We start from the raw sequence: 47,914 nt of genomic DNA on the forward strand, positions 1-47,914 counted from the left end.
GGCTTGCTGAGGGTCGGTCGCCGCGTTGGCCAGGTACACCTCACTTTGCACCAGCACATAGCTGCGATCGACCGGCTCCAGCCCGTCCGGCTCGATGACGACCGCCCCCGTCATGCCTGCGGCGATGTGCGTACTCATCGGCATGGTCGAGCAGTGGTACATCCAGATACCTGCCCGCTGCGCGGTGAACCGGTAGGAGAGGGTCTCGCCGGGCGCGATGGTGCGCATGGGCCGATCGGGTGCCAGGGCGCCCGCATGGAAATCGATCGAGTGGCCCATCGTGCCGTCGTTGACCAAGGTGATGTCGAAGACGTCGCCGACGCGTCCGTGCAAGGTCGGCCCCACTCCCGAGCCGTTGAAGGTCCAGCGCGTCTGCCACAACCCGGGGGCCACCTCGAGAGGGACCTCGGTGACGCGCAACGTGAGGGTGTGGACCCGCTCATCGGTCAGCGGCGCCAGCACCGGATCGATGGGGGCGCCCACGGCTCCCGCCGGGTTCGGGGGGATCGGCTGCCCGTCCCCGCCGGAATGCCCGCCGGTGGTGTGCTCGGAAGCCACGGGAGGGTTGCCGCCCTCCACGACCACCTGAAGCGTCATGCCCATCTGACGATGCCCCGGCACCGAGCAATACCCCTCCACGGAGGCGCCCATCACCCCGGCGTCCAGTTCGGCGCTTTGCCCGGGCGGGATCCGCGCGGTGCGGGTGTCACCGATGACGAGGTCGTGGGCGGTCGTCGGATCCTCGTTGTGCACGACGACGACGAGCCGGTCCCCGGGCGGGACGACGACCCGGTTGGGGGTGAACGTCATCCCGCGGGCGGTCACCTCGACGCGGGTCGTGTTGCCGGTGGGTGCCACGGCGACGCTGGACGCGGGGGTCGACGGCGCGACACCGGCGGACGCGGGATCGACGGCCACCCCGACGGTCACCGCGAGCACGAGCACGGCGACGCCCGCGACGGCCTGGTTCATGGACCATGGTGTGCGCTCGGGTACCTCTGGGGGTTCTTCGTGTGCCAGGAGCGCGCGCCGCATGCGTGCGGACGCCTTCGCGCCGCCCAGGAGCAGCGGAATGAACGACGCCAGTGCCACCAAGACGACCAGCGACGTGGTGACTTTCACCCAGGACGCGACGGGCATCAAGAAGAGCAGAAGCCCGGCGTTGATCACGATCAGCCGGACGCCCGCGAACCGGTCGAACCAGGCGGCGCCCGCTCGGACGACCGACGGCCCTCCCCCCATCACGGACGGGATGAGGTAGGACAGCGCGCCCGACAGTAGTTGGGCTGCGAACCCGACGGCGAAGACTCCCGCAACCGTGGGGATCGTGTCGGCCAGGTCCGCCCAGGTGGGTGTGGTGGCGAGGAGCCATCCCGTCCACACCAGGCCGACGGCCGCCCAGATCAGGGCCGCGAGGACCGAGGCGGGGGCGAACTCGCGTAACCCGTGGGCGCGCAGCGGACGCACCAGGGCTCGCCCCCACCAGACCAGTCCGGCCGTGTAGCCGACCAGCCCGGCCAAGGCCAGCGGCGTCCATCCCAGCAGCGCCCCGGCAACCAGGACGGTGAGGCCACCTAGTTGGATCGGCAGCGCTTGTCGCGCGAGCATTTCGGCGCGGTCGTCCATGCGGGTGCGCAGCATGGTGGGCCAGAACGTGACGAGTGTTCCGGTGACGGTGAGGCCGACCCAGCCAAGCAGGTTGGCGCCCATGTGGGCGATGAGGAGGCGTCCCTTCCACTCCTCCGGCAGTCCGAACGCGAGCGCGGCCCCGAACCCCGCCCCCACGGGCAGGCAGAGGGCCGCAGCCACGTACGTCCGGGTCACGATGCGGAACCGGCTGGGCAGCGCCGCACGCAGCACAGCGACCAGGTGCACGGCATGCCACACCACGGCTCCAGCCACGGCGGTGGCCCCCACGACCACGAGCGGCCAGGCCGTCAGCGGAACCCCGAGGAACACCAGCACCGACCCGACGGCCAGCAAAGCGACCCGCGCGTCTTGACGTCGGCGGCCTGCGTCGTCGGGGACGGTGTGCAGCAGCGTGTGCGCGAAGTGCTCGCTCCACACGAGCGCCGAATGGGTCAGCGCCCCCAACAGCACGAGGTGGATCATCAGCCAGGTGGCGCTCGGAACCCAGCGGTGCACGAGGGAGACCGCGACGGCGGCCAGGAGCCAGCCGACGGCGATCTGGTCGCGGAGGCGACGCGAGCGCGGGCGCGATGGCGTGCCGGATGCTGCCCTCATGCCCGGACCGCGCTGAGGAACGCCGTCACGACGAAGGTAAGCAAAGACAGCACGGTGATCACTGATCCGATCTGCCAGGCAAGTCCCCGGCCCAGGGCGTCCCCGAGGACGCGCACCAACAGTCCCATATGCAGCAGGGCTAGTGGCAGCCACATCGCGGGGCGGTAAGGAAGTGGCCGTCCGAGGACGGCAGGAAAGATGAGGGGGGCGTGCGCCATGATCATGGAGACGCCGAATCCGAGGAACACGGCGTGGATCGCCACGTCGTAGACGGCATCGTTGAGGGGAACGCCGCCGATGAGCCAGACAAGACCTGCGACGCCAAGCCAGCCGTACCCCGCGAGCAGGGCGGCGCCGTTGTATCGGCGCAGGCCGTGGGTGCGCACCATGCGGCGGGCCACGTCGTCGCGCATCAGCCACGCTGCGGTGGCCAGCACCGCCAGACCGAAGATGCGGCTTCCCACCGCGGGCCACAGCAGCGTCGCGGCTGCGCCTCCCACGAGCGCGGACGCTAATCCGACCAGCCGGGGCACGGCCCGGGAGCCGAGGGAAAGCTGGGCCAATTCGGCGCGTTCGGCTGCAATGGTCACGACGAGGAACGCCTCCAGCAGCGTCAAGATGGAGAAGACATCGACGCTCAGCCACAGGAACGCCGCCACCAGGGCAGGCACGGTGGAGAGCACCTGAACGGCGACGAGCGGGAGTGGGGCGCGTCGCCACAACGCGAGGTAGACCAGCGCGAAGGCGAGGCAGCCCTCGATCAGGAGGAGTTGTCCCAGCAGGTGCGCTCCGGCGGCGAGGGCGATCCCTCCGCAACCGAGCAGCGCGGGGGCGAGGTAGGCCCAGCTTTGACGCAGCGCCTGGGCACGCTCCAAGGAGATGAGGGTGCCCATGAAACCGAGCGTCATCACCATGCCGTGCACCTGGGGCAGGTGTACCGCGGGGACGGGGGCCCAGACGCCGACCGCTACGAGGGCGGCGTCCAGACCCGCCAGGAGGCAAACCCCTCCCAGGGCAAGCAACGCGACGCGAGGCAGCGGTGTGGTCACGGCGCGTGGTGTGGACTGCGGTGGAGCGGGGACTAGACGCGCGTGAAGGTGAGCGTCCACGCCTCGGGTCCGCGTTCGCGGTAGCCGATTTCGATGGCGTCGCCGTAGGCCTCGCGGATCTGGGCCAGCAGCGGCAGCGGGTCGTGGGGGGCGATCAGGGCCATGGCGCGTCCGGGCGTCAGGGAGGCGAGGGAACCCAGGATGGCGGCGTGACGGATCGCGTGGGGGATCGTCCGGGCGTCCAGGACGGGAAGGTCCTCATCGTGGTGTCCGCAACCGCAGGTGGGGCGTTCGACGAGGGGCAGGTCGCTCATGGGTCATCTCTTTTCTCGATAGGCGAGTGTGGTCGGCCCCGGTGAGTCCAGGCGGGGCCGACCCGCCCCACCATTGTTACATAGCCATATGTATTTAATCTACTAGAGTGGGTCCCATGACGCCCCCCCGCCTCGGCCCGGCGCGCACCCACGCCTCACCGCTCCCCCCTGCCCGCGCCCGGGTGGCTGCGGCGGTGGCTGACCTTGGCCCTGGCGTCCCGCTCAGCGGGCTGGTCGACCGCCTTGGCGGGCATCCGAACGCGACGCGCGCCCACCTGGAGGCGCTGCAGGTGGCGGGTTTCGCCACGGCGACCCCCTTACCGAGCGAAGGTCGCGGACGCCCCGCCCTGGGCTACACGCTCACCGCGTCCGGCCAGGCGGCGCTGCGCGGGGATCCCACGGTGACCGCCTACGCCGAACTGGTGGGCGCTCTGGCTGCTCACCTGGACCACGAGCCGGACGCCGCCGCCCAGGCGCGCGCGATCGGCCAGACGTGGGGGCACGCCAAGACCCGTCACGCCACCCCTGATGACGCCATACGTCTGCTGAGCGATCTCGGATTCTCCCCCGCCGTCGAGGGGCGCACCGTCTGGCTGGGCACCTGCCCGCTCCTGGACGCCGCCCAAGAGCACCCCGACGTGGTCTGCGCCGTTCACGCGGGCCTGGTGCAGGCGACCTCGGGGGACGCCGACGCCGAGCTAGCCCCGTTCGCCGTCCCAGGTGCTTGCAGGATCCGCTTCACGCACTGACCCCGGCTCGTCGCCGGTGGCTCTCACGGGCCACGCCACCAGCGCAACCGCCGACAGCAGCAGCCCCGCACCGAGGACGCCGGCCGCCCCGAGCCGCTCCCCCAACACGAGCGCCGCGAGGATCGCGCCGGTGACCGGCTCCAGCAAGGCGACCAGGACACCCGTGGTCGAGCTTTGGGAGCCCAGCCCCACGAAGAAGGCTGCATAGGCCAGCGCGGAGGGGATCAACCCGAGCAGCAGCACCCAGGTGACGGCCTCGGGGGCGGGGGCGAAGACGACCGGGCCGCCCAAGAGCCCGGCCACCGCCAGCACGGCACTCCCGCCGAGCAGGAACGACCCGGCGGTGCCAGTGATGGTGTCAAAGTCGGGCTCAGGCCGCGCCCCCAGCAAGCTGATGAGGGCGAAGGCGGCACCCGCGATGACGGCCAAACCACAGCCCAGCAGTGCGTCAGCGGGAGCGATCCCGGCGGGCGGCGTCCCCATGAACAGCACGAGCCCCACCGCCGTGCAGCCCAGGGCGGCCAGCAGCCTGGGACGCAGCCGCTGGCGCCCGGTAGCCAGGTCGGCACCGAGCACGAACACCGGGGAGGAGCCGATCGCGACCAGCGTGGCGACCGAGACCCCCACCGTCCCTACGGCGCTGAAGAACGCCCACTGGTAGACCGCGGACGCCGCCCCCACGGCGATCAGGCGGGTCCACCCCGGTCGCGTCTGGGGTGGGCGGAATCGGCGCAGCACGCACGCGAGCACGCCCAGCAGGACACCACCCACGAGGATCCGGTAGCCCGCCACCGACAGGAACGGCAGCCCGGTGGCGGCGACGAGCAGCGTCCCGAGCGTCCCGGAGGTGCCCCAGGCCACCCCGGCGACGATCAGGGCGATCATGCCCCCAGCGGGGGTGCGCCGCGCGTCCAGCATCGCGCCTAGAGCACGTCGCCGGGGGCGTAGACGGCACCCTCAGGATGGGCGGCGGCCAGTTCGGCGACCCGGGCGGCCAGGGCGTCCACCTGGGCGGCGGCCGATCCGGTGAGTTCGAGGGGGTTCGCGACGGCGGCGTCCAGCACCTCGCGGGAGACGCCCAGGCGCGGGTCGGCGGCGAGCCGATCGAACAGGTCGTTGTCTTTGCGGCCGGTGCGGCGCATCTCCAAGGCGACGGCGACGGCGTGCTCCTTGATGGCCTCGTGGGCTTCCTCGCGTCCCACGCCGTGCTGGACGGCGGCCATGAGCACCTTGGTGGTGGTCAGGAACGGCAGGTAGCGCTGGAGTTCGGCCTCGATGACAGCCGTGAACGCCCCGAACTCGCCCAGCACGGTCAGGAACGTCTCGAACAGCCCGTCCAGGGCGAAGAAGGCGTCGGGCAGGGCGACGCGGCGCACCACCGAGCAGGACACGTCGCCTTCGTTCCACTGATCCCCGGCGAGCTCGCCGACCATGGACAGGTAGCCGCGCAGCACCACCGACAGGCCGTTGACGCGCTCGCACGAGCGGGTGTTCATCTTGTGCGGCATCGCCGAGGAACCGACCTGGCCCTCCTTGAACCCTTCGGTGACCAGTTCGGCTCCGGCCATGAGCCGGATCGAGGTGGCGACGTTGGAGGGGGCGGCGGCAGTCTGTACGAGGGCGGCCAGCACGTCGAAGTCCAGCGAGCGCGGGTACACCTGGCCGGTGGACGTGAGCACCCGGGTGAACCCGAGGTGGGCGGCGACCCGGCGTTCGAGTTCGACGAGCTTGGCGGCGTCCCCGCCGAGCAGGTCAAGCATGTCCTGGGCAGTACCGACGGGGCCCTTAATGCCACGGGCCGGGTAGCGGCCGATCAGCTCGTCGACCCGCTCGTAGGCGACCAGTAGTTCGTCGGCGGCGGTCGCGAACCGCTTACCGAGGGTCGTCATCTGGGCGGCCACGTTGTGGGAGCGCCCGGCGATGGGCTGGTCGCGGTACTGCACCGCGAGCCGAGCGAGAGAAACCAGCACGGTCACGATGCGTTCGCGGACCAGCTTCAGCGAACTGAGCGCCTGGTACTGCTCAATGTTCTCGGTGAGGTCGCGCGAGGTCATCCCCTTGTGGACGTGCTCGTGACCGGCGAGCGCGTTGAACTCCTCGATACGGGCCTTCACGTCGTGGCGGGTGACGCGCTCCCGGGCCGCGATGGAGTCCAGGTCGACCTGCTCCAGGACGCGGTAGTAGTCGGCCAGCACGGCGTCGGGATCGTCCCCGCCGAAGTCCACCCCGAGGTCACGCTGGGCCTCCAGTACGGCCAGCCACAGCCGCCGCTCGGCGACGATCTTGGCTTGCGGGCTCCACAGCTCCCGCATCGCGGGCGACGCGTAGCGGCTGGCGAGCACGTTGGGGACGGTCATCGGTTCTCCTTGCACGGCTGACGGCAACGCCGTCATTGTCCCACGCCGCTCGACGCGGTGGCATCTCGCCCCAGACGTGGCCAACCCCGGCGTCGAGCGACCTGCTGTGCCGGCCCCGGAGCGGTGATACTCGGTGAAAACAACACGAATCCCGAACTTCGCAATGCACAGAAAGGACCAGCACCTCGAAGTAGTCGGGCCATTCCGAGTCGACTCATTCATCATGCGCCAGAAACCATCCTTAACACGCCTCAGTACAGCCCAGATACGCGACGCACCATCCCCCAAGGAGGCGACCCCGATGAAGACCATGCTCACGTTCACCCATCTCGCGCTGGTCGGCATGGTGTTCTCTCTTGCCCCGCCCCTCGCCCTGGGCCTACGGCGGGGGTGGCTGGAGTGCCCCTCTCTGCGAGGAACTAAAATAGCCTCATGCCCCAGAGGAGAATAGTCGTCGAGTTCGATCAGGATCCCACGGCCAACGCAGCAGCGATCACATTCGACACTTTGCCACCCACCCGCAACCTCGAACAGTACGTCATCGAGAATGCAGTAGGGGATATCATCGCCAGCATCACGTTTTCCCCTTCCGGCGCATTGTTCCAAGTTGAACTACTCGATGCGGAACGACAGATCCCCGACTCCTTGCGTTGACACAACCAACGGACACCGAAAAGCACGCACGTTCAGGGCCATCGAGGCGCGCAGGGCTCTCCGTACCCGAGCGCCGGTCCGATGCGCGTAGCGACGCTCAGGTGGCTGCACCGCCTCGCCGACATTCAAGCCCACGGCGGTCGCCGCAGTGGCCACCCGTAGAGCCATGCGCCGGCCCTCTTCTGCCCACGGTCACCCGTCTGGGTGAGCGTGCCCGGTTGCCTCACGCGACGCGACGCGCAACGCTGGCTGGGCAGACCTTCCGCGTCCCGGCGCGGACTTCCCTTTCAGGAGCACTCATGTCGCGCCGCCGTGCCGCCGTCGTCTTGGCCCTCGTGCCGCTGCTCGCCGCGTGCGCCACCCTGCCACCGCAGGCGGCCGTGGCTCCGACCACTCCGGCCGTTGCCTCGTCTCCTCTGGCGGCACCGCAGGCAACTGTCGAAGAGTTCCCTGCACCGCTGCCTGCTCCGGCTTCGTCGTCGGCCACCGCGGCACCCAGCGCCACCGCACAACCCGCCGCCACCAGCGCGAAGCCCTCCGCCACCGCGAAACCCTCGGCCACCGCGACCGCGAAGGCTTCGGCCACACCGAAGGCCTCCGCCTCCGTCGCCCCCAAGAAGAGCCCCTCGGCCCCAGTGGACGCGTCGGCGTGCACGGGCACCACCTTGGCGCTCAACGCGAAGGGGGATTGCGTCGCTGTGGCACAGAAGTTGCTTTCCGCAGCGCAGGTGCTGAGCGGATCGGCGAACGGGACGTTCGCGCAGTCCACCGCCAACGCCGTGTTGAACTACCAACGCTCCCGCGGCCTGACCGACAACGCGGTCATCGGCCCCGAGGTGTGGGCGGCACTCACTGCGGGCAAGCCAGCCCAGGCCGGTGCCCCCGCCGCCTGCTCAGCTTCCGGGGTGGTGTTGTGCGCCAGCAAGGGCGCCCGCACCCTGACGCTGCTGCGCGACGGGCAGGCCGTCAAGACGATCAACGTCCGCTTCGGCGGCATGACCCGCGACGACAATGGCAAACTGCGGATCTTTCCGACCGTCAGCGGCAAATACAGCGTGTACGCCAAGGACGCGAAGGCGTTCTCGGATCGCTGGGAATCCTCCATGCCTTACTCGATCAAGTTCAACCCGAACATGTATGTGCACTACTCGGGCGACTTCGCCAAGCGCGGCTACGCCGGCTCGAGCCACGGCTGCATCAACGTCGGCAACCTGAACGACGCGAAGTGGTTCTTCGACAACACCCCGGTCGGAGCCAAGGTCGTCGTCTACTAGCGGCCATGCACACGCTCGTCCGTCTCGGGCTGGCCGGAGGCGCCGTCGCGGCGGGGACCGGCGCGGCGATCGCGCTCGTGCTGGGGCAACGGCCCCGTCCGGTCACCCCGACGCCGTCCGCACCGGCCACCGAGTCGGTAGCGACCGACGCCTACTCGCCGAGCAACCCGACGCCGACCTGCCCCGACGGCTCGTCCGTGTTCGTGTACGGGCGCACCGATGCGGCCGCCGGCGCCCGGTATCAGGCCGTCGGGTTCCGCAACTGCGGTCGTCCGGAGACTCTGCGCCTGGACCAGTTGCCCGACATGGCGGTGACGAACCGCGACGGAACCCTGGGTGCCCCCGTGGTCACCCGTCAGTTGCGCGCCTCGGTGGACGTGAAGCCGGGCGAAACGGCCTGGTTCCTGTTCAAGTACCGGGGCGGGGGCAGCTCCGAGGAGCCCGGGCAGCGGGCGGCGACGGTGACCTTCACCCTCCCCGGCCTCGGCGCGGGCGTCCTGGAGGGCACCACGGATCTCGCACCCGACTCGCCGGTCACGCTGCGCGGCTGGTCGCTCGACCCGAGCGACGCCGTCAACGGCTGACCCCGCCGACGCCCCTCCTCCCCGCCGACGACGTCGAGTTACTGCGCCGACGACTTCGAGTTACGCCGCCGAGGACTTCGAGTTAACCCGCCGAGAACTTCGCGTGTCGGCGTCCAAGGGCTCAGTGGCCCAGCTCGCGCCAACTCTTCTCGGAGACCTCGATGCCGTGCTTCTTCGCGGCCGCGAGCAGGCGCTTCCACGCGGTATCGCGCTCTGCGTCCGTCACGTCCTCGACCTGATCGAAGCGGGCGATCGCGTTGCGGATGTGGCTGTCGTCCTCCATGGGGAGCTTGCGCTGCTTCTCGAAGGCGAAGGCGGAATCGGGAAGATCGTCGCGCTCTTCTTCGTCCAGTCGTGCCATGATCACTGCCTCCTCGGGGTTCGGAGTGTTCACCATCGAGTGTGCCACCAGGAGGGCGCGTCCGAAAGCGCACGTCACGAGTTCAGGCGTGCCGCCGAAGTCCTCGGCGGCGTAACCCGAAGTCCTCGGCGCGGTAACCCGAAGTCCTCGGCGGGGGGAGCCGAAGTCCTCGGCGGGGTCAGGTGAGCAGGCCCGGGAGCGGGGTGACCGCGGGGGCCGGGTCGTGCGGGAGGCGGCTCATCAGCGCCGTGTCGTAGCGGACGCCGTCGTACTCGAGCTCGTCGCGCATGATGCCCTCCCGGATGAAGCCCGCGCGCTCCGCGACGCGCTGCGACGCCGGATTGTTGAGGCGGTGCGCCAGCTCCAGCCGGTGGATGTTCTGGGCGAACAGCCAGTCGGCCAGCGCGACCGTCGCGCGCGTCGCCAGGCCGACTCCGCGGCCCGACGTCAGCAGCCAGTACGACACCCACGCGGTGCACATCGTGAGGTTCAGCGCCGCGGCGATCCCGCCCACCACGACGTCGTCGCCGTTCACGATGGCGAACGCGACGCGGTCGTCGTTGCCGGCGGTCTTGGCGATGTGGGCGTGGGCGTCCGAGATCGTCTCCAGCGGGGGCAGCTGCCGGGCGATGTCGATGTCGCCGGCCGCGGCATCCATCAGCACCTGGGCGTCATCGGCGCGCCAGGCGCGGAGCCGGTGGTTCGCCGCGCTCACAGCGCCGGCGTTTCGATCAGGCCGGCGGCGGCGCGCTCGGCGATGTCGCGGCGATGGAACAGCGAGGGTGCGTCCAGGTCGTCGATCGCCGCGTAGGCCGCCGCGCGGGCCTCCGAGAGGTCGGCGCCGCGGCCCACCGCGCCCAGCACGCGCCCGCCGGACGCCACCAGCACGTCGCCGTCGCGCCGCGTCCCGGCGTGGATCAGGTGCACGTCGCCGTCGTGGCCCTCGAGGCGCGGCCCGGCGATCGCGCCGCCGGTGCTCGGGGTGCCGGGGTAGCCCTCGGCCGCCAGGACGACGATCACCGCCGACCCCGGACGCCAGCGCAGCGGCGGCGCCTCGGCGAGCCGCCCGGTCGCCGCCGCGAGCAGCACCTCGCCCAGCGGCGAGTCCAGCAGCGACAGGACGGCCTGGGTTTCGGGGTCGCCGAAGCGGGCGTTGAACTCCACGACCCTCAGCCCGCGCGAGGTGAGCGCCAGGCCGGCGTACAGCAGGCCGGAGAAGGGGGTTCCGCGGCGGGCCATCTCGGCGATGGTCGGCTCCACCACCCGGGTCATGATCGCCTCGGTGAGGCCCTCGGGGGCCCACGGCAGGGGGGTGTAGGCGCCCATACCGCCCGTGTTGGGGCCAGTGTCGCCGTCGCCGACGCGCTTGAAGTCCTGGGCAGGTAGTAGCGGGAGCGCCGTGCGCCCGTCGGTGATCGCGAACAGGCTGACCTCGGGGCCGTCCAGGTACTCCTCGATCACCACCGGCAGGGCCTCGGCGGCGTGTGCGAGGGCGGCGTCCCGATCGTCGGTGACGATGACGCCCTTGCCCGCGGCCAGGCCGTCCTGCTTCACGACGTAGGTCGCGCCGAACTCGTCCAGGGCTGCCGCCGCCTCCTCCAGCGTGGTGCAGTAGCGCGACGCTGCGGTGGGCACCCCCGCTGCGGCCATGACGTCCTTGGCGAACTGCTTGGAACCTTCGATGACGGCCGCCTGAGCTGAAGGCCCAAAGGTCGCGATCCCCGCGTCACGAAGGGCGTCCGCGACACCGGCCACCAGGGGCGCCTCGGGGCCGATGACGACCAGGTCGGCGCCCAACTCGCGGGCCAAGGCGACCACAGCGGGGCCCGAGGTGGCGTCCACCGCGTGGTTGGTGGCCACCGCAGCCGTACCCGGGTTGCCGGGCGCACAGTGCAAGCCCACGACGGATGGATCGCGGCTCAACGCCAAGGCCAACGCATGCTCCCGTCCGCCGTTACCGAGCAGGAGGACAGTCATCTGGTGCATGCCGGGGAGCCTACCGAGCGCGCACCACCTCGCGCGCCGGGAGCGCGCGCACGGACGCCTCGCCCGCACCGGCCCCCTTATCGATCAGGAACCGCTGACGATCACCCAGCCAGCCCCATCGGGACCATTTCCCCTTGTCAGACCATCAGGCGGCGCCGATATCGATCAATCGAATTCGGGATGGGCGAACCCTTCCCCCCACGCGTCACCATTTGGTATCTTCGGAGAACAAAACCCGAGGGCTCCGGTCTGGAGACGTGCACAAGGCAGTGCGACCCGGGGGCGAAAGGAGTCACCATGTCTGAATTCCAGCTTTCTCGCCGCGGCTTGCTGACCGCAGGGGCCGGGCTCGCGGCCGCCGTCACACTCTCCGCCTGCAGTGGCGGCTCACCAGCGGCCTCCGGCGGCTCAGGGGGCGCAGCCAAGGCCAGCGCCTGGGCCATCACCGGCCAACCCAACGAGGGGATCCTCAAGAAGTCGCTCGAAGCGTTCGCCAAGCGGGGCAAGGGCACCATCGAGAGCACGTTCTTCCAAAACGACGCCTACAAGCAAAAGATCCGCACCGCCATCGGCGCAGGGCAGGCCCCCACCCTCATCTACGGCTGGGGCGGTGGCATCCTCAAGGGCTACGTCGACGCGGGCCAGGTCGTCGACCTCACCAGTTGGGTCAACGAGGACAGCGCCTGGAAGCAATCCTTCGTCGCCTCCACCTGGGGCGCCGGGACCATCGACGGCAAGATTTACGCGGTCCCCACGAACAACACCCAGCCCGTCGTCATGTACTACAACACGAAGCTGTTCGAGCAGGCCGGCGCAGAACTCCCCAAGACGTGGGACGACGTGCTCCACCTCACCGAGGTCTTCAACAGCAAGGGCATCGCCCCCATCTCCCTGGGCGGCGGCTCCAACTGGACCTCCATGATGTGGCTGGAGTACCTCTTCGACCGCGTCGGCGGCCCGGAGGTCTTCGCCAACATCTACGCAGGCAAGGCGGACGCCTGGAGCGACCCGTCGGCGCTGAAGGCCTACACGATGATCCAGCAACTCATCGACGCCAACGGCTTCGTCAAGGGATTCCAGACCATCACGGCCGACAGCAACGCCGACCAAGCCCTGCTCTACACCGACAAAGCAGCGATGCTCCTGCACGGCGGCTGGGCCTATGGCGCCATGAAGAGCGCACAACCCGACTTCGTCGTCAAGCGCCTCAAGGTCGGCGCCTTCCCCGCCGTCACCGGCGGCAAGGGAGACCCGAAGAACCTCGCGGGCAACCCCGCCAACTACTGGTCGCTGTCCGCAAAGGCCTCCGCCGCTGAGCAGGACATCGCCAAGGCGTGGATGCGCGACGGCATGTTCGACGACGCGACGGTCGACGCGTTCGTCGCCAGCGGCGGCGTCCCGGTCGCCACTGCCGCCAAGGCCAAGATCGCTTCGTCCGCCGACAAGGACTTCCTGACCTTCGTGTTCGACTCGGTCAACGCTGCTCCGAACTTCCAGCAGTCGTGGGATCAGGCCCTCTCGGCGACCCAGTCCGAGGCCATGCTCAACAACATCTCGCAGTTGTTCAGCAAGCAGATCGGGCCCGAGCAGTTCGCCAGCGCCATGAACGCCACCATTGGCAAGTAAATGACGGGTGCACACACCTCGGCCGGGACACGCGACACGCCACTGGCGTTGCTCGCGCTCCCGGCGCTCGTCTTCTTCCTCATCTTCGCCGTCGCACCGCTGATCGGCGTCGTCATCCTCAGCTTCACCAGCTGGGACGGGATCGGCGAGATCCTGCCCAACGGGCTGGAGAGCTGGCAGATGGTCCTCGCCGACCCCATGACCTGGAACGCGCTGGGGCTGACCTTGGCCACCATGGTGATCACGTGGGCCGTCCAAACCCCGCTGAGCATCCTGCTGGGCACCTTCATCGCGGGGCAGCAGCGCTACCGCGCCGTCTTGGCCGTGTTCTACTTCCTGCCGCTGTTGCTGAGCTCGGCCGCCATCGCCATCGCGTTCAAGGCCCTGCTCGACCCCAACTTCGGGCTCGGGGCCGGGCTCAACCTGCCCTTCCTCAACCAGGACTGGCTCGGAGTCGAACTCGCCTTCCCCGTCGTCTTGGCCGTGATCGCGTGGCAGTTCATTCCGTTCCACACGCTGCTCTACCAAGGTGGCGTTCGGCAGATCCCCCAGCAGCTCTATGAAGCGGCCTCGATCGACGGCGCCTCCCGGTTCCGCCAGTTCATCCACATCACCTTGCCCCAGTTGAAGTACACGATCATCACCTCCAGCACGCTCATGCTGGTTGGCTCCCTGACCTACTTCGACCTCGTGTTCGTCATGACCCAAGGCGGCCCGGGGAACGCGACCCGGATCCTCGCCCTGGACATGTACATCCGCGGGTTCCGCGCCAACCAGATGGGCGCTGCCAGCGTCATCGCCGTCATCCTGGTCGTGCTGGGCCTGGGTCTTGCCCTCGGCGTGCAGCGCCTCGGCGGGAAAGACAAAACGGCTAGCCAACTTGAAGGAGGCGTCTGATGTCCGCCACGCCGACCATGAAGCGCGCCGTTCCCGCGGCCCGCACCACCTCGCGCGGTGTGGGCGCCAAGAACTGGGTGGGAGGGGCGTTCGGCTGGCTGTGGTTCCTCGCGGTCAGCCTGCCGATCTACTACGTGGTCATCACCTCGTTGAAGGATCAAGGCGCCTACTTCACCAGCAACCCGCTCTCCTTGCCGATCCCCCCGAACTTCACGCCGTACCAGGAAGTCCTCGACAACAACATCGCCACCTACTTCTTCAACAGCGTGTGGGTGACCGTCGGGTCCGTCGTCCCGATCGTGCTGTTCTCGTTCATGGCGTCCTACGCGATCGTCCGAGGCTCGGGACGCTTCCTTCGCTTCACCAACGGGTTGTTCCTGATGGGGTTGGCGATCCCCATTCAAGCCACGATCATTCCCATCTACCTGATGATCACGAAGATGGGCCTGTACGACACCTTGTGGGCCGTCATCCTTCCGTCCATCGCTTTCGGGATCCCACTGTCGGTCTTGATCATGTCGAACTTCCTGCGCGACATCCCGAACGAACTGTTCGAATCCATGCGCTTGGACGGGCTCAGCAACTGGCAGATGATGTGGCGCCTGGCGTTGCCGTTGACGATGCCCGCCATGGTGACGGTGGCGATCTACAACGGCCTCAACGTGTGGAACGGATTCTTGTTCCCGCTGATCCTCACCCAGTCGCCGGATACTCGCGTCATGCCGTTGGGCCTGTGGGCCTTCCAGGGCGAGTACCAGGTGAACATTCCGGCAGTGCTGGCAGCGGTCGTCTTGTCGACCATGCCGATCCTGCTTCTCTACATCGTGGGACGCCGCCAGTTGCTCAGCGGCCTCACCGCAGGCATCGGTAAGTGAATCTCCCCTCGCGTCCCGCGCGTGGACGCATCTCAACGAAAGGAAACCCATGACCGTCTTCCACGTGGCCATCACCGGCTCGGATCTCTCCGATGGCAGCGAGGCGCAACCCTGGCGAACCATCAACCATGCCGCCCAGCGCGCCACCGCCGGGGACACGGTTCTCGTCCACGCCGGGGTGTACCGCGAGTGGGTCAAGCCGCTCAACAGCGGGCTGAGCGACGCCCGGCGCATCACCTACGCGGCCGCCGAGGGCGAGCAGGTCGTCGTGAAGGGCTCCGAGCAGATCACCGACTGGACCCGGGAAGAGGGCAGCGTCTGGCGCACCAGCATCCCCAACGCCGTATTCGGCGACTGGAACCCTTACGCCCTGGAACTCGTCGGGGACTGGGTGGTGCGCCCCGTCGCGCCAGCCCCTCGCACCCACTTGGGTGACGTCTACCTCAACGGCCGCAGCTTCTACGAGGTCACCGACAAGGCGGGCCTGGCAGCACCCGAGCGTCGCGACACGATCGTGGACGACCGGACCGGTCAGATCGTCGCCATCGAGGACCCCGACGCGACCCGCTACGTCTGGTACGCCGAGGTGGGCGAACACGAGACGACGATCTGGGCGAACTTCCACGAAGCCGACCCCACGGCGGAACTCGTCGAGATCAACGTGCGCCGCTCCGTGTTCTACCCGACCCGCAACCACGTGGACTACATCACGGTGCGCGGCTTCGAGTTGGCGCATGCCGCCACCCCGTGGGCGCCCCCGACCGCCGACCAGCCGGGCTTGATCGGCCCGAACTGGGCGAAGGGCTGGATCATTGAGGGCAACCACATCCACGACGCCAAGTGCTCCGCTATCTCCTTGGGTAAGGAGGCGACCACTGGCGACAACTACTTCACGCACCGCCTCGACAAGCCGGGCTACCAGTACCAGTTGGAGGCCGTCTTCACGGCACGCCAGCACGGCTGGGCGAAGGAGCGGATCGGCTCCCACGTCGTGCGCAACAACGTGATTCACGACTGCGGCCAAAACGGCATCGTGGGGCACCTGGGCTGCGTCTTCAGCCGCATTCATGACAACGAGATCTACCGGGTGGCCACCAAGCGCGAGTTCTACGGACACGAGATCGGCGGCATCAAGCTGCACGCGGCCATCGACGTGGAGATCGCCCACAACCACATTCACGGCTGCGCGCTCGGCGTGTGGAGCGACTGGCAGACCCAGGGCACGCGCATCACGCGCAACGTGTTCCACGACAACAGCCGCGACCTCTACGTCGAGGTGTCGCACGGCCCTTACGTGGTCGATCACAACGTGTTCGGCTCCAAGGCCGCCATCGAGACCATGAGCGACGGCGGCGCCTACGTCGGCAACCTGGTCGCCGGGACGTTGCTGCTGCATCCGGTGATGGAGCGCCCAACGCCCTATCACGTCCCCCACTCCACCGAGGTGGCCGGCTATGCGTCCATCTACGGTGGGGACGACCGCTGGATCGGCAACATCTTCGTCGGCAACGGCGCGGGGGCCGACACGCAGGACGCCTATGGCGATGACGCGTGGGCCACGACCTTGATCACCTACGGCACCGGCGTCTACGACGGGCACCCCGCCTCCTTCGAGGAGTACCTGGACGCCGTCCACGCGGCGATGCCGGGCGACGTGGACATCTTCTTCTCCTTGAAGAACCCGGTCTACCTGCGCGACAACGTCTACCTCAACGGTGCTCAGCCGTATGAGCGCGAGAGCAACGCCCTCGTGGATGCGGCCTCAGCGGACCTGGCGATCACCGAGTCCGACGGCGCCGTCACGGTCACGATCACGCTGCCGGACGGCTTCGCCGAGCACCGGTTCCCGGTCGTGACGACGGCCGCGCTGGGTCGCGTGCGGATGGTGGACGCCGATTTCGAGAATCCCGACGGCTCGCCCTTGGTGCTCGACGTCGACCTTTCGGGCGTTGAGCGTGCAGGCGACTCCGTGGCGGGCCCGCTGTTCGATCTGACCAGCGGCACCAACACGGTGACGGTCTGGTCGGGCCCCGAGGCCTGAGCGCCCGGCGGGGCCCCGGGATCCCCCCGGGGCCCCGCGCCGACGGCTAGGAGGCGAGCCAGGGCGCGGGATCGTTCAGCACCCGGTGCAGGGCGAGGTAGGCGGCGCCCACACAGGCCATGCCGCGGTCGTCGGGCAGCGAGGTCACGGCCAACGTTTCAAAGGGCGCCGCGACGACGCGACGCCGCAGTTCGGCGTCGATGCCCGGGATGAGGTGGGGGGCCAACCGACCTAGGTGACCGCCCAAGATGACCTGGGAGACGTCCAACAAGTTCAGTGCACCCGCGAGGACGACACCGAGGGTTGTGGCTGCCGCTTCGACGGCGGCGAGGGCACGAGGGTCGCCCTCGTGAAGACGCGCGATGAGTTCGTCGGTGTCGCGCGTGCCCGCAGCAGCGCTGAGGGCCGCCTGCCCGACGTAGGCCTCCAGGCAGCCCGTCGCGCCACAGGCGCACACCGGCCCCGCGCTGTCGACGCAGACGTGGCCGATCTCACCCGCCCAGCCGTGGCGGCCCGTCATGGCGCGCCCGGCCGTCACCAGGGCGGAGCCGATGCCCACTTCGCCGGAGACGTAGAGGAATTCGCCCAGGTCGGAGGGGCGCGCCGGGGCGTCCCACGCGATCGCCTCCGCGGCGCAGTCGGCCTCGTTTCCGACGCCGATCAACGACACATCCACCCCGACGATCTGGGCCACGGTTTCGCTGGGCCGCACGTTCCACCAGCCCAGGTTGGGTGCCCGCAACAGCACCCGCTCATCGACGTCGACCAGACCGGGGAGGGCCACCTGGACTCCCGCCAGCGTCATGCCCGCGCATGGCTTGGCGAGCAGACGGCGTCCCATTTCGGCGACCTCCGCGATGACCGGTTCGACATCGGAATCCCGCAGGTCGCAGACCCGCACCTCTTCGGCGATCACGTGGCCGGTCAAGTCGATCAAGCAGGCGGACAGGCGCCCCACGTTGATCTCCAGACCGAGCGCGAACCAGGTGCCGGGGGCGGGTGTCAACGGCACGGCAGGTCGACCACGATGGCCGTCGTTGTGCGGTTCGCTCTCGGCGATGAGGCCCCCCGCGATGAGATCGTCAGCCAGGCGGGACACCGTGGAGCGGGTGAGGCCCGTATCGGCGGCGATGTCGGCGCGCGACAGCATCTGCGTCGCACCGAAAACGCGCTGGATGACGGTCGCCAGGTTCAGGGAACGCAGGCTCGACTGCCGGACGGCGTCAGCGCTGTCCTCGGGCGCCGGATGGCCCACGCGGTAGCTGGCCACGTCTCCCCTTTCGGTGTCGTCGCGCACGATGGGCCCTCGTTGCGGGCGCCCAGCATCCCTCGACTGTAGAGCATTGCCTTGTCCTTGACGCCAGAGCACAGGCCCCTATAAGTTTTTCCGTGATACAAATATCGCGATGCTGCACTCTCCTGACCAGCCAGTGACGTGCTGGCCGCCGGGCACACCGCGCGCCCTTTGTGTCGCATCATCACTACACAAGGCATTGACCTTTCACTGTCACAAGGGAGAGACATGACCCTGGTCGCCGGCGTCGACACCTCGACGCAATCCTGCAAAGTCCTCGTCTTCGACGCCGAGAGCGGCGCGCTGATCCGCCAAGGATCCGCCAAGCATCCCGACGCGACCGAATGCCACCCCGACGCGTGGTGGGCCGCTTTCGAGGCGGCATCAGCCATGGCTGGCGGCCTCGGTGACGTCGCCGCGATCAGCGTCGGCGGGCAGCAGCACGGCATGGTCCTGCTCGACGCCCACGGCGAGGTCATCCGGCCCGCCCAACTGTGGAACGACACCAAATCGGGGCAAGCCGCGGCCGACCTCGTCGCCGAACTCGGCGCAGAAACCTGGGTGCAGGCCACCGGCTTGATGCTCGTGCCCAGCTTCACCGTCACCAAGCTGCGCTGGATCGCCGACCACGAACCAGAGAACGCCGCCCGCATCGCCGCCATCTGCCTCCCCCACGACTGGCTCACCTGGCAACTACGCGGCGGTTCCGACCTGTCGCTGTTGACCACCGATCGCTCCGAAGCCTCCGGAACCGGCTACTTCGACCCCCAGACCGGCCAGTACCGCCGCGACCTGCTGGCCCACGCCCTGCGCCGCGACGAAGCGGGAGTGGCCGACATCGTCCTGCCTCGCGTCCTGGCCCCGCACGAGGCGGCAGGCCACGGTGCAGCGTCCCTGGGCTTCGACGCGGCGCTGATCGGTCCCGGCTGCGGCGACAACGCGGGCGCAGCCCTGGGGCTGTCCCACGTCCCCGGCTCGGTGACCGTCTCCATCGGCACCTCCGGCGTCGTGTGCGCCGTTTCCACAACCGCCGTGCGAGACGTGAGCGGCCTCGTGGCGGGATTCGCGGACGCCCAGGGGAACTACCTGCCCCTGATCGCGACCATCAATGGCGCCCGGATCCTCCAGGCGACCGCCCACCTCCTCGGCACCGACTTTGCCGGGCTCGACACCCTGGCACTCTCCGCCGAACCAGGCGCCGGGGGCCTCGTCCTGGTCCCCCACTTCGACGGGGAGCGCACCCCCAACCTCCCCGATGCCGCGGGGACGCTCGCAGGTATGACTCTGGCGAACCTAACCCAGCCCAACCTCGCCCGGGCCAGCGTCGAGGGGCTCTTGTGCCTCCTCGGCGTGGGGATGGAGGCCCAACGCGCCCAAGGCGTCCGCATCGACTCGGTCACGCTGATCGGCGGCGGCTCTCAATCCCTCGCGGTGCGCGAGGTGGCCCCCGCGATCCTCGGCGTCCCGGTCGAGGTCCCTGAGCCCGGTGAATACGTCGCCCGGGGGGCCGCACGGCAGGCAGCCTGGGTGCTCGCGGGCGGGGAACAGCCTCCGGCCTGGGCTCCCATCCCGGCCACGACGTTCACCGCAGCACCAACCCCGCAGATCCAGCAGCGCTACGACCGGGTCGCAGCCCAGGTCTCCGGGCTGAATCCGCGCTGAACAGTTGGTCTCGGCCCCCGCGCTCAGCGCGGGGGCCGAGACCAACCAGCACGCCGCTACTCGAAGGCCCCGATGGTGAAGCACACCTCGCGAGTGGCACCGGCAGCCAGCGCCACGTCGGCGTCCGGGCCATTGAAGGCATCCGGCGGATGCGTCATCGCCTCGACCGCCAGCGCATGACGGCCGATCCGCTCGGCGGAATACAACTGAAGCCACGGGGCCTCGGCTTGCAGCCGGACAGCCCCATCGCGATGGCGCAGTTCGACGCTCCAGGGCCTTGCGGGCGCCTGGAACGCCAGATCCACCGACCGCCCCGCCATCGGCGTGGGGGTGGAGAAATCGACGTCGGTCTGCGCCACATCGACCAGTTGCAGGGGCGCCATCCGCTCATCAACCAGCAGTGCCGCCACCCCGGGCGAGGTCACCGTGCAGTCGTCCAGCGGTGCGTGGTCCCACGTCAGGTAGGGGTGCGATCCGAGCGCCACCGGCGCCGCAACCGCGCCGACGTTCGTAGCGCAGATGCGCACGCTCAACCCCGACTCGTCCAGGGCATACGACACCGTCAAGGACAGGTCGAAGGGGTAGCCGGGCGTCGCAGGCAGGTCGAGGCCCAAAGTGAGCTCACGCGCCGTGCTGTGCAGCGGAGTCCACAACTGGTGGGCCGCCAGCCCGTGCAGGGCCGCCCCCGTGGCGGGCTCGTTCGCGGGGAGATCGAACTCCACACCGCCAAACGAGTAACGCGCGCCGGTGATCCGGTTCGGCCAAGGCGCCAGCGTCCGTCCCTCCCAGCCCTCGCCGATCGAGACGCGGGGATCGAAGGAGGCCGTCAACCGGCGGCCCGCATGGCGCAGCCCCACCAGCGTGGCGCCAGACGCGGCGATGGTCGCCGTGTAGGGGCCGTGGACCAGATGAAACAGGTGTCCGTTCAGCGACATGTCACAACCCCGGATCGATGACGGTCTTCAGCCCCGTCCTGCCCGACGCGTAGCGGAATGCGTCCGCGGCGTCGTTGAGGGCAAAGCGTCGCGACACCAAGGACGCCAGATCGACCTGTCCACGCGCCAGGAGATCGATGGCCCGCGGGTACACGTCGGGCATGCGTCGCACAATCGCGATGGTCAGCCCCTTGCGGCGAGCGGTCGCCGCCGGGAATGTCGTGGTGTCGTCGTCGGGGATGCCCACCAGCACGACCCGGCCCCCCGGACGGGCCAACTCGATGGCCTCGCGGACGGCGTCGCGCTGGCCGCTGACTTCGAACACGACGTCGCTGTGGGGCTCCAAGGCGGCACCCGCGTCGACGACATGGCCGCAGCCCAGGCCGGTGGCGGCGTCACGGCGATGCGCCAGGGGTTCCACCACCGTGTCCACCACGGCCCCGCCCACGGCGGCCAACTGGATCAGCAGCAGCCCGATCGGCCCGGCTCCCACGATCGAGACTCGGTCCCCGAGGCGGGCGTGTCCCAGATCCCAGGAGTGGAGGGCGACGCCGAGGGGTTCTAGAAGCGCCCCCTCGTCGGGCGTGGCCCCCTCGGGGAGCGGGAAGAGACGGTTGGTGGGCCACGCCATGACCTCACGCACGCCGCCGTCGACGGAGCCGTGGCCGGAGAAGCGCACATGGGGGCACAGGTTGGGGTTGCCTTCGCGGCAGCGCTCACACTCCTCGCAGGGAATCGCCGGATCGATCGCGACGACGCGGCCCGCATAAGGACCATCCAGCGCGATCCCGCTCACCTCATGCCCTGGCACCAGCGGATTCTCGATGGTGGCATCCCCGATCCCACCATCGGTGAACCAATGCAGATCCGATCCGCACAGCCCCACGGCCCGTACCTGGACCAAAGACTGGCCGTCTGCCGGGATGGGGGTCGCTTCCTCCCCGACGCGAACGTCCTCGGTGCCCCACAGTCGCGCTGCCCGCATGTGCGTCCTCGATTCCTCACCTTTGAATTAGTTCTACGATAGTCGAAAATCGGGTTCGGGGCTCAGCCCTCACCGCCCAGAGAGGACCCGCTAACGCCACACGCCGGGAATCTCCCCCAAGGTCAACCACTGCGCCGGATGCTCCAACACACGGTGGAGCGCCGTATAGGCGGCACCGAGCGAGGGCATGTCCCGCTCCTCCGGCACCGCCGTGATCCCGATGGCCTCGAAGGGGGCAGCCACGACGCGCTGGCGAAGCTCCGCCTCGATGCCGCTCCTCATCGCGGGAAGGAGGCGGCCCAGATGCCCTCCGAGCACAACGTTGGCGACGTCCAGAAGGTTCAAGGCGCCCGCCAGCGCCACCCCCAGCATTGCCGCGGCTTCGTTCACCGCGTCGCAGGCCCGTGCATCCCGGCTCTCGATCCGCGCCAACAGCGCGTCGGTGTCTGGTACCCCCGCCCACGCGTGAAGCGCCGACGAGCCCACGTAGACCTCCAAACACCCGCGGGCACCGCACGCGCACACGGGGCCGTTCCGATCCACGCACACGTGACCGATCTCGCCCGCCCAGCCGTGCCCGCCCGTCACCACACCGCCAGCCTTGACCAAGGACGAGCCAATGCCGATCTCGCCCGACAGATACAAGAACTCCTCCCGACGCGACGGACGCCCAGGCGCATCCCAGGCCACCGTCTGCGCGGCGTAGTCCGATTCGTTTCCGACGTCGATCAGGCTGGGATCCAGTTCCAGGGCGCGCGCAAGCAGCGCCCGCGCCGGGACGTCCCACCACCCCAGATTGGGGGCGCGCAGCAGCGTGCCGCGCTCGGCATCCACCAGGCCCGGAATGGCCCATTGCACGCCGGCCAAGGTCACGTCGGTTCCCGCTTGGCTCAGCACCGAGCGCCCCAAGGCCGCCAACTCCTCGATCACCCACGCGGGATCCGAGTTGCGTAGATCGACCTCGACGCGCTCCTCGGCTCGTGTGTGGCCCGCCAAGTCCACCAGGCGCGCCGCCATCCGTCCCACGTTCACTTCAAGCCCCAGGGCCACCCAGGTCTTCCCTGCCGGGACCAGCGGGACGGCGGGACGCCCCCGCTGGCCAAAGGCCTGCGGGGGCGTCTCTTCGATCAGTTCCCCGGCGATCAGGTCGTCCACGAGCCGCGACACTGTGGAGCGCGTGAGCCCGGTATCGGCGGCCACATCGGCGCGTGAGAGAGGCTCGGACGCACCGAACAAGCGCTGGGTCACGATCGCCAGATTGAGGGAGCGAAGGCTCGACTGCCGCACCACGTCGGGGTGTTCAGGCTGAGCCGGACGCCCGATCCGAATACTGGCCACCGTTGCCCCCTCATCGTCTCTCGCCACAGGAAAGGGAGGTGCCGCCGACGCCTAGGCTCCCTTCGTCCGGGCCTTGTTGATCATATCGAAGGCCACTGCCGCGATCAGCACGAGACCCTTGATGATCGACTGCCACGAAGGATCGACACCCATGATCGACAAGCCCATGTTCAGCACGCCCATGATCAGCGCACCGATGATGGCGCCGGGGACGCGTCCGATACCGCCGGTCACTGCGGCGCCACCGATGAAGCAGGCTGCGATGGCGTCGAGTTCGTAGTTGTTGCCCGCTGCGGCCACGGCTGCACCTGCCCGCGACGTGACCACAACGGCCGCCAGGCCACACAGCCAGCCCATGTTCACGAACAGCCAGAAGTTGACCTTCCGGGTGTTGATACCGGAGAGCTTCGCGGCCGCCAAGTTGCCGCCCACCGCGTAGATGTGACGCCCGAACACGGTGTTGCCCATGACCCAGGCGTAGGCGATGACGACGACCCCGACGATGACCAGCACGTAGGGAAGGCCCAGCGCGCTCAGGGCGATCCAGTAGGTCGCCAGCCCGAGCAGCACCGCCAGCACGACCAGCCGCGCCACCATGAGGCCCAGCGACTCGACCACCAGCCCGCGGCGCTGCGCACGCACGCGGCGCAGGACGGTAGAGATAACGATCCAGGCGATGCCGACCGCGCCCACCACGAGCGTGAAGGCGTCCAGGGAGCCCAGGAAGCCCGCGGTCCCCGCCACGCCGTCGTTGGAGATGGCCAGGAAGTCGGCGTCGAACCCTGCCCGCGTGTAGCCGACGAGAACCAGCGCGACGCCGCGGAAGATCAGCATGCCGCCCAGGGTCACGATGAAGGCGGGGACGCCGACGTAGGCGACCCAGAACCCTTGCCACGCCCCGATGATGCCGCCCACCACGAGCGCCACCACGATGGCCAGCCATGGGTTGACGTGGAAGTCGGTCATCAAGACGCCCAGGACGCCACCCACTGCGGCGACGACCGAACCGACCGACAAGTCGATGTGTCCGGCGACGATGATCATGAGCATGCCCACGGCCAGGATGAACACGTACGCGTTCTGCTGGACGAGGCTGGTCACGTTGTTGGGCTGCAGCAGGCGCCCTTGGGTGACCACCTGGAAGAAGCCGATGATGACGACGAGAGCCAAAATGATCCCGTATTCCTTCACCACCGACGTTGCGGTGGCCAAGGCATTGCTCTTCTTCTCACCGGAGGCGGTCTCCGGTGGAACGGTTGTGGTCATGCGCGCGGTGCCTCCATCGTCATTAGTTCCATGAGCGACTCCTGTGTCGCTTCACCGCGCGCGAGTTGCCCGGTGATCCTGCCTTCGCTGAGGGTGTAGATGCGGTCACACACCCCGAGCAGCTCGGGGAGTTCGGAGGAGATCACGATGACCGCCTTCCCGCTGGCCGCGAGCTCGTTGATGATCTGGTAGATCTCGTACTTGGCCCCCACGTCGATGCCGCGGGTCGGCTCGTCGAGGATGAGGACGTCAGGGTCGGTGAACATCCACTTACTCAGCACCACCTTTTGCTGGTTGCCGCCGGAGAGGTTCTTCACCGCCTGCTGGACCGACGCCGAGCGGATGCGCAGCTTCGTTCGGTAGTCGTGAGCGACATGATCCTCATCGCCCTTGTTAATGACCCCGTGGCCGCTCACCTTCTGCAGCGCCGCCGAGGTGACGTTGTGACGGATCTCGGCGATCAGGTTGACCCCGTACTTCTTGCGGTCCTCGCTGACGTAGGCGATCCCGTTGGCGATCGCCTTGGGAACGGAGTCGGTGGCGATCTCCTGACCGGACTTGAAGACCCGCCCACTGATGCGCGAGCCGTACTGGTGCCCGAACAGGCTCATGGCCAGTTCGGTGCGCCCGGCACCCATGAGGCCAGCGATGCCGACGACCTCGCCTGCGCGGACGCTCAGCGACGCCGAGTCGACCACGACGCGATGGGTGTCCTCGGGGTGGTGCACCGTCCAGTCCTCGATGCGCAGCAGTTCCTCACCGAGGTGCGGATCGCGCGGGGGAAACCGGTTGTCGAGCGGACGTCCGACCATGGACCGGATGATCCGCTGCTCGTTGACACCTTCTGCCCCGTCATTGGGGATCGTCTCCACCACCGAGCCGTCCCGGATGATGGTGATCGCGTCGGCGATCTCCATAATCTCGTTGAGCTTGTGCGAGATGATGATCTGCGTCACACCCTCATCGCGCAGCGCCCTCATCAGGCCCAGCAGGTGAGCCGAATCGTCGTCGTTCAACGCTGCCGTGGGCTCGTCCAAGATCAGGAGCTTGACGTCCTTGGCGAGCGCTTTCGCGATCTCGACCAGTTGCTGCTTGCCGACGCCGATGTCCACCACGCGGGTGCTGGGGTTCTCACGCAGGCCGACGCGCTGCATGAGCGCGGCGGCCTCCCCCATCGTGGTGCCCCAGTCGATGACGCCACCGCGGGCTCGCTCGTTGCCCAGGAAGATGTTCTCCCCAATGGACAGATACGGCGAGAGCCCCAGTTCCTGGTGAATGATCACGATGCCGTCGGCTTCGCTGTCGCGCAGCGACTTGAACTTCGCCTCGCTGCCTTGATACAGGATTTCTCCGGTGTAGCTGCCGTGCGGGTACAACCCGGAGAGGACGTTCATGAGCGTCGACTTCCCGGCACCGTTCTCCCCGCAGATGGCGTGGATCTCGGCGGGCATGACGGTCATCGTGACATCGCTCAGTGCTCGCACTGGGCCGAACGTCTTTCCTATGCCGACCATCTGCAAGATCGGTTCGCTCATGGGCTTTCCTTCGTCCCCTCCGGGTCGCTCAATCAGATCCCGAGATCCGAGGCCTTGTAGAAGCCCGAATCCACCAGCGCGGACTTGACGGTGTCCTTGGTGACGACCTGCGGCTCGACCAGGTAGGTCGGGACGACCTTCTTGCCGTTGTCGTAGGACTTGGTGTCGTTGACCGACACGGTCTCGCCCTTGGCGATCTGGTCGACCATCTTGGCGACCTGCTCACCCAGCTTGCGGGTGTCCTTCCACACCGACATGGACTGCTTGCCCTGGAGCATGGCCTTGACGTTGGCCAGGTCGGCGTCCTGGCCGGTGATGAGCGGCCAGTCGGTGCCCACCTTGTAGCCGGCGCCGTCCAGCGCCTGCTCGATGCCCAACGCGAGGGAGTCGTTCGGGGAGAGCACGACGGTGACGCGCTTGCCGCCGCCGTAGAACGAGTTGAGGCGGTTCTCCATCTCAGCCTGCGCCTTGGCCGAGTCCCAGTTCAGGATGCCGATGGTCTGCCAGTCGTTGTTGCTGGCCGGGGCCTTGCCGGAGGGGACGACGAAGTCGCCGGAGGCGACCTTGGGGCTGACCTTGTCCCAGGCGCCGGAGAAGAAGAACTTGGCGTTGTTGTCGTCCGGGGAACCGGCGAAGGGCTCGAAGATGACCTTGCCGTCGGGGCCCTTGAAGGAGTCGGCGTTGTCCAAGATGAACTGCCCCTGGAGCTGGCCGACCTTGTAGTTGTCGAAGGTGGCGTAGTAGTCGACGTTCTCAGAGCCGTTGATCAGGCGGTCGTAGGCCACGACCTTGACGCCCTGCTTGGCAGCCTGTGCGAGGACCGGCCCGAGGGCGGTGCCGTCGATCGACGCGATGACGAGCACCTTGGCGCCGTCGTTGAGCATGTTCTGGATTTGGTTGTTTTGCTGATCCTGCTTGTTGTCGGCGTACTGCAGGCTCGTCTTATAGCCCGCCGCCTTCAGCAGCGCCTCCAGGTTGGCACCGTCGCGGTTCCAGCGCTCCAGGCTCTTGGTCGGCATCGCGATGCCGATGAGCGTGTTGCTCGCAGCCCCGCTGGCGCCCGGCGCAGCGCTGGTGCCTGTGCCCCGCTCGCTGCTGCAGGCACTCAACGTGACAGCGGCGGCCGTGGCGACGGACAGGGAGATCAGGTTACGTCGTGAGATGGTCATGGTTCATTGCCCCTTTCGGACGGCTGCATTGCCGTCTCCCGGAACCACCGTTGGCTCCGGTTCGCTTGTGATTCGAAGTGGTGAGGGGGTGACAGGTGGGCGCATCACCAGTGCGCCCACCAGGACTGCGTAGTGTGCTCGCGAACCTCAGCCGATGAGGTGCATGAGCGCGAGTTGGTGCAGGTTCACGTAGTGGTAATCCCGCTGCGCGGCTGCGTCGACGTCGAAGTCCTCTTCGGCGGCGAGGAAGTCGGCAACCGACTCTCCCGGAGCCAAGGTGGGCTCGGCCAGGTCGTACACACCGGACAGCTTCAGCGCCTCCTGCACGGCTGGGTCGGCGCGGAACGCCTTGGCCTTGGCCGCCAACTGCAGGTAGGTCTCCATGTTGGCTGCCGCGGACTCCCAGACTCCGGCCATGCCATCGGTACGCGAGGGCTTGTAGTCGAAGTGGACGGGGCCGGTGTAGCGGGGGGCGTCCGGGCTGCCGGGGAAGCCGTTGACGAGCAGGTCCACCGTGAAGAACGCGCTGATCAGGTCGCCGTGACCGAACACGAGGTCCTGATCGAACCGTGGACCATGCTGGCCGTTGAGGTCGATGTGGAACAGCTTGTTGCTGAACAGCGCCTGGGCCAGGCCGTGGGTGTAGTTCAGCCCGGCCATCTGCTCGTGCCCGACCTCAGGGTTCAGGCCGACGATGTCGCCGTTCTCCAGGTCAGCAATCAGGCCCAGTGCGTGGCCGATCGTGGGCAGGAAGATGTCGCCGCGGGGCTCGTTCGGCTTCGGCTCCAGGCCGATGCGCAGGTCGTAGCCCTTCTCCTTGATGTAGCCGGCGACGGTGTCCAGGCCCTCCTTGTAGCGAGAGAACGCGGCGTGGAAGTCCTTAGAGGAGTCGTACTCTGACCCCTCACGGCCGCCCCACATGACGAACGTCTCGGCGCCCAGGGAGGCGGCGAGGTCGACGTTCTTGAGGACCTTGCGCAGCCCGAAGCGGCGCACGGAGCGGTCGTTGGAGGTGAAGCCACCGTCCTTGAAGACCGGATGGGTGAAGGTGTTGGTGGTCACCATCTCGATGACCAGGCCAGCCTTGTCGGCGGCGTCCTTCAGCTTGCCGACGATGCGGGCGCGGGTTGCGTCGTCTGCATCGAAGGGGAACACGTCGTTGTCGTGGAAGGTGATGCCCCAGGCGCCCAGTTCGGCCAGCTTGTCGCTGTACTCCCAGGGATCGAGGGTGGGACGGGTGTTGACACCGAACGGGTCCGTGCCGGTCCAGCCGACCGTCCAGAGCCCGAACGAGAACTTGTCCTCGGGGATTGGTGCGCGCACGATATGTAGCCTCCTTGCTATTTGTATCGCGGCACAACTTATGACGCCTAAGCGGGTCTGTCAAGGTCGAAGGACCCTTCGAGCGGGATCGAGACCACTAAGTTGCGTCGGCGGACTATATGAGGCTGCCCCCAGCCCCCCGCCGCGGAGAACGCCGTCATAGACAGCGGCGCCCCACCCGCGTCCTGCGAGTGGGGCGCCACGACGCCGCGATCCCGGAGCCGGCGGCCCAGGAGACGACCCGACCGCCCCGAGGAGGGCGGAAAGGCCAGCGCGTCAGTCGATCAGATCGTGGATCATGACCACCTGTTCACGGCCCGGCCCAACACCGATCCCGGAGATACGGCAGCGGATCAGTTCCTCCAGGCGCCGCACATAGGCTTGGCAGGTCGCGGGCAGTTCCTCGAAGGACCGCGCCTGCGAGATGTCCTCGCTCCAGCCGTCCAAGTACTCGTAGATGGGCTTGGCCGCCACGATGTCGTCCATGATGACCGGATAGGTCTCCACCCGGACGCCGTTGACGTCATAGGCGACGCACACCGGGATCTTGTCCCAGCCGGTCAAGATGTCGAGCTTGGTCAAGAAGACATCCGTGACCCCGTTGTAGGTGCAGGCCGCCTCGACGACCAGCGGATCGAACCAACCGCACCGGCGCGGGCGCCCCGTGGTCGTCCCGAACTCGCCACCCGCATGGCGCAGGCGGTCACCGTCGGCGTCCAGCAGTTCGGTCGGGAACGGCCCCTCGCCCACGCGCGTGGTGTAGGCCTTGGCGATCCCGACGATGCGGTCCAGCCGGGTCGGCCCCACGCCGGAGCCGGTGCAGGCCCCGGCCGCGATCGGGTTGGAGGAGGTGACGTAGGGGTAGGTGCCGTGGTCGACGTCGAGGTGGTGCGCCTGGGCCCCCTCGAACACGACGAGCTTGCCCGCATCGAGGGCGTCGTTGAGCTCACGGGCCACGTCGCGCACCATCGGGCGGACGCGGTCGGCGTAGCTCAGCAGTTCGTCGGCCACTTCACCGGGATCGATGGCGAGTTGGTTGTAGATCTTGACCAGGGACTGGTTCTTGGCCGCCAGCGCCGCCTCAACCTTGTCGCGCAGCAACTGCTCATCGAGCAGGTCCTGGATCCGGATCCCCACGCGGTTGATCTTGTCGGCGTAGGCGGGCCCGACCCCACGCCCCGTGGTGCCGATCTTGCGCTTGCCGAGGAATCGCTCGGTAACCTTGTCCAGCACCTTGTGGTACGGCGCGATGATGTGGGCATTCGCCGAGATCACCAGCCGGGACGTGTCGACGCCGCGCGCCTCCAAGGCGTCGATTTCGGAGAACAGGACGCCGAGATCCACGACCACGCCGTTGCCGATGACCGGGACGCCCGGATTGAGAATGCCCGAGGGCAACAGGTGGAGGGCGTACTTCTCACCGTTGACCACCAGCGTGTGACCGGCGTTGTTACCCCCCGAATAACGGACGGTGTAATCAACACGGTCGCCGAGTTGGTCGGTGGCCTTGCCCTTTCCCTCGTCGCCCCATTGCGTACCGATGACCACGATGCCTGGCATGATCGCCTCTCACTGCACAAACGGAAAGCCCGGCGCAAGTGCGACCCGGGCTCTTACACGCAGAGTGTACCGGGATGCGGCGGCACGCCACCGAGGTCCGCCTAGTGGTCCCCCGGCGCCCACGCGCCCACGACCGCTACAGGACCAACGGCCGCGACGTCGCCAACGCCACGTAGCCCGACTCCGAGGCCTCCAGGAGAAAAACGACGCAGCGCTCGTACTCGGCCTGCTCGCCGATGCGACGCGCCGCGCACGCCAAGGCCCACAGCACGCGCAGGAAGCCCTGGTTCGGCTCGTGCTCCCAGGGGATCGGGCCCTTGCCGCGCCAGCCTGCCCGCCTCAGCGCGTCCAGCCCGCGGTGGTACCCGGTGCGGGCGAAGGCGTAGGCCGTGACGTCTCCTTGCTGCGTCCGGGCGCGCATCGAGGCCTCCGCAAGGAGCGCCCAGACCAGCGACGAATCCGGATGCCGCTCCACCACGTCGAGGAAGCGGGCGTCCTCGGTGGCGAGCAGGTCAGCCAGCGCCGGGTCCTCGGGCAGTTCCGTCCGCCCCACGGGGGCGGCCAGGAGCAGGGTGCGCGCGTCATCGGCCATGTCGGCCAGCCTAAAGCCAAGCGCGGCCATGACGCAGACACAACACGACGAAACGGTGACGCAGCGAAGAGGAGGAGGTGTCTCGTCAGCGCCGCCCCTGGTGGCTGTGCCTCGCCCGAGGGCGCACGCCCTCACCGGTGGGACACTGGATCAGTGACCATGCCCGTCGCACCACCACCGGGCTGGGCCCCCGGGGACCCGGCCTATCGCCGCATCACCGTGGCTCTCTTCCTTGCCGGTCTTGCGACGTTTGCCCTGGTGTACTGCACTCAACCTTTGCTGCCACTCCTGGCGGACGCCTTCGACATCACGCCCGCGGCTGCCACGCTGTCGGTTTCGGTCACCACATTGTCCATGGGCGTGGCGTTGCTGGTGTTTGGCCCCCTCTCCGACTCCGTGGGACGCCTGGGGCTGATGCGCATCACGTTGCTGGTCGCCGCATTGATCGCGGTCGCGTCGGCGTTCTCCCCGTCCTGGTGGATCCTTCTGGCACTTCGGGGCGCCTTGGGTTTCGCGGTCGCGGGGCTCCCGGCCGTGGCCACCGCCTACCTCCGCGAGGAGATCGACCCGGCGTGGGCCACTCCCGTGACCGGCCTCTATATAGGCGGCACCGCCATCGGTGGCATGTCAGGACGCCTCATCACGGGATGGCTGGCCCAGGGTTTCGGCTGGCAGATCGCCTTGGGAGGCATCGGGGTGATGTCGCTGGTCATTGCCGTGGGGCTCGGCGTCCTCCTTCCCCCGGCACGACGCTTCACCCCGACGCCCCTGCGGCACGAGGAACTCCTCGACAACGCCCGGCGGATGGTGGCCGACAGAGGTTTGCTCACCTTGTATGGCATCGGGTTCTGCGCGATGGGCGCCTTCGTGGCGGCCTTCAATGGGTTGTCCTTCCGGCTGGCCGCGCCGCCCTTCGGCCTGCCGGTCGGGGCAGCCTCCCTGGTCTTTGTGACCTACGTGATCGGGTCGTTCAGTTCGCCGTGGGCGGGGCGGCTCGCGGCGCGATTCGGTTTCCGGGCCGTCGTACCCGCCGCACTGGCCGTCTTCGTCGCCGGGGTGGCGTTAACCCTGGCCCCGAACCTGGGGGTGGTGATCGTCGGGGTGGGGGTCATCACGTTCGGCTTCTTTGCCGCGCATGGGGTCACCAGCGGATGGGTGACGGCCAGGGCCGCCAACCGGGGGCGCGGCACCGGCATGGCCGGGTCGTTGTATCTCGCGTTCTATTACGCCGGTTCCTCGGTCTGGGGCGCCGTCGCGGGAACAGCCTGGTCATGGGGTGGCTGGGTGGCTGTCGCCGCCGTGTCCGGAGGGCTCGTCCTCATCGCCTGGGTGTTGGCACTCTCGATGCGCCGCGTTCCGCTCGCCCCTGCCCGCCCCTACGATGCGCCGCTGCCCTGATCCTCAGCGATCCAGGGTCTCTCCCGAGCGGTCGAGCAAGACCTCGGCCGCCACCACGTCGACCAGCGTCCGTGCGCTGGCTTCGGCCAAAGCGCTGTGTCCTTGGGTGATCGCGGCGGCGACACGCAAGTGGAGCACCACTGATCGGGGGTCCGGCTTCGGCTCCAACAATCCCAACCGGTTGCGTTCGGTCAGGACGGAGGCGACCACCTCCCCGAGCGCGGCGAAATGGTCGTTGCCCGACGCGGACAGCAAGACGCCGTGAAACGCGACGTCGGCAGCGAGGAACTCTGCGGAATCGCCCAGTGACGCAGCCGCGAGGTCGCGCATCGTCTCCGCGTAGCGGGTCAGTTCCGGGCCCGACTGGGGGGAGATACCGGCCGCCAGGCGCGCCGCGATGGGCTCAACCCCAGCCCGCAACTGCATGAGCTGGTCTAGTTCTTGCACCCGGGCGGGCCCGGACATCCGCCAGTGGATCACCTTGGGGTCGGCGACATTCCACGTCGAGCGGGGCTGGACGACGCACCCCACTCGCCGCTTGATGGCGACCATGCCGAGCGACTCCAACATGCGCAGGGCTTCACGCGCGACGCTCCGCGACACCCCAAAGCGGGTCTCCACCTCCTGCACCAAGATGATGGATCCCGGCGCTACGGCGTCGGTGGCGATGGATAGCCCCAGTGCCTCCAGCACGGGTTGATAGGCCACGGGTGCGGGCATGGTCACCTCCGTCATTGGCTGTGATGTGGCTGTGATGTGGCAACGAGACGCCGCCTGTTGCAAAAGGTTAGACCTTTGTGACAACGTTCGCAGCACCGGCAGGTCCCACAAGGAAGCGGGGTTTCCCATGCGCATCGTCATCACCGACTGCGACCACGACGCCTTCGACGAAGAGCGTGCCGTGGTCGAGGCCAGCGGCGACGAGCTCATCATCGCGAACGCCACCGACCCCGCCGCCCTGATTGCCAACGCCCGCGGCGCGGACGCGCTCGTGGTTCAGTACGCCAGCATCACCGCCGAGATCCTGGACGCCCTCCCGCAGGTCAAAGTGGTCTCCCGCTACGGCGTCGGCGTCGACTCGGTCGACATTCCGGCTGCTACGGCGCGCGGCGTCGCAGTGTGCAACGTTCCCGACTACGGCACCGAGGCCGTCTCCGACCACGCCATCGCCCTCGCCCTCAACGCGGCACGCGAGGTGGCGCGGCTCGATCGAGGCCTGCGCGATGGACGCGTCGATTTCCCCGGCGTCCGGCCCATGCACCTGATCGGCGGCCGGGTCTTCGGCATCCTGGGGCTTGGCCTCATCGGCAGCGCGACGGCACGCAAAGCGGCAGGCCTCGGCTTCGAGGTGATCTGCCACGACATCGCGGCCGGGGATGCCAGCGAGTTCCGCGGCTACCCGCACGTCAGCCTCCCCGAGCTGCTGAGCCGCGGCCAGGTGATCTCGATTCACACACCGCTCACGGACCTGACGCGCCACCTCATCGACGCGGACGCCTTGGCCTCCATGCGATCCGACGCCATCGTCGTCAACACTGCCCGCGGCCCCATCGTCGACACAGCCGCCCTCGGCGAGGCTCTGCGGAACGGCCAGATCCGCGGCGCGGCCCTCGACGTCACCGAGACTGAGCCCCTGCCTGCGGACGATCCGCTGCTGAACATTCCGCAGCTCACGGTGACCCCCCACATGGCTTGGTACTCCGAGGAAAGCTACGGCGAGCTGAAGCGGCGCACCGTCGAGAACGCCGTCGATGTGGCCGCCGGTCGTACCCCTCGCAACATCGTCAACCCCGAGGTCCTGGGGGCCCCGGGGCGCAACCACGGCCTGACCGCCGAGGTGGCCCGCTGATGGCCACCCACCGGGAGCGACGCGCCAGCGCGTCGTTCCCCCACTAAGACCAGCAGAGCGTGCGGCGCGACCCAGACGCCCACACTCCTGGAGCCCCTACGTCCGGTACGGGCACATTGCAACGAAGCATGAGGAGATGACCAATGCAAGCCAAGAAGATCGCCGCGGCGCTCGTCGCGGGTTTCACCGCGCTCGCCCTGTCCGCTTGTGGCAACGGCATTGCCGGTGGGGGTAGCGGTTCTGGCGGCGGCGCCAAGACGACCTTCCGCCTGGCCTTCAACCAGACCGAAAAGCACCCGCAGTACAAGGCTGCCGAGGAGTTGGGCAAGAAGCTGGAGAAGGCCACCGACGGCCGCTACAGCATCGAGGTCTTCGCCAACGAAACCCTCGGCTCCCAAAACGAGGTGGTGCAGAACGTCTCCGACGGCACCGTCGACATGATGTACATCGCCGGACCGGTCCTGGAGTCCTTCAACAAGGACTTCATCGTCTTCAACCTCCCCTACATGTTCGATAGCCCCGAGGCGCAGGCCAAGGTCTTCGCCGACGACGCGGTCATGGGCGGCCTGAAGACCTCGCTGGAGGACTCCAAGAAGATCACCGTCTTGGGCGCCCTGCACGCCGGCACCCGGAACGTGTACAACGCCAAGCACGCGATCAAGAGCCCCGCCGACATGGCGAACCTCAAGATCCGCGTCCAGCAGTCCGACTCCCAGGTCCAGATGATCAAGGACATGGGCGGCGTCGCGTCCCCCATGGGCCAGGGCGAGGTCTACACCGCGCTGCAAAGCGGCGTCCTCGACGGCGCGGAGAACAACGAGACCGTGTTCAACGCCCTCAAGCACGACGAGGTGGCGAAGTACTACTCCTACACCCGTCACCTGATGATCCCCGACTACCTGGTCATGAGCACCACGGTGCTCAAGGGCATGCCCGAGGCTGACCGCAAGGCCCTCCTCGAACTCGTCCCGGGCGCGGTCGATCAGGCCAACACCGGCCTCCTGCAGTACGCCGCCGACTCCAAGAAGGCTTCGCAGGAGACGGGCGCCAAGTTCAACGACGACGTCGACGTCGCCGCCTTCAAGGCCGCAACCTCCGGGCTGGTCAAGGCCTCCATCAACACGCCGGTGCGCCAGGCGTTGTGCGACGCCGTCCAGAAGGCCAACGCGAAGGCGTAGCCGGACGGTCCCCGCGATGCCGGCCGAGCGCTTCGGCGACCGGCCGGCATCGCCGACCTCCCTCAAGAAAGGAACCCCATGCTCAACGCCCTCGAAGCGTTCAAGCGCGGGCTGGACGTCTTCTTGCGATGGTTCTGCATCGTCTTGTTCGTCGTCTTGGTCATGCTGGTGACCTGGCAGGTCTTCGTGCGCCAGGTCCTGCCCCTGCCGAACCAGGAGTGGACCGAGGTTCTCGCCCGCATCGTCTTCATCTGGCAGGGCCTCATCGGTGCCGCCTACGTGATCGGCGAAAAGGACGACGTCGCCATCGACTTCCTGGTCAACAAGCTGCCCGGTGGCGGCGTCAAGGTCATGCAGATCCTCGCCCACGCCATCGTCGCGTTCTTCGCCGTGTGGGTCATGTGCATCGGCGGCGGGCGCCTGGCGGCGTCCACCATGGACGACGTCGTCCAGTTGCTGCCCATCTCTCAAGGCGTCATCTACCTGGCGCTCCCGATCGCGGGCGGCATCATCGCCCTCTACTCGGCGATTCACATCATTCACACCATCGTCAACCCGGCGCCGACCGTCGTCGACCCCAATGAGATGGATCTCACCGACCTGCAGGAGGAGTCGATCTGATGAACGCTGCACTCATCGTTGGCCTCATCTTGATCCTCGGCATGTTCGTGCTGATGTCACTGGGCGTCTCCGTCTCCGTGTCCATCGGCCTGCCCTCTGCCGTCGCCCTCGTCGTCCTCATCGGCGCCGACAAGGGCCTCATCACCGCCGCTCAGAAGATCTACGGCGGCATCGACTCCTTCCCGCTGCTCGCCATCCCGTTCTTCGTCTTGGCAGGCACGATCATGAACAAGGGCGGCATCGCTCAACGTCTGATCGACCTGGCCCGCGCGCTCACCGGCAAGATGCCCGGCGCCTTGGCACAGACCAACATCATCGCCAACACCTTGTTCGGCGCGATTTCTGGTTCCGCTCTCGCTGGCGCGTCCGCGGTCGGCTCGATCATGGCCCCCGCGCAGCGCAAGGAGGGCTACGACATGCGGTTCGCGGCCGCAGCCAACGTCGCGTCCGCCCCCTCGGGCATGCTGATCCCCCCGTCGAACACGACGATCGTCTACGCGCTGGTCTCCCAGGCCTCGGTGGGCGCCCTGTTCCTGGCTGGCTACATCCCCGGCTTGTTGTGGGCGTTCACGTGTGGCGTCATCGTGTGGTGGTACACCCGCAAGAACCCGAAGCTTCGCGGCAGCCGCTGGGCGACGCCCAAGGAAGCACTGCTCGCCTTCTGGCGCGCCCTGCCCAGCCTGGGCCTGATCATCATCGTCATCGGTGGCATCATCATCGGCTTCTTCACCCCCACCGAGGGTGCGGCCATCGCCGTGCTGTACGCCTTCGTCTTGTCGATGGCCTACCGCAACATCGGCATGAAGGACGTCCCGAAGATCCTGCTAGACGCGACCCGCACGTCCTCGGTCGTCATCTTCTTGATCGCGCTGAGCTCGATCATGAGCTACGTCATGACGTACTCGCGGATCCCCAAGATGCTCGGCGAATGGCTGGTCTCGATCACGGACTCCAAGGTCGTGTTCTTGCTGATCATGATGGTCATGCTGCTCATCATCGGCATCCCGCTGGACGCCACCCCGGCCGTGCTGATCTTCACGCCGATCTTCCTGCCGATCGCCGTGCAGTACTACGACATCCACCCGGTGCACTTCGGCATGATGTTGGTCTTCAACATGGGCATCGCGGTGATCTCACCACCCTCAGCACCCGTGCTCTTCGTCGGCGCAAGAGTCGCGGGTCAAAAGGTCGAGAATGTCATCAAGCCCTTGATGCCGTTCTTCATTGCCCTCATCGTGATGCTCCTCATCATCCAGTTCGTTCCCGAGCTCTCGCTGTGGCTACCACGGCAGGCTGGGCTGATCCGATAAAGGAGACGTGATGAAGCAATTCGTGATCAAGGGTGCCGAGGACGCGACCGTCGAAGACGTCGCGACCCCGGAGCCGGCGGCAGGCCAGGTGCGCCTCCGCGTCCGGTATGTGGGGATCTGCGGTTCGGACCTGCACTACTACTTCCATGGGGCCAACGGCGCTTTCGTGGTGCGGGAGCCTCTGGCGCCGGGCCACGAACTGTCCGCCGTGGTCGATCTGGACCCCAGCGGCGAACTGGCGCCCGGCACTCCGGTGACGGTGCATCCGGCGACGTTCGGGCCCGACATCCCCGGCATGGAGGATCAGCGGCACCTGAGGCCTGGCGGGTCCTACTTGGGCAGTGCGTCCACGTGGCCGCACACCCAGGGCGCGCTCGCCGAGACGCTCGTGGTGGGCAAGGACATGATCCGCGTCCTGCCCGAGGGCCTCGACCTCAAGCGGGCAGCCCTGGCCGAGCCGTTGGCCGTTGCGCTCCACGCCTGCACGATGGCCGGAGACCTCACCGGGAAGAAGGTGGTCGTCTCCGGTGCTGGACCGATCGGGCTGCTGGTGGCGTTCGCCGCCCGGGCCCGCGGTGCGGCGCAGGTCGCCGTCTCCGACGTGCTGACCGGCCCGCTGGAGCGTGCGGGGCAACTCGGCTTCACCGAGGTGTACCGGGCGGGCGAGACGCCGATTCCGGCGGGCGCGTTCGACGTGGCCTTCGAGTGCAGTTCGGCCGCCCCTTCGGTGGCTGCCTGCCTGGCGGCGCTGCGTCCTCGCGGCACCCTCACCCAGGTCGGCATCCTGCCGGCCAAGCCCATCTCCCTCGACCTCAGTTCGCTGGTGTCGAAGGAGGTCTCGTGGGTGGGCTGCTTCCGCTTCGACAACGAGATCGACGAGGCGGTGACGCTGCTCGCCGAGCATCCCGAAGCGGACGCCGTGATCACCCACGTGGTCCCCGCCGATGACGCGATCCGCGCCTTCGAGGTGGCGAAGGACTCGCAGAACTCGGGCAAGGTGCTCGTCGAGGTGTGGGGAGCGCAGGAGGCGTGACCACGCAACCACGCGTTGGCCTGCTCGGCCCGGGCCTGATGGGGGCGCCGATGGCGTCCCACATCGCCCGGGCCGGGCATCCCACCACGGTGTGGGCGCGCCGCCGTGAGGCTGCCGACGCCCTCGCCGGGGAGGGCATCACCGTCGCTAGTACGCCCGCCGAACTGGCGGCAGCCAGCGACGTCATCATCGCGATGCTCCCGGATCTGCCGCAGTTGGAGGCGCTCACGGGTGGCCCCGACGGCTTGTGGGCCGGGCTGGGCGGTCCCGTCGTCCTCGTGGTCTCCTCGACGGTCTCCCCCGCCGGGGTCCGCGATTTCGCGGCGCAGGCCGCACACGACACCCACGGTCAGGTGCACGTCATCGACGCGCCGGTCAGTGGCGGCGAGGCGAAAGCTCTCGACGGCACGCTCTCGATCATGGTGGGTGGGCCGGACGCCGACGTGGCGGCCGCCTGGGGGGTCCTGAGCGCCTGTGGCTCCCCCACCCATCTGGGACCCCTGGGTGCCGGTGCGGTCACCAAGGCCTGCAATCAGCTCATCGTGGGTGCGGAGGTTGCGGCGTTGGCCGAGGCGTCCCTGCTGGCGCGCGACGCCGGTATCGACCTGGCCACCCTCTTCGACGTCCTGAATCGCGGGTTGGCGTCCTCGCTGGTCTTGGAGCAAAAGCGCGACAAGTTGACCACCGGGGATTTCACGGTGTCCGGCCCGGCCAAGTTCATGGCCAAGGACCTGCGGTTTGCCCTGGAGGCAGCCGCGGCCTCGCAGACGCCGTTGCCGTTGGCCACGTTCTTGCGCGGCCAGTACGAGGGTCTCAACGCTGCGGGCCTGGGCGATCTCGACATCGCCGTCATGCAGCGCTACATCGACGAACAATCGTGACAGGAAGGACGACGACAATGCAGAACCGTTACGCGTGCGCTCCGGAGCATGTCAAGACGATGGATACCACCGAACTCCGGGAGCGGTTCCTGATTGAGGATCTGTTCCAGCCAGGCGAGGTGTCCTTGGTCTACAGCCATCAGGATCGGATCATCGTGGGCGGCGCTGTGCCGACCGATGGCCCCTTGACGCTTCCGGTCCCCGCAGAGCTCCGGGCGACGAACTTCTGCGACCGGCGCGAGTTGGGGATCGTGAACGTGGGCGCGGACGCCGATGTGACCGTCGATGGGACGACGTACACGATCCAGAACAAGGGCTGCCTGTACGTGGGCCGCGGCGCGGGGGCGATCACCTTCGCGGCCCCGGGGCGCTTCTACCTGTTCTCCGCCCCGGCTCACACGTCGTATCCGACGGTGCTCGTCCAGCCGGGCGAGGGCGACCAGCGTCACTTGGGCGAGGCAGCCACCTCCAACGTCCGCACGCTGAACCGCTACATCCACCCCGACGGCATCCGGTCGGCGCAGATTTCGATGGGTGTGACGCAACTGGCTGAGGGCAGCATGTGGAACACCATGCCCGCGCACACCCACGATCGCCGGATGGAGGCTTACCTCTACTTCGACGTGGCCGATGACGCGCGCGTGGTGCACCTGATGGGGCAGCCGGAGGAGACGCGTCACCTGATCGTGGGCAACGAGCAGGCTGTCATCTCGCCGAGTTGGTCGATTCATTCTGGCGTCGGGACGCGCGCCTACACGTTCGTGTGGGCCATGGCCGGGGAGAACCAGGACTTCGACGACATGGATCACCGCACGATCACCCAGTTGCGCTGAGCTCACACGAGGTTCCCGACAACGCCCGTGGGGGCCGCCTTCCTTGAGGGCGTCCACCACGGGCGTTGTCGGTGCGTCGGGAGCGCGTAGACCCTCAGGCGTCGTGTTCGGCGATGAACGCCGCCAGGGTGTACCGCTGCTGCATGAGGCCCATCCCTCCGGCCGCGTGCCGTGTGAAGGGCTCGATGAGCCGCCCCAGGACACCGAAGGTGCGGTAGCCGAGCGTGTGGGTGAGGTCCGTGCCTCCGGGGGCTTCGTGGGCGATGAACCGGTGGTAGGTGAGGTTTTGTCCGCTCCAGGCCGTGTCCAGCATCTCCCACACCCAGGTGAGGTCCTCGCCTGCTTCCTCGGCGCGAAGGTGGGCGTGCAGCCTCAGCGAGCGGCGCCCGCCCAGACCGGTGACGACGGCCCCTTCCGGTGCGGTGGGGTCCTGGCCGTCGTCGCTCGCGGGGCCCAGCAGGGCGAGAGCCGCGGGGTCGCGCAGGGCAGCGATCACTCGCTGCGGGGGTTCGGCGATGAAGTGCGTCACGCTGCGCGCAAAGGCAGGTTCGGGGAGGAGGCCGGGCGTCACGGCGGCCCGCACCGTGCTGTAGGGCTCATCGGAGCCTTCTTTGAGCGGCGCGGCGAGATCTTGCGGGAGGACCCCATCGGCATGGACGAGCCGCCGGATGATCCCCGAGGGCTCCTGCAGCAGGAGCACCAACAGCGCAAACGTGTCGGGCGACTTCCCGGAGGCGGCTACCAGGGCGCGGGCGCGCTCACGCAGGTCGGTGGGCCACGCTTCATCGCTCTGCGCGCGCGGTGGGGGGATCGTGCCCTCCCTGTGGACGAGGCCGAGCACACCCAGGTCGGTGGCGAGCATTTCCTGGGTGCGGGCCCTGGCCGTGGTGAGGGTCACCCCGTGAGCCCCGAGCAGGCGTGCGGCTGCCCCGCCGATGCCGAGAAGCCCGAGGTACAGGTGGTCAACGTCGATGGCTGCGGCCCCGACGCGGCCCGCCTCGTGGGCGGAGGCATTCAGCCAGGCTTGGGTCACGGTCAGCTTCATCGGATACTCCTGGGGGAAAGGGATGCGGGGAGTCGCTTGGCGTACTTCTTGTGGACGGCCTGGCGGGTTACCCCGAGCGCGGCCGCGATCTCGGCCCAGGTTCGCCCCGCGCGGATGGCCTCTTCGACGTGCCGGTATTCGAGCATGTCGGCGAGGGATCGCAGCGAGGCGACGGCTCTCAGCGCGGTCAGCGGGTCCGTCGCATCGGCGGCGAGGTTCGCCAGGTCTCCTGGTTCCATATGAGCAACCTAGGTTGACACACCCTCACCTGTCAACCGTCGTTGACAGGTTGCGGATACCCGTGACAGGACAGCGCCAGGGCGACGCCCGCACACAGCGGACGTCGCCCTGGCGACAATCAGTTCGGGTCTCGGCCCGAAACCGGAGGGATCAGGCGTGCGTGCCGACCGAACCCAGGTTCTGGCAAGCCTCGACGACGCGCGCCGTCATGCCACCCTCGGCTTCCTTGCCCCACGCGCGGGGGTCGTACTTCTTCTTGTTGCCGACCCCCCCGTCGATCTTCAAGACGCCCTCGTAGTTCGTCATCATCCACCCGGCAACCGGACGGGTGAACGCGTACTGCGTGTCGGTGTCGACGTTCATCTTGATGACGCCGTAGGAGACGGCCTCGGCGATCTCCTCGGGGGTCGAACCGGACCCACCGTGGAAGACCAGATCGAACGGGCGCTCAGTGCCGTACTTGGCGGCGACGGCGTCCTGAATCTCCTTCAGCACGGCCGGACGCAGCTTGACCGACCCCGGCTTGTACACGCCGTGAACGTTGCCGAAGGTCAAAGCGGTGATGTAGCGCCCCTTCTCCCCCAGGCCCAGGGCGGCGGCGGTAGCCAGGCCGTCCTCGATGGTCGAGAACAGCTTCTCGTTGATCTCGTTGGCGACGCCGTCCTCTTCGCCGCCGACGACGCCGACCTCAATCTCGAGGATCTGGTGGTTGGCGGACGTCTTGGCGAGCAGTTCCTCGGCGATGGCCAGGTTCTCGGCCAGCGGCACGGCCGAACCGTCCCACATGTGGGACTGGAACAGCGGGTTCTTGCCGGCCTTGACGCGCTCGGCGGAGACCTCCAGGAGCGGACGGACGTAGGTGTCCAGCTTGTCCTTGGGGCAGTGGTCGGTGTGGATGGCGATGTTGACCGGGTACTGCTCAGCCACGACGTGAGCGAACTCGGCCAGCGCGACGGCGCCGGTCACCATGTTCTTCACGGCCTGGCCGGACGCGTACTCGGCGCCGCCGGTCGACACCTGGATGATGCCGTCGCTGCCGGCGTCCGCGAAGCCCTTCAGGGCCGCGTTCAGGGTCTGGGACGAGGTCACGTTGATGGCCGGGTAGGCGAAGCCCTGCGACTTCGCCCGGTCGATCATCTCGGCATAGACCTCAGGCGTTGCGATCGGCATTCTTTACTCCTCACAGAAGACTTCGTGTGCGCCTTCTATTGTGTCTCATCCGGTGATCCGGCGCAGCAGCCAGCCCCGGGTAGCCGACCCGCGAGACAGCCAGGCTCAGGGAGCAACCAGTTGAAGCTGCTGCTCGACGGAGATGTTCCGGTCGATCGGCGCCAGATCGAGACCCAACCGGTTGCCTGACAAGGCCCGGACGGCGTTGTCGACCGCCGCAGGGGTCTGGTCGAGCCATTGCAGGGGAAGCGTCCGCCACGTCCCAGCCTTCGAGACGACCACGAGCGTCGCGCTCCGGCCCCGCCGGGGCGGCTTGACGAGAAAGGCCCGGATCGCCGACCACGGCACCGGCCCATCGAGGAAAATCCCGTCGCGGCCCACCCCCAACGCCAGGCCCTCGTGCAGCGCATTGACCGTGCGGCGGGCCAGCACCAACCCGACGATGCTCCCCACCAGGAAGGCCACCGTGATGCCCAGGCTGATCCCCACGACCCACCAGAAGCCCGGCCACAGGTTCGCCTGATTGAGCCACCAGATGACGGCCCACACGAGCACGGAGATCACCAAGGAAACGACGCGCCACACGACGCGACGGCGCTGAAGACGCCATCTCGCCACGGCGGGGGCCGGGTCGACCAGCACCGGATAGCTGAGCACGTCCATGGCGGCGAGCTTACCGGGCGGGTTCAGCCGCGATGCTGGAGCGACCACTGGTACATCGCGATCGCTGCGGCGGCACCCGCATTGAGCGAGCGCGTCGACCCGTACTGGGTGATCGCGACCAGCCCCGAGCAGAGAGCCAGCACCTCGTCGGTCAGACCGGGACCCTCCGATCCGAACACCAGGCAGCAGTCCCGGGGAAGCACCGCCGTCTCCAAGGGCACCGAGCCCGGCAGGTTGTCCACGCCGATCGCCGTGACCTGATGGTCCTGCAGCCACGCCGCGAAATCCTCGGCGCTCGGGTGGTGGAACACGTGCAGGTAGCGGTCGGTCACCATGGCCCCGCGCCGGTTCCAACGCCGACGTCCGAGAATGTGCACTCCGGCCACGTTGAAGGCATTCGCGGTGCGGACCACCGAACCGATGTTGAAGTCGTGCTCCCAGTTCTGGATGGCGATGTGCAGGCCCGCACGGTGGGCGTCCAGGTCGGCGACGATCGCCTCCACCGACCAGTAGCGGTAGCGATCCAGCACATTGCGACGATCCCCGTCCGCCAAGAGCGCAGGATCTAGGCGAGGATCGTCCGGCCACGGGAGCGGATGCGGCCCCACGCCAACGGTCGGGGCGGTGGGATCGTTCCATGCGCCCAGGTCCTGGGCAGACTCCTGCTCGTTCATCGGCTCACACCCTAGTCGGCGGACGCCTGCCAGCGCGGCGGACCACCGCCGGGGCTCCGCCTTTCCCCTCCCGGTAGGCTCGGGCGGACCCTTGTCGCTCCACAGAGAGATTCGCATGTCGCACACCGAGTCCCCCGACACGACCCCGACGCCCCACCTGGACGCCCCCGAGTCGATCGGCGCCTGGCTGGTGCGGCTCCTGAAGGGCATCGCCATCGGTATCGGCTTCATCCTCCCGGGGCTCTCGGGTGGCGTCTTGGCCGTCATCTTCAAGATCTACGACCCGATGATCAAGTTCTTGGCCAATGTGCGTCAGCGCTTCTGGTCGAATGTGCGCTACTTAATCCCCGTGGGCATCGGCGGCGTGATCGGCGTCGTGCTGTTCTCGATCGTGGTGGCTGCGGCGTTCGGTCGCTACGAGGCCGCCTTCGTCACCTTGTTCATCGGATTCGTGATCGGGACCTTCCCCTCGCTGTGGCGCCAGGCAGGCAAGCAGGGCCGGACCGTCCGCGACTACGCCATCTTGGGCATTGCCGCGGTGGCCATCTTCGCGATCATGCTGGTGGGCGGCCAGTCCGATCTCACCGTCCAGCCCAACATCGGCGTATGGCTGGCCTCGGGCGCGCTCATCGGCCTGGGGGTCATCGTGCCGGGCATGAGCCCCTCGAACTTCCTCATCTACTTCGGCCTCTACGACAAGATGGCCGCCGGGATCAAGGATCTGGATCCCGGGGTGTTCATCCCGTTGTTCCTGGGGCTGGTGCTGTGCGTCATCCTGTTCGCCAAGGCAGCCAACTGGGCCTTCAGTCACCACTATGCGGCGATGTACCACTTCATCTTGGGGATGGTGGTCGGCTCCTCGGTCGCGATCTTCCCCACGGTGGTGTTCGCGCCGGGCGCGATGGAGAAGGCGGAGCAGTCGCTGCCGATCTTCCTGCTGAGTTGCGCGGTCATGCTGGTGCTCGGCGTCGTCGCCTCCTGGCTGTTCAGCAAGCTGGAGGATCGTTACTCCGACGAGCGCGAGGCCATCGAGGCCACGGGCGACTAGGCGCGAGGCGCCTCGCGGCGCCCCCCCTGGTCAGCGGCGACTAGCATGCGGCCCATGGACCCCGTCGAGCGATCGCCACAGGAGCACGGGCGTGCCGCCTTGATCGCGGCGATCGTCGGCGAACTCCAGGGCCTCTCCCTTTCCTCGGATCGGATCGGGGCCGCTTTTGCGGCGCGTCACGACCTTCACCAGACCGACTTTCGCGCGCTCACGGCGATCACCCGAGCCGAGCGCTTGGGCGACCCGCTGACCGGACGACGGCTGGCCGACGCCTTGCAACTGTCACAGGCGGCGGTGAGCTACCTGGTGGACCGCCTCGCCGCGTCCGGCCACGTGTGGCGCGAGCCCGACCCACGGGATCGGCGCCAAACCCTCTTGCGGATCGGCGCACGAGGGCGCGAGGTGGCCGGTTCTTTCTTCGGCCCGCTCGCAGTCACCCACGAGGCTGCGCTGGCCCCCTACAGCGCCGCCGACCTTGAGTTGTGCCTGCGTTTCCTCGCCGATGTCAACGGCGCGCTGACCGCGTTCGGCGAGGGTCCCTCCCCCGGAGATACTTCAGTCATTTAAGGGCTTGGTCTATCCTGGCGGGGTGAGCGCCACCGCTAAACGCTGGGCCGGGCCCATGGCCTTGTACCTGCTGGGCATCTTCATGGGTGCCCTCGACACCGGGATCATCACTCCCGCGCGCCCCCTGATCTCCACGCAACTCGGCGTCGACGAATCCGCCGGAATCTGGATGATCACGATCTACACGCTCGCCTACGCGGCGGCGATCCCCATCATGGGCAAGCTCGCTGACCGCAGCGGACGCAAACCCATCTACCTGCTGTCCATCGCATTGTTTGGCGCCGGGTCGCTCCTGTGCGGGTTGTCCCAAGACGTCGGCAGCTTCGGCATGCTCATCGCCGCGCGGGCGCTCCAGGCCATCGGGGGCGGCGGCATCCTGCCGATTGCGACCGCGGAAGTCGGCACCACGGTGCCCCAGGAACGTCGCGGCCTCGCGTTGGGCCTCGTCGGAGCCGTCTACGGGGTGGCGAACATCTTCGGCGCCTCGGCGGGCAGCCTCGTGCTGCAGATCGCCGGGGCCGAAAACTGGCAGTGGATCTTCTACATCAACATCCCCATCACCCTCGCCATCCTCGTCACGGGGGCCCTGATCCTGCCCAATCACACCAGCGAGAAGGTCGCCCCCATCGATGTGTGGGGCAGCCTCGTCCTGGTCGCGATGATCCTCTCCCTCCTGTACGGGCTGCGGAACCTCGACTACCTCGATGTGGCGACCAGCATCACCAGCACCGAGGTCTGGCCCTTCCTCGCGGCGTTCCTGGCTCTTCTGCCCGTCCTCATCGTCGTCGAGCGACGCGCCGCCGACCCTGTGCTTCACCTGTCCTACTTCACCGATCGCGGCATCGCCTTGACGTTGCTGTTGTCGTTGCTGAGCGGGGTCATCTTGATGGGGGTCGTGTTCGTCCCGGAGTTCGCGGAGAACGCGCTGCGCCTGCCCGCGGGCAGCGGCGGATATGCGGTGATCGCACTGGGGCTGACGTCCGGCGTCGGTGCCCCACTGTCGGGACGCCTCACCGACCGCTTCGGCCCGCGCCTTGTCCTGGGGTTCGGGGCCTTGATCTGTCTTCTTGCCGCAGTGTCGCTGATCGGGTGGGCGATCCCCGCGCCGTCGACGGTGAGCGTCATGGTGTCGCTGTGCCTGCTCGGGCTCGGGCTCGGGTTCGTCGTCGGTTCTCCGCTGAACTACATGATGCTGGAACGTACGGCCCCAGAGGATTCCAGTTCCGCACTGGCCACCTTGTCGTTGATGCGCTCGATCGGGACGACGCTGGCCCCCGCGGTGATGGTCGGCTTCCTCGCCCAGGCGGGCGGGGTGATCCAGGCGGACGTGACGGCTGCGCTCCCGCGCAGTGTCCCGGCACCGGCCCTCCCGCATGCCGCCGAGTTGCAGGCCACGTTGACCCGCTGGAAGTCGGACCCGGACCTGGCCGACCGCCTGGGCACCCTGGATCCGGCGCTGTTGGCCCCCACCGATCTCACCATTGATCCCACCGCCGGGGGCACGTTGCCTGAGCCGCTGGTCCAGGAACTCCGCACCGCGGACGTGACCACCATCGTCGCCGTCTCCAAGGATGTCGCCCGCGCCATGTTCGCCCGCGAGACCCCGCACACGATCGAAACGATCACCGCGGGCGTCACCAGCGGCATCGACGGGGTGGACGCCGGCCTTGCTGGCACGGCGGACGCTGAGAAGAAGATGACCGACAGTCTCGCCACCATGTCCGCGAACCTCACCGCCATGGCGGAGGCGCAACAGAAGATGTCGCGCCAGCTCAACGAGATGGACGAGGGGTTGGCTGGCATGCGCAAGGGTGTGGCCGGTCTTGACGCCGGGATCGCGGGCATGAAGAAGGGCATCGCGGGGCTGGATCGGGCGGTGGCGGGCATGGACGAGGGCCTGACCGCCCAACGCGCCGCGCTAGCGGGGGCGGAGCAGGGGGCGGCTGCGGCGGCGCACTCCCCCGACCCGGGCGTGGCGTCGCAGGCGGCGGCGCAACTGGCTGGGTTGCGTGGAGCGGTGCAGGATCTGGAAAACAAGCGTGCCGCGGCCGTCAGCCAGCGCACGGGCCTGCAGGCCAAGCTGGACCAAGCGGTCGCCAAGCGGGCTGACCTGGTGGCGTCCCAGGCGAAACTGCAACAGGGACGCTCCGCGCTCGCGCAGGCGCGCACCAAGCTGACCCGCGGGCGCGACGAACTCCTCACCGCGCACAGCGACCTCACCGATGCCCGGGCGGCGCTGCTGGCCAAGCAGGATGAACTGCGCACCACCCGTGAGCAGATGGTTGAGCTCCGCGACGCGATCCCTGCGGCATTCGACACCGCCTTGACGACCTACCTCGACGAGATCGACCAGGCGGCCCCCGACATCGAACTGGCCTACCAGCGTGGCCTCAATCAGGGGTTCCGGGGCGTGTACCTGCTGTTTGGCGGGGCCGCGGCCCTCGCGCTCGTCGCGCTCGCACTTGTCGGACGCCCCCGGACCTGAACGCCGGTTCGGCCCTACCACCCCCACTAGGCGCCGCCCGGGGAGGCTGCTCCCCCAGCGCAGCAGGGGGCACCTACCCCCGCTGCTATCCCGGCGTCGGCAACGAGACGGCCCCCTTATGCGGCTCTTCACAGATGAGGGTGTAGCTGTGGTGCGACCTGGGGCGGCGCGTCGGTGTCGGGGTGAGGGTCGAGGTCTTCCGATGATGGGAGTTCTCACACAACCCGTCCGGAAGACCTCGACGTGCCT

General features: G+C 68.1%; 44 protein-coding genes (1 of these 44 cut by a window edge). 20 read left to right on the plus strand and 24 right to left on the minus strand.

Features of this window, described 5'->3' with window-relative positions:
• The 3 genes in view from C1706_RS12595 to C1706_RS12605 are tightly spaced (at most 32 nt apart) and all read right to left on the minus strand, a layout consistent with a single transcriptional unit that may run on beyond the window.
• Positions 1–2,244 carry the 5' portion of a multicopper oxidase domain-containing protein gene (locus tag C1706_RS12595; RefSeq protein ID WP_129459597.1) on the minus strand. 393 nt of this gene lie to the left of the window's left edge, so the window shows 2,244 of its 2,637 coding nt (coding positions 1–2,244); its start codon is at positions 2,242–2,244; its stop codon lies off the left edge, out of view.
• On the minus strand, positions 2,241–3,293 hold the full coding sequence (locus tag C1706_RS12600) for a DUF8744 domain-containing protein (protein ID WP_180316868.1): 1,053 nt from the start codon (positions 3,291–3,293) through the stop codon (positions 2,241–2,243). Before C1706_RS12600 ends, C1706_RS12595 begins: the two co-directional genes overlap by 4 nt.
• Positions 3,294–3,325: 32 nt before the next feature.
• On the minus strand, positions 3,326–3,607 hold the full coding sequence (locus C1706_RS12605) for a DUF2249 domain-containing protein (RefSeq protein ID WP_129459598.1): 282 nt from the start codon (positions 3,605–3,607) through the stop codon (positions 3,326–3,328).
• A 116-nt stretch (positions 3,608–3,723) separates the two neighbouring features.
• On the opposite strand from C1706_RS12605, the gene C1706_RS12610 reads away from it, so the two are divergent.
• A complete protein-coding gene (locus C1706_RS12610; protein WP_129459599.1) occupies positions 3,724–4,356 on the plus strand; it encodes a helix-turn-helix transcriptional regulator in 633 nt (210 codons plus the stop codon).
• Here the strand turns inward: C1706_RS12610 and C1706_RS12615 are convergent.
• Together C1706_RS12615 and purB are read right to left on the minus strand one after the other, a co-directional pair.
• Positions 4,306–5,241 carry a DMT family transporter gene (locus C1706_RS12615; protein WP_164987556.1) on the minus strand — a complete coding sequence of 312 codons (936 nt, stop codon included), beginning with the start codon at positions 5,239–5,241 and terminating at the stop codon, positions 4,306–4,308. The genes C1706_RS12610 and C1706_RS12615 overlap by 51 nt on opposite strands.
• 38 nt (positions 5,242–5,279) lie before the next feature.
• Complete coding sequence (purB, locus tag C1706_RS12620) at positions 5,280–6,713, minus strand: adenylosuccinate lyase (RefSeq protein WP_129459601.1); 1,434 nt, start codon at positions 6,711–6,713, stop codon at positions 5,280–5,282.
• 432 nt (positions 6,714–7,145) lie between these two features.
• Here purB and C1706_RS12625 point away from each other — a divergent pair, with 432 nt between their 5' ends.
• The 3 genes from C1706_RS12625 to C1706_RS12635 all read left to right on the plus strand — a co-directional run bounded on the left by C1706_RS12625 (position 7,146) and on the right by C1706_RS12635 (position 9,225).
• Positions 7,146–7,367, plus strand: a complete 222-nt coding sequence (locus C1706_RS12625; RefSeq protein ID WP_129459602.1) for a hypothetical protein — start codon at positions 7,146–7,148, stop codon at positions 7,365–7,367.
• Positions 7,368–7,666: 299 nt separating this feature from the next.
• Positions 7,667–8,641 carry a L,D-transpeptidase family protein gene (locus C1706_RS12630; RefSeq protein ID WP_129459603.1) on the plus strand — a complete coding sequence of 325 codons (975 nt, stop codon included), beginning with the start codon at positions 7,667–7,669 and terminating at the stop codon, positions 8,639–8,641.
• A gap of 5 nt (positions 8,642–8,646) precedes the next feature.
• Positions 8,647–9,225, plus strand: coding sequence for a DUF4232 domain-containing protein (locus tag C1706_RS12635; protein ID WP_129459604.1), 579 nt, complete (start codon positions 8,647–8,649; stop codon positions 9,223–9,225).
• A gap of 121 nt (positions 9,226–9,346) precedes the next feature.
• Here the strand turns inward: C1706_RS12635 and C1706_RS12640 are convergent, their stop codons facing one another.
• The 3 genes from C1706_RS12640 to purD all read right to left on the minus strand — a co-directional run bounded on the left by C1706_RS12640 (position 9,347) and on the right by purD (position 11,563).
• Entirely contained in the window at positions 9,347–9,586 is a 240-nt protein-coding gene (locus tag C1706_RS12640; RefSeq protein ID WP_129459605.1) for a DUF6582 domain-containing protein, read from the minus strand.
• Positions 9,587–9,764: 178 nt separating this feature from the next.
• Positions 9,765–10,301 (minus strand): GNAT family N-acetyltransferase, encoded by a 537-nt coding sequence (locus C1706_RS12645; protein ID WP_129459606.1) that lies wholly within the window; start codon positions 10,299–10,301, stop codon positions 9,765–9,767.
• Positions 10,298–11,563 carry a phosphoribosylamine--glycine ligase gene (gene purD, locus C1706_RS12650; RefSeq protein ID WP_129459639.1) on the minus strand — a complete coding sequence of 422 codons (1,266 nt, stop codon included), beginning with the start codon at positions 11,561–11,563 and terminating at the stop codon, positions 10,298–10,300. The genes C1706_RS12645 and purD overlap by 4 nt, the downstream gene beginning before the upstream one ends.
• 306 nt (positions 11,564–11,869) lie before the next feature.
• On the opposite strand from purD, the gene C1706_RS12655 reads away from it, so the two are divergent.
• The 4 genes from C1706_RS12655 to C1706_RS12670 are packed head-to-tail and all read left to right on the plus strand — an operon-like array spanning position 11,870 to position 17,011.
• Complete coding sequence (locus C1706_RS12655; protein WP_129459607.1) at positions 11,870–13,198, plus strand: extracellular solute-binding protein; 1,329 nt, start codon at positions 11,870–11,872, stop codon at positions 13,196–13,198.
• Positions 13,199–14,095, plus strand: a complete 897-nt coding sequence (locus tag C1706_RS12660; protein WP_129459608.1) for a carbohydrate ABC transporter permease — start codon at positions 13,199–13,201, stop codon at positions 14,093–14,095.
• Entirely contained in the window at positions 14,095–14,970 is an 876-nt protein-coding gene (locus tag C1706_RS12665; protein ID WP_129459609.1) for a carbohydrate ABC transporter permease, read from the plus strand. Before C1706_RS12660 ends, C1706_RS12665 begins: the two co-directional genes overlap by 1 nt.
• A 49-nt stretch (positions 14,971–15,019) precedes the next feature.
• Complete coding sequence (locus C1706_RS12670; protein WP_129459610.1) at positions 15,020–17,011, plus strand: right-handed parallel beta-helix repeat-containing protein; 1,992 nt, start codon at positions 15,020–15,022, stop codon at positions 17,009–17,011.
• A 46-nt stretch (positions 17,012–17,057) separates the two neighbouring features.
• Here C1706_RS12670 and C1706_RS12675 read toward each other — a convergent pair whose 3' ends face one another.
• Complete coding sequence (locus C1706_RS12675) at positions 17,058–18,281, minus strand: ROK family transcriptional regulator (RefSeq protein ID WP_164987557.1); 1,224 nt, start codon at positions 18,279–18,281, stop codon at positions 17,058–17,060.
• A 252-nt stretch (positions 18,282–18,533) separates the two neighbouring features.
• On the opposite strand from C1706_RS12675, the gene xylB reads away from it, so the two are divergent.
• Positions 18,534–19,967: a xylulokinase gene (gene xylB / locus C1706_RS12680; RefSeq protein ID WP_129459612.1), complete on the plus strand. Its 1,434-nt coding sequence runs from the start codon at positions 18,534–18,536 to the stop codon at positions 19,965–19,967.
• 56 nt (positions 19,968–20,023) lie between these two features.
• Here xylB and C1706_RS12685 read toward each other — a convergent pair whose 3' ends face one another.
• The 9 genes from C1706_RS12685 to C1706_RS12725 all read right to left on the minus strand — a co-directional run bounded on the left by C1706_RS12685 (position 20,024) and on the right by C1706_RS12725 (position 30,670).
• Complete coding sequence (locus tag C1706_RS12685) at positions 20,024–20,902, minus strand: aldose epimerase family protein (protein WP_129459613.1); 879 nt, start codon at positions 20,900–20,902, stop codon at positions 20,024–20,026.
• A 1-nt stretch (position 20,903) separates the two neighbouring features.
• Positions 20,904–21,887 (minus strand): zinc-dependent alcohol dehydrogenase, encoded by a 984-nt coding sequence (locus C1706_RS12690; protein ID WP_129459614.1) that lies wholly within the window; start codon positions 21,885–21,887, stop codon positions 20,904–20,906.
• Positions 21,888–21,977: 90 nt separating this feature from the next.
• The gene (locus C1706_RS12695) at positions 21,978–23,225 is read right to left on the minus strand and encodes an ROK family transcriptional regulator (RefSeq protein WP_206661132.1); all 1,248 of its coding nucleotides are present in this window, start codon (positions 23,223–23,225) and stop codon (positions 21,978–21,980) included.
• Between the two features lie 51 nt (positions 23,226–23,276).
• Complete coding sequence (gene mmsB, locus C1706_RS12700; protein ID WP_129459615.1) at positions 23,277–24,491, minus strand: multiple monosaccharide ABC transporter permease; 1,215 nt, start codon at positions 24,489–24,491, stop codon at positions 23,277–23,279.
• Positions 24,488–26,026 carry a multiple monosaccharide ABC transporter ATP-binding protein gene (gene mmsA, locus C1706_RS12705; protein WP_129459616.1) on the minus strand — a complete coding sequence of 513 codons (1,539 nt, stop codon included), beginning with the start codon at positions 26,024–26,026 and terminating at the stop codon, positions 24,488–24,490. Before mmsA ends, mmsB begins: the two co-directional genes overlap by 4 nt.
• 32 nt (positions 26,027–26,058) lie before the next feature.
• Complete coding sequence (locus C1706_RS12710; protein ID WP_129459617.1) at positions 26,059–27,195, minus strand: substrate-binding domain-containing protein; 1,137 nt, start codon at positions 27,193–27,195, stop codon at positions 26,059–26,061.
• Between the two features lie 147 nt (positions 27,196–27,342).
• Complete coding sequence (xylA, locus tag C1706_RS12715; protein ID WP_348981035.1) at positions 27,343–28,518, minus strand: xylose isomerase; 1,176 nt, start codon at positions 28,516–28,518, stop codon at positions 27,343–27,345.
• Between the two features lie 276 nt (positions 28,519–28,794).
• Complete coding sequence (locus C1706_RS12720; protein WP_129459619.1) at positions 28,795–30,078, minus strand: adenylosuccinate synthase; 1,284 nt, start codon at positions 30,076–30,078, stop codon at positions 28,795–28,797.
• Positions 30,079–30,214: 136 nt separating this feature from the next.
• Complete coding sequence (locus C1706_RS12725) at positions 30,215–30,670, minus strand: DUF3151 domain-containing protein (protein ID WP_129459620.1); 456 nt, start codon at positions 30,668–30,670, stop codon at positions 30,215–30,217.
• A gap of 159 nt (positions 30,671–30,829) precedes the next feature.
• Here C1706_RS12725 and C1706_RS12730 point away from each other — a divergent pair, with 159 nt between their 5' ends.
• Entirely contained in the window at positions 30,830–32,068 is a 1,239-nt protein-coding gene (locus C1706_RS12730; RefSeq protein ID WP_129459641.1) for an MFS transporter, read from the plus strand.
• Positions 32,069–32,071: 3 nt separating this feature from the next.
• Here the strand turns inward: C1706_RS12730 and C1706_RS12735 are convergent, their stop codons facing one another.
• Positions 32,072–32,788 carry a FadR/GntR family transcriptional regulator gene (locus C1706_RS12735; protein WP_164987558.1) on the minus strand — a complete coding sequence of 239 codons (717 nt, stop codon included), beginning with the start codon at positions 32,786–32,788 and terminating at the stop codon, positions 32,072–32,074.
• Positions 32,789–32,915: 127 nt separating this feature from the next.
• On the opposite strand from C1706_RS12735, the gene C1706_RS12740 reads away from it, so the two are divergent.
• The 7 genes from C1706_RS12740 (at position 32,916) to kduI (ending at position 39,773) form a co-directional block, all read left to right on the plus strand.
• Positions 32,916–33,917, plus strand: a complete 1,002-nt coding sequence (locus C1706_RS12740) for a C-terminal binding protein (protein ID WP_129459622.1) — start codon at positions 32,916–32,918, stop codon at positions 33,915–33,917.
• A 143-nt stretch (positions 33,918–34,060) separates the two neighbouring features.
• The gene (locus tag C1706_RS12745) at positions 34,061–35,095 is read left to right on the plus strand and encodes a TRAP transporter substrate-binding protein (RefSeq protein WP_129459623.1); all 1,035 of its coding nucleotides are present in this window, start codon (positions 34,061–34,063) and stop codon (positions 35,093–35,095) included.
• 78 nt (positions 35,096–35,173) lie between these two features.
• The gene (locus C1706_RS12750; protein WP_129459624.1) at positions 35,174–35,716 is read left to right on the plus strand and encodes a TRAP transporter small permease; all 543 of its coding nucleotides are present in this window, start codon (positions 35,174–35,176) and stop codon (positions 35,714–35,716) included.
• Positions 35,716–37,026 carry a TRAP transporter large permease gene (locus C1706_RS12755; RefSeq protein WP_129459625.1) on the plus strand — a complete coding sequence of 437 codons (1,311 nt, stop codon included), beginning with the start codon at positions 35,716–35,718 and terminating at the stop codon, positions 37,024–37,026. Before C1706_RS12750 ends, C1706_RS12755 begins: the two co-directional genes overlap by 1 nt.
• Before the next feature lie 10 nt (positions 37,027–37,036).
• A complete protein-coding gene (locus tag C1706_RS12760) occupies positions 37,037–38,059 on the plus strand; it encodes an L-idonate 5-dehydrogenase (protein WP_129459626.1) in 1,023 nt (340 codons plus the stop codon).
• Positions 38,056–38,940, plus strand: coding sequence for an NAD(P)-dependent oxidoreductase (locus C1706_RS12765; RefSeq protein ID WP_206661133.1), 885 nt, complete (start codon positions 38,056–38,058; stop codon positions 38,938–38,940). Before C1706_RS12760 ends, C1706_RS12765 begins: the two co-directional genes overlap by 4 nt.
• 17 nt (positions 38,941–38,957) lie before the next feature.
• Positions 38,958–39,773 (plus strand): 5-dehydro-4-deoxy-D-glucuronate isomerase, encoded by an 816-nt coding sequence (gene kduI / locus C1706_RS12770; RefSeq protein WP_129459627.1) that lies wholly within the window; start codon positions 38,958–38,960, stop codon positions 39,771–39,773.
• A 94-nt stretch (positions 39,774–39,867) separates the two neighbouring features.
• Here the strand turns inward: kduI and C1706_RS12775 are convergent, their stop codons facing one another.
• The 5 genes from C1706_RS12775 to C1706_RS12795 form a co-directional block, all read right to left on the minus strand.
• A complete protein-coding gene (locus C1706_RS12775; RefSeq protein ID WP_129459628.1) occupies positions 39,868–40,818 on the minus strand; it encodes a Clp protease N-terminal domain-containing protein in 951 nt (316 codons plus the stop codon).
• Complete coding sequence (locus C1706_RS12780; RefSeq protein WP_129459629.1) at positions 40,815–41,057, minus strand: hypothetical protein; 243 nt, start codon at positions 41,055–41,057, stop codon at positions 40,815–40,817. The genes C1706_RS12775 and C1706_RS12780 overlap by 4 nt, the downstream gene beginning before the upstream one ends.
• 151 nt (positions 41,058–41,208) lie before the next feature.
• Positions 41,209–42,228, minus strand: coding sequence for a class II fructose-bisphosphate aldolase (gene fbaA, locus C1706_RS12785; RefSeq protein WP_129459630.1), 1,020 nt, complete (start codon positions 42,226–42,228; stop codon positions 41,209–41,211).
• Between the two features lie 105 nt (positions 42,229–42,333).
• The gene (locus C1706_RS12790) at positions 42,334–42,891 is read right to left on the minus strand and encodes a hypothetical protein (RefSeq protein ID WP_129459631.1); all 558 of its coding nucleotides are present in this window, start codon (positions 42,889–42,891) and stop codon (positions 42,334–42,336) included.
• 23 nt (positions 42,892–42,914) lie between these two features.
• Positions 42,915–43,565, minus strand: a complete 651-nt coding sequence (locus tag C1706_RS12795) for a TrmH family RNA methyltransferase (protein ID WP_129459632.1) — start codon at positions 43,563–43,565, stop codon at positions 42,915–42,917.
• A gap of 115 nt (positions 43,566–43,680) precedes the next feature.
• On the opposite strand from C1706_RS12795, the gene C1706_RS12800 reads away from it, so the two are divergent.
• Genes C1706_RS12800 through C1706_RS14400 form a run of 3 tightly spaced genes read left to right on the plus strand, consistent with a single transcriptional unit; the run spans position 43,681 to position 47,665 of the window.
• A complete protein-coding gene (locus tag C1706_RS12800; protein ID WP_129459633.1) occupies positions 43,681–44,613 on the plus strand; it encodes a DUF368 domain-containing protein in 933 nt (310 codons plus the stop codon).
• Between the two features lie 54 nt (positions 44,614–44,667).
• Complete coding sequence (locus C1706_RS12805) at positions 44,668–45,180, plus strand: MarR family winged helix-turn-helix transcriptional regulator (protein ID WP_164987559.1); 513 nt, start codon at positions 44,668–44,670, stop codon at positions 45,178–45,180.
• Positions 45,181–45,202: 22 nt separating this feature from the next.
• Complete coding sequence (locus C1706_RS14400; protein ID WP_129459635.1) at positions 45,203–47,665, plus strand: MFS transporter; 2,463 nt, start codon at positions 45,203–45,205, stop codon at positions 47,663–47,665.
• Positions 47,666–47,914: the final 249 nt, after the last annotated feature.

The sequence above is a fragment of the Propioniciclava flava genome (genome assembly GCF_004126535.1).
GTDB classification, from domain to species: domain Bacteria; phylum Actinomycetota; class Actinomycetes; order Propionibacteriales; family Propionibacteriaceae; genus Propioniciclava; species Propioniciclava flava.

Excerpts from the sequence above, each read along its gene's own strand:
- C1706_RS12605 (WP_129459598.1), bottom strand. The coding sequence starts at position 3,607 with ATGAGCGACCTGCCCCTCGTCGAACGCCCCACCTGCGGTTGCGGACAC.
- C1706_RS12610 (WP_129459599.1), top strand. The coding sequence starts at position 3,724 with ATGACGCCCCCCCGCCTCGGCCCGGCGCGCACCCACGCCTCACCGCTC.
- C1706_RS12615 (WP_164987556.1), bottom strand. The coding sequence starts at position 5,241 with ATGATCGCCCTGATCGTCGCCGGGGTGGCCTGGGGCACCTCCGGGACG.
- purB (WP_129459601.1), bottom strand. The coding sequence starts at position 6,713 with ATGACCGTCCCCAACGTGCTCGCCAGCCGCTACGCGTCGCCCGCGATG.
- C1706_RS12625 (WP_129459602.1), top strand. The coding sequence starts at position 7,146 with ATGCCCCAGAGGAGAATAGTCGTCGAGTTCGATCAGGATCCCACGGCC.
- C1706_RS12630 (WP_129459603.1), top strand. The coding sequence starts at position 7,667 with ATGTCGCGCCGCCGTGCCGCCGTCGTCTTGGCCCTCGTGCCGCTGCTC.
- C1706_RS12635 (WP_129459604.1), top strand. The coding sequence starts at position 8,647 with ATGCACACGCTCGTCCGTCTCGGGCTGGCCGGAGGCGCCGTCGCGGCG.
- C1706_RS12640 (WP_129459605.1), bottom strand. The coding sequence starts at position 9,586 with ATGGCACGACTGGACGAAGAAGAGCGCGACGATCTTCCCGATTCCGCC.
- purD (WP_129459639.1), bottom strand. The coding sequence starts at position 11,563 with ATGACTGTCCTCCTGCTCGGTAACGGCGGACGGGAGCATGCGTTGGCC.
- C1706_RS12655 (WP_129459607.1), top strand. The coding sequence starts at position 11,870 with ATGTCTGAATTCCAGCTTTCTCGCCGCGGCTTGCTGACCGCAGGGGCC.
- C1706_RS12660 (WP_129459608.1), top strand. The coding sequence starts at position 13,199 with ATGACGGGTGCACACACCTCGGCCGGGACACGCGACACGCCACTGGCG.
- C1706_RS12665 (WP_129459609.1), top strand. The coding sequence starts at position 14,095 with ATGTCCGCCACGCCGACCATGAAGCGCGCCGTTCCCGCGGCCCGCACC.
- C1706_RS12670 (WP_129459610.1), top strand. The coding sequence starts at position 15,020 with ATGACCGTCTTCCACGTGGCCATCACCGGCTCGGATCTCTCCGATGGC.
- xylB (WP_129459612.1), top strand. The coding sequence starts at position 18,534 with ATGACCCTGGTCGCCGGCGTCGACACCTCGACGCAATCCTGCAAAGTC.
- C1706_RS12685 (WP_129459613.1), bottom strand. The coding sequence starts at position 20,902 with ATGTCGCTGAACGGACACCTGTTTCATCTGGTCCACGGCCCCTACACG.
- C1706_RS12690 (WP_129459614.1), bottom strand. The coding sequence starts at position 21,887 with ATGCGGGCAGCGCGACTGTGGGGCACCGAGGACGTTCGCGTCGGGGAG.
- mmsB (WP_129459615.1), bottom strand. The coding sequence starts at position 24,491 with ATGACCACAACCGTTCCACCGGAGACCGCCTCCGGTGAGAAGAAGAGC.
- mmsA (WP_129459616.1), bottom strand. The coding sequence starts at position 26,026 with ATGAGCGAACCGATCTTGCAGATGGTCGGCATAGGAAAGACGTTCGGC.
- C1706_RS12710 (WP_129459617.1), bottom strand. The coding sequence starts at position 27,195 with ATGACCATCTCACGACGTAACCTGATCTCCCTGTCCGTCGCCACGGCC.
- C1706_RS12720 (WP_129459619.1), bottom strand. The coding sequence starts at position 30,078 with ATGCCAGGCATCGTGGTCATCGGTACGCAATGGGGCGACGAGGGAAAG.
- C1706_RS12725 (WP_129459620.1), bottom strand. The coding sequence starts at position 30,670 with ATGGCCGATGACGCGCGCACCCTGCTCCTGGCCGCCCCCGTGGGGCGG.
- C1706_RS12730 (WP_129459641.1), top strand. The coding sequence starts at position 30,830 with ATGCCCGTCGCACCACCACCGGGCTGGGCCCCCGGGGACCCGGCCTAT.
- C1706_RS12735 (WP_164987558.1), bottom strand. The coding sequence starts at position 32,788 with ATGCCCGCACCCGTGGCCTATCAACCCGTGCTGGAGGCACTGGGGCTA.
- C1706_RS12740 (WP_129459622.1), top strand. The coding sequence starts at position 32,916 with ATGCGCATCGTCATCACCGACTGCGACCACGACGCCTTCGACGAAGAG.
- C1706_RS12745 (WP_129459623.1), top strand. The coding sequence starts at position 34,061 with ATGCAAGCCAAGAAGATCGCCGCGGCGCTCGTCGCGGGTTTCACCGCG.
- C1706_RS12750 (WP_129459624.1), top strand. The coding sequence starts at position 35,174 with ATGCTCAACGCCCTCGAAGCGTTCAAGCGCGGGCTGGACGTCTTCTTG.
- C1706_RS12755 (WP_129459625.1), top strand. The coding sequence starts at position 35,716 with ATGAACGCTGCACTCATCGTTGGCCTCATCTTGATCCTCGGCATGTTC.
- C1706_RS12760 (WP_129459626.1), top strand. The coding sequence starts at position 37,037 with ATGAAGCAATTCGTGATCAAGGGTGCCGAGGACGCGACCGTCGAAGAC.
- kduI (WP_129459627.1), top strand. The coding sequence starts at position 38,958 with ATGCAGAACCGTTACGCGTGCGCTCCGGAGCATGTCAAGACGATGGAT.
- C1706_RS12775 (WP_129459628.1), bottom strand. The coding sequence starts at position 40,818 with ATGAAGCTGACCGTGACCCAAGCCTGGCTGAATGCCTCCGCCCACGAG.
- C1706_RS12780 (WP_129459629.1), bottom strand. The coding sequence starts at position 41,057 with ATGGAACCAGGAGACCTGGCGAACCTCGCCGCCGATGCGACGGACCCG.
- fbaA (WP_129459630.1), bottom strand. The coding sequence starts at position 42,228 with ATGCCGATCGCAACGCCTGAGGTCTATGCCGAGATGATCGACCGGGCG.
- C1706_RS12790 (WP_129459631.1), bottom strand. The coding sequence starts at position 42,891 with ATGGACGTGCTCAGCTATCCGGTGCTGGTCGACCCGGCCCCCGCCGTG.
- C1706_RS12795 (WP_129459632.1), bottom strand. The coding sequence starts at position 43,565 with ATGAACGAGCAGGAGTCTGCCCAGGACCTGGGCGCATGGAACGATCCC.
- C1706_RS12800 (WP_129459633.1), top strand. The coding sequence starts at position 43,681 with ATGTCGCACACCGAGTCCCCCGACACGACCCCGACGCCCCACCTGGAC.
- C1706_RS12805 (WP_164987559.1), top strand. The coding sequence starts at position 44,668 with ATGGACCCCGTCGAGCGATCGCCACAGGAGCACGGGCGTGCCGCCTTG.